Origin of the sequence: Mesorhizobium sp. M0074, assembly GCF_040322975.1 — a bacterium.
Lineage (GTDB): Bacteria > Pseudomonadota > Alphaproteobacteria > Rhizobiales > Rhizobiaceae > Mesorhizobium.
Window position 1 is genome coordinate 1 of sequence record NZ_JAMYUM010000018.1, and the last position, 57,016, is coordinate 57,016.

The window sequence follows — 57,016 nt, forward strand, 5'->3', positions numbered from 1 at the left end:
CACCACCGTGCCATGGCCGCTCGCCCCTCAGAGCAGGCGCCGTTCTCTCTCCAAAACTTTTTGCAGAACCTTCAGCACACTATCCCGTGTTCGATCCGGCCGGCTCACCAGCGCTCAACGGATCGACCGCGCCAGGTTCTCGCCACGGCGGCAGCGAAGTCTTGCAAACACAACTCTCTGGCCGCGCGCCCTCAGTGTCTGTTCCGGCTACCGCCGACAATGCACACCCGCATAGATAGCTCAATCATGCTGCAGGGCACCTGATCTCCCTGGTGACCTACCCTGCACCTTGGCATTGTATGACAGACCCTTCCGCACAATAGGTTGGCGGGCCGCGTCGGCGCATTCTCCTGAGCATTGGTCACCACAGGCCACACGGGAGAAAGCAAATGCGAAACATAACTCGAGTCCTGGCCCTCACCGCAGCGCTTGCCGCGTCGGGCGGCGGGATGGCGCAGGCCGCGAATTCTCAGCCCAAGCCGACGATCGTGCTGGTGCACGGCGCCTTCGCGGAATCGTCGAGCTGGGATGCAGTCATCACCAAGCTCAGCAAAGACGGTTATGTAGCGATAGCCGCAGCTAATCCGCTCCGCGGCGTTGCCAGCGATGCGACAGCAGTCTCAGCCATCGTCCGGTCGGTTTCCGGGCCGGTCGTGCTGGTGGGGCATTCCTACGGCGGGCCTGTCATCACCGAGGCCGCCAATGGCAATCCCAATGTGAAGGCATTGGTCTACGTGGCGGGTTTCGCGCCGGATACCGGCGAATCGAGCCTTACGTTGTCCAGCATGTTTCCCGGCAGCACCTTGGGGAGCGCGCTTGCTCCCGTCGCGTTGCCGGACGGCGGACAAGACCTCTTCATCGAGCCGGCCAAGTTCCGCGCCCAGTTCGCCGCCGACGTTCCGCAAGAGCAGACTTTGCTGATGGCTGCCACTCAACGCCCTGTTGCGCAGGCGGCTCTGGCTGAAGCCTCGGGCGTCGCCTCATGGAAGACGCTGCCGTCCTACATGATCTACGGCTCGGATGACCGCAACATCCCGGCAGCCGTCATGAGCTTCATGGCCAAGCGTGCGCACGCGGTAAAGACCGTCGTCATCGAGGGTGCGTCCCACGCGCTCATGGTTTCGCATCCCGACGAGGTCACGTCACTCATCGAGGATGCTGCTGCATCGGTCAGTCAGTAGCAGGCCGGAAACGCCCAGCATCCGATCGAGCAACGAAAATAGACACGCAACACCAGGAGACCAGACATGAAGATCGTCGTCATCGGCGGAACCGGGCTGATCGGTTCAAAGACCGTGGAGAGACTGCGAAACAAAGGACACGACGTGCTTGCGGCGTCGCCGAATTCGGGCGTCAACACCGTTACGGGAGAGGGTCTGGCGGCCGCGCTTGCCGGTGCGCAGGTCGTCGTCGACCTCGCGAACTCGCCGTCGTTCGAGGAAAAGGCTGCCCTGGAGTTCTTCGAGGCATCCGGGCGTAATCTTTTTGCCGCCGAAACGGCCGCCGGCGTCCGTCATCACGTGGCGCTGTCGGTCGTCGGTACCGACCGGCTGCAGGGCATGGGCTATTTCCGCGGCAAGTTGCTTCAGGAAAAGCTGATCAGGGAGTCCGGAATTCCCTACACCATCGTTCACGCCACTCAATTCTTCGAATTCACCGCCGCCATCGCAAACACGGGCGCCGTCGGGGATACCATTCATATGTCGCCGGCCTACTTCCAACCCATGGCGGCTGATAATGTTGCCGATGCGATGGCGGACGTCGCGCTTGCCGCGCCGTTGAACGGCATGATCGAAATTGCCGGCCCGGAGCGTGTTCGCATGAGCGAACTTGTCGAGCGCTTCCTGAAGGCCACCAACGACCCGCGCAAAGTCGTCCCGGACCCCGGCGCGCTCTACTACGGCCAAGTGGCAATCGACGATCGAACGCTGGTGCCCGGCGAGAACGCGCGCATCGGCGCCGTGCGTTTCGATGATTGGCTCAGCCGATACACACCACCGAAGTAAGTAATCATCGGATAGGCCCGCCATTCGCACCACAAGGAGACCAGACATGATCAAAACACTTCTCTGCGCCGCGCTCACCTCCGCTTCCGTCACCGCAGCAATGGCCAATGACGCCGCCAGCGTAAAGCTTGTCTACGACCAGGCTCTTCCAAACGTGCCCGGCAAGAGCATGAAAGCCGTGCTCGTCGAGTACGCGCCTGGGGGTACGTCGCCGGCCCATACCCATCCCAAATCCGCGTTCATCTATGCCACGGTCCTGCAGGGGGCGATCCGAAGCCAGGTCAACGACGGGCCGGTGAAGACTTATCGCGCCGGCGAGAGTTTCTCGGAATTCCCTGGCGACCGTCATGCCGTCAGCGAAAACGCCAGCAAGACGGAAGGCGCTCGTCTGCTTGCTATTTTCGTCGTCGACACCAGCGAGACGGAACTTACGACGAACGCGAAATGAAATCGTAGCCCCCGGGACCATCGGGGCGTACGCGAAGGGACGGTCAGTGACATGAATTCGATCGCCATCCGCACACTTGCGGGGATTTTGGTCCCCGATACTCCGCTTGTTGGCCGAGCGATCGAACATGCCCGCCAGCGATGTGAACCCTACCTGTTCAACCACGTGGTCCGATCCTGGCTTTTCGCGGCCCGGATCGGACAGATTCAGAATATCCAGCACGACGCGGAGGTTGTTGCCGTTGCAACCCTGTTGCATGACGTCACGCTCAATGAGGACTTCGCCGGGCCGCGCCGTTTCGAAGTGGAAGGCGCCGATCTTGCCCGCACCTTCGTTCGGGAGGGCGGCTTCGACGAGCGGCGCGCCCAATTGATCTGGGACAGCGTCGCCCTCAACTCGACGCCGTCAATCGGCCTCTACAAGGAGGCTGAGGTGGCGCTTTGCACAGCCGGCATCTGTCTCGATGTCGTCGGCTTGCAATACAGCCTCATTTCGTCAGCCGAGATTGCAAAGATCATCGGTGAGTTTCCACGCCTCCAAATGAAGCGACGGATGACGCGATGCTTTTGCCATATCGCCGAGGTCAGGCCGGAAACCACCTACGACAACTTTGCCCGGGACTTCGGCCAGCGCTTTGTTTCAGGCTACAAGGCGACTTCGGCAGTTGATCTTGTGATGAACGCTCCCTTCGAAGAGTGAACGCAGTTTCGATCCAGATTCTATCGACACCGGTCGGTTCAGCCTCGCCCTTCAAGTGACCCAAACGCTGTGCGCCCGTCGCATGCCTGCGCCAAAGCGAATTGCCGAGGGCAGCGGTCAGGTGCCAATTTCCACCTCCTATACTTCGGTTTAGGCGCCCCAATCCAATCGAGTGGCAATACATATCATCGGAACGATAGCAACAGTTTGGCTCACCGGTCATCCTTACGCTGCAAATGGATTGCAAACACCTCAAGGAGACAAGTAATGAATATTGCAGCGTCACCGGTCGCTCCGAAAGGAAAAGCCGTCGCCCAACGCGCGAGTTATGCCGAGCAGTCGCCGGAACTTCTGAAGAAATTTATTGAATTTCTTGGTGCGACGCGAGAGGGGTCGATCGAAGAACCATCCGCGACCTTGTTGCAGTCCGAGCCGCGCAGCTGAACGGGTGCACCTTCTGCCTCGATATGCACGTCAAACAGGCGAAGATCCATGGCGAGCGCGAACTGCGCCTTTACCACCTGGCAGCCTGGCGGGATTCGACCTTGTTCGTTCCTCGCGAGCGCGCAGCCTTGGCATGGACGGAAGTCTTGACCAAGCTGCCCGAGCAGGGTGTCCCGGACGAGATCTACGATCGGGTCAGGTCGCAGCTTTCCGAGAAGGAAATTTCCGATCTGACCTTCGTTGTCATGGCGGTCAATTCTTGGAACCGTCTGAACATCGGCTTCAAACCCGTCCCGGGCTCGGGCGATGCGAAGTTTGGCCTGAGCAAAGCAGCACTGAGCTAATCTTTGGAACGGGTCAGAATGGCGCTTGTTTGCGCGCCATTCTGACCGGCCGGGCGAAGGCGCCGAGCTCGGCGACCAACACTGGAACCGATCTCAGCCTCCCGGCCGCGGCCGCGAGGCGCTCTCAGGAGGGCGTCATGCGCATTGACAGTCTGCATCCAGTAATATCGGCCCGTCTCATGGTGATTGATGTCGACGCTCCACTCCGCAGTGCAGCACTCTCACTTTCCAGGCCCGCAATAGGCCTGGTCGTGGTGTGCCACGGCAGTGGGGAGGCGGCAGGCGTGCTGAGCAAGTCCGACCTTGTCCGCCATCTGGCGAATTCAGGGCCAACAGAAGCGCCGATTGCGGCATTGATGAGCACGTCCATCGTGTCCTGTGGTCCCGATGACGACCTTCATTCAGTCTGGCAGACCATGGCCGCGCAAGGCCTTCAGAATGTGCCGGTGCTAGGGGCTGACTCGAAACCGCTAGGCGTCCTCGATATCCGTGATGCGATGAAGGCGCTTTTCAAACAAGAGGAACTGCAGGAACGGCTGCTTGCCAACTACATCAGCGGAATCGGTTATCAATAGAACTTGGTCTATCGTTTGGATATACAGAAGTATGTATCGGAGCCTTCTTAGATATAATGGAAAATAAATGCCATGAATTATAGCGTATTGAAGCAAATGGGTGTCGACTGAGCCAAGCGGGGGCATGAAATGTTTCGTCCGGACATAAAAGAAGATGTCTTCGACCGCCCGCCCGATGGTTCTGGAAGTAGTATGTCCGTGCAAATGTCGACGGCCGGCATCGTCCATGACCTGGGCAATCTCATTCAGGTCGCGTCGTCGGCGTTGAACCACCTGGCCCGCGATCCGAGCATCCAAGCGGCTCCGGCGCTTGGGCCTGTAATTGCCGGCGCCAAAACGGCTTTGGAACGGGCTGGGGACCTTGTCCGGCAAACCATCAGCCTGGCCCGAGAGAGCCACGCGGAAATCGAATGCACAAACGTAGGTGCTTGCCTGGCTGAGATCGAAACCCTCGTGCGGAGCGCCTTGGATGCCAATTTCGGTCTTGAGCTTCGGGTTGGATCCGACCTGCCTTTGGTGAGATGCGACCGCTTTGGATTGCAAAATGCGGTTCTGAATCTTCTGTTCAACGCGCGCGATGCAATGCCTGACGGCGGTTTCATCTCGATCGATGCCGGCTTGGCCTCTGAAAGCTCTACCGCCGGTCAGGTAGATATCCGTGTCGCGGACAACGGTCTCGGGATGACCAGCGAGACGATGGTCTGCGCCTTCGATCCGTTCTTCACCACCAAAAGCGAAGGCCTCGGCGGCGTCGGTTTGCCGATGGTGAAGCGCTTTGTCGAGCAGTCAGGCGGAAGCATCGCTATTCAGAGCACACTTGGGGCAGGCACGACCGTCACTCTGCGGTTGCCTGCGGTGCGATAGCGGCCGGCCAATCTCCCCCCGGTGACAGACGTGACATACAATCGAGAGATGGAGATGGATGCACAAGTCGTTGAAAACGTCCAACAGCACCGTTTCGAGCTGCCGATCGCCGGCGATATGTTTGCGGCGGCCTACTATCGGCTCGAGGGCGGGCAGGTCGCGCTGATACACACCGAGGTCCCGTCGGAATTTTCCGGACAAGGGATCGCGTCGCGATTGGCCCAAGGGACCTTCGAACTGCTCCGCAAAACCGGCCGTAAAGCGATCTTGAAATGTCCCTTCATGAGCCGCTTTTTCGCCAAGCACCCGGACTATGCAGATGTCGTCGACGGCTAGTCAGGGCACCAATGTTGAGGGTTTCCCAAGGATATATCCAAATGCCTGACGAGTATGATTTGCAGAGGTTCGTCAGCGCACAGGATCCGGTCTACGACGACGCGCTGGCCATTCTACGTCGAGGGATGATGTGCACTCCCTATATGGAGTTCATCTTCCCAAGGTTGGCCACCAGGCGAAGCGGTACTGCGCCTGAGCCATATGCAATCACATCGCTCGACGAAGCCAGCGCCTATCTGTCATTTCCGATCCTTGGAGGCCGTTATCGGGAATGCATTGGCACCCTGCAGCGGCTCTCCGGCCTAAGCGCTCGCGCTGTCTTCGGTGACGTTGATGCGAAGAAGTTGCACGCGTCCCTGACGCTGTTTTCCGAAGCAAGCAACGACGAGTTCCTGCTCGAGACAATCTTCGACGTCTGGTTCGACGGTTTGCTCGATGAGGAAACGATGAACGATCTCTACTTGATGTCGTAGTGGTCTGCCTGCGCCACCCGGCGTCAAGCTGTCGCGGCGCTGAGGTCACCATCCGCTGCCTTATCCCTCACATGCTGCCATCCGGCAGAGGCATGAGCTCGTGCTCTCCCGGCACGCCGGGGAAGCGGCGTTCGCGCCAATCCGCCTTTGCCTGCTCGATCCGTTCGGCTGAAGAGGAGACGAAGTTCCAATAGATATGACGTGGCTCGGCCAGGGGCTCACCTCCTATCAGCATCAGTCTCGCCGCATGGAAGGCAGGCGCCTGGAGCACAATCTCAACGCCGCGCGCCAGAGCTACTAATTCGGCCTCATGAAACGTACCGAACTGGCCGACAATTCCAACCTCACCGGCGACGATGTAGATCGCACGCTCACGGTGTTCGGGTTTCACCTGGTAGCGCGCACCGCTCGTGAGCACAATTTCGGCATAGACCATGTCGGAGAACGTCCTTACCGGCGAGACCAACCCGTCGGACGCACCGGCGATCAATGTAAACTCGACGCCGTCGGCACAGATCCTCGGTATTTCGGGAGCGCCAAAATGTGCGACGTCGGCGGCAATTTCTTCATCGCGGGAGGGGAGGGCGATCCAAGCCTGAGCGCCGAAGAGATTGCCTGCCGACGCCCGGACTTCCGGTGGCGTGCGCTCGGAATGGACGATGCCCGACCCGGCCGTCATCCAGTTGACCTCGCCAGGACGGATGGTCTGCACTTTACCCAAATTGTCGCGATGGACGATCTCGCCATCGATCAGGTAGGTCACGGCCGCAACGCCGATATGCGGATGCGGTCCCATATCGAAACCGTGACCTGCGTCGAATATAGCGGGGCCGAAATGGTCGAACAGGATGAAGGCCCGATCATCAGGCGATTCGAGGACGGCAATACGCGCCTTATCTTCAGTCCGTCCGCAAAATCACGGATAGCCGGCTGGATGAGTGTATCGATGCCTGTGATATCGCTTTGGCGGATGGCCATGGATCTCTGTCCTTCTGCATGCCGTATCAGCCAGGTGCTCGAACGCGCTTGAACGGAGCGGCGCGAAAGACTGTCTGAATGGCTTTGAGGAGCGCGAATTTGGAGCCCGCATGGTGCTGTCCGGCGATGCCGCTTTCATTAAGAGCCGACACCCTCATCGACAGGATCGCGGCAAGATCTTCGGCCATTTCGGGCCTGTCGTGCAGCAGCGGCGCAAAGCTTTCCTGGTCTATCTCGTAAACCGTGACAGGGGTCATTGCCCGCAAACTCGACATCTCGCCAATGCCGGCGAGCAAGCCGGTCTCGCCGAAGAAATCGCCAGGTGCAAGCCGGCCGATCTCCTGCAGTTGATCATGGTCCTCGCCAATTTGCCGGACGATGACGCCCCTCCGAACGATCATGAGCGACGGCAGCATCTCTCCCTGTTGTGCGATGATTTCGCCCTTATGGTAGGTGCGAACCGAGGCCGCTTTGGCGAGCGACTCCTGCTCGGTATCCGTTAGCGCCGAGAATACCGGTATGGAATTGATGAGTTCGATCGGCGTGAAGCCTTGGGAGGCCGCCGTCTCGTGGCCCGGCCGGTTGGTCATGGCAATCGAGCCCGAAAATGGCTCCGCCAGCAGCATGCCGGTCGACTTTGAATGGCGATAAATGAGATCGAAGATTTCGTTCCGAGCGGCACTTCGCTGGTCGATACTTGCGACGCGAAAAAACAACTCGATCTCGATAGCAGCGGCATCCAGGCTTCTGATGGTGACCGAAGGCGAAGGCTCCTGGAGGATTGAATTGCAGCTCAGCAAGACAGTGCGCATGAGCTCTACGATGATCGCCGGCGTCTTCGTTGGCGCCACCTTGACGGTTACGGCAAGTCCATGGCTCTCGTCCGGACCGCTTAGATTTGTTACCCCGATCTTGGCGAGAAGGCTGTTTGGCAGCGCCACGACATTGTGTGTCGGGGTCAGAAGTTGGGTCGACCGCCAATTGGTCTCGACAACGCGGCCTTCGGTTCCGTCGCCCAGAATGATCCAGTTTCCAAGCACGTAAGGGCGGCCGAGGTTAAGCGCGATCGCCGAAAATACGTCACCAAGCGTATTCTGGAGCGCCAGTCCCAGGATGACGGCAAACACGCCCGACGTGGCAATGAGCGTTCCGACCGGCACTGCAAAGACAAACGCCAGGATCGACAGGAACATTCCAGCGTAGACGACACCGACCACGACGTCCTGCAGGAGACGTGCCTCGCGCGGCTTTCGCTCGAAGACGAGATAGATACGGACAAATCCGATTAGCGCCCAGGCAAGATGAACCCACCAGAGCAGCTTGACCGAGCCGATGAGGATCGCTCCTCCGGTTGTCTCGTTGTCCCCTGCGGTCTCGTATGGCACGACGCGCAGGTCGAGAACCATGGCCGACATCGCGAGGAAAAAGCCGAGTTGGACGACCAGCTTCGCATTGGCGAAGCGTCTGGGGATGAGGGACCAAACGACGATCCCGGCGAGGCCGAGCAACACGATGTAGACCAGAGGAGAGTTCCACCAGCTCATGAACGATCCCCGCGATGCCAAGTTCAATGTTTGGTCTCCGGCCCGGCGATCGGGCCTCTGCCGCTGGCCTTGTCTTTTTCGAGAACTGCTTCGGTGATCGAATTCGGCAGCCGTCGCGGCTTTTCGATCAGCCCGAGCACCGGCATGGCGATGATGAAGAACGCAAAATAGTAAAGCGTCGCCAGTTGGGACATGACGACGTATGCGCCTTCCGCCGGCCGGGAGCCGAGCCAGCCGAGAAAGAGGGCATTGGCAACGAACAGCCAGAAGAGCACCCTGTACCAGGGCCGATAGACCGCCGAGCGCACCTTCGAGGTGTCGAGCCACGGCACCAGGAACAGCACCGCGATCGAGCCGAACATCGCGAGCACGCCGCCGAGCTTGGAATCGATGGGCCCGATATTGAAGGTGATGGCCCGCAGGATCGCGTAAAACGGCAGGAAGTACCATTCCGGGACGATGTGGGCCGGCGTCTTCAGCGGATTGGCGATGCTGCTATTGTCGGAATGGCCGAGGTAGTTCGGCAGGTAGAAAACGAAATAAGCGAAGAAGAACAGGAACACGAGGATGCCGAAGGCATCTTTGACGGTGGCATAGGGCGTGAAGTCCACGACATCGGTTTTCGATTTGACCTCGATGCCGGTCGGATTGTTCTGGCCGACGACGTGAAGCGCCCATATGTGCAAGGTCACCACGCCCGCAAGCACAAATGGCAGCAGGTAATGCAGCGCAAAGAAGCGGTTCAGCGTCGGATTGTCGACCGCGAACCCGCCGAGCAAAAGCTGCTGGAGCCAGTCGCCGATCAGTGGGACGGCGCTGAAGAAGCTGGTGATGACAGTAGCGCCCCAGAACGACATCTGGCCCCAAGGCAGCACGTAACCCATGAAGGCCGTCGCCATCATCAGCAGGAGGTTGGTGCAACCGAGCACCCACAGCAGCTCACGCGGCGCCTTGTACGAACCATAGTAGAGCCCGCGGCAGATGTGGAGGTAGACGGCAATGAAGAAGAACGACGCGCCGTTGGAATGGAGATAGCGCAGCAGCCAGCCCGAATTCACGTCGCGCATGATCTGCTCGACCGAGTTGAAGGCCAGCCCCGTATCAGGAGCGTAATGCATCGCCAGCACGATGCCGGTCAGGATCTGTGAAACCAGCATGATCGTGAGAATGCCGCCGAACGTATAGGCATAGTTCAGGTTGCGCGGCACCGGATAGACAATGAAGCTGTCGTGCACCAGCCGCGGCAGCGGCAGGCGGGCATCGAACCAACGTTCGATTCTGGTTTTGGGCGTATAGGTCGAGTGTTTGTCGCCGCTCATCGAAATGCGCTCGCCTCAGCCGATACGGATCTTGGTGTCGGAAACGAATTGGAACACCGGTACCGCCATGTTCTCGGGTGCCGGCCCCTTCCGGATGCGGCCCGCGGTGTCGTATTGCGAACCATGGCAGGGGCAGAACCAGCCGTCGAAATCGCCTTCCTGACCATGCGGGATGCAGCCGAGATGGGTGCAGACCTGGACCATCACCACCCAGGCTTCCTTGCCCGGCATAGTTCGATTGGCGTCGGTTGCCGGCGCATCGGCCGGCAGGTTGGCGTTGCGGGCAATTGGATCCTTGAGCTCGGCGAGACTGACTGCCTGGCCGTCCTTCCTCTCTTTTTCGGTGCGGTTGCGCACGACCACCGGCTTGCCGTGCCAGTCGACGATCAGCGACGTTCCCGGCGTCAGCGAGGAGACGTCGACCTCGATCGCGGCGGGCGCTTCGACGCGCAATGTGTGCTCGGCTGTGGGGGTTTCGGAAAGGTCGGCCATGATGGCGACTCCTATTGTCGGAAGCTGCGTCATCGCGTTGGTGGCAATCGAGCAAAAGCAGGCCACGGCTTTCGCCCTTCCAGTCTGCTCACGTCGCGTGAAATATGCCGGCCGTGGCCGCGTGTGAGCCATCGTGCAAACGGCACGTGCGTCCAATACTTTCGTTTAGGATTTCCTGAGCGAAGGACTGGCCGGGCTGGCGATGCCATCATGGAAGGTTCTGGATTCCTCCAGATAAACGTTGGCCACTGAGCTGGCATACGCCCCGGCATTGCGCACGGCGATCCCGAACTTCACCCCGACCATACCTCGGCATAGGCACGCCTGGCTGTCGGTGTCGTAGTCGTCGTCTCCGCCAAGTGCGAGTTTCTGGAGCGGTTGTCTCGCGTGGCGCGGGGCAGGTTTTCCGCTCGGCGACGACCAATTGCGGGATTCAATCGGGTTCAGAAAAGGGAAAAGCGGTGAAACTCTACTACAGCCCTCTCGCCTGCAGCCTGGCGGACCACATCGCTCTGGAAGAGGCCGGTGTTTCCTTCGAGCGCGAAAGTGTGAACCTCAAGACCAAACGGACAGGCTCCGGGGATGATTTCACTACCGTCACGCGCAAGGGCTACGTTCCAGCCCTCGTGCTGGATAGCGGCGAAACGCTGACGGAAAATATCGCCGTCCTCGACTGGATTGCGTCGCAATACCCGCCACTGGGAGTGGCGGGGCCGTTGGGCCGTACCCGCCTTCTCGAAGCGCTGACCTACGTCTCAACTGAAATACACCGAAGCTTCAAGCCGATGTGGCACCAAAGCAGCGATGCCGAAAAGGCCAGGGCGAGCGCGACGATTACGAGCCAACTCGAGTTCTTCGCTGACGGGCTCGAGACCGACTATCTGTTCGGCGACAAACCCAGCGTCGCGGATTTTTATCTTTTCGTGATGCTGCTTTGGGCGGCGCGCTTCCACGTCCCTGTTCCCGCGCCCTTGCAAGCCCTTCGCGCCCGAATGGCTGCCCGGCCGGCCGTGCGCATCGCAATGGATCGCGAGGGCCTCGTCTGAAGCCGAGGGCGACTTCGAGCATAAGATCAGATGCAACATATCCTCTCGCCCAAACAGAAGATCAGGAGTCATTCTCATGCTGCCGTTCCTGCGGATGCTACATCCAGCCGCTTCCAAGCGCGGGGATGGCCTACGTCTCGAATTTCTGAGGAGGGAAATCGAGGAAACGCTGGACCTTACCGACATTCAGTCAGAGCTCGCCGCACTGCCCCCTGGCCGAGTGGTTACAATACTGGATTCGCCGCAGTCACCGTCGAAATAAGCGCAATGTTTCCTGTCGGCCGATGCGGCGGCCGGTCTAGTTGTTCCCGCTTGTTGGTCATCATAGAGGCTTCATCATGAATGCGAGTAAGGCTCCCGAGACGGTCGATTATCGCCGCCGGCGCATTGTCGGTGCGACAGCAATGACGTTCGCCGCCACCGAACTCGGCTTGAGCGCGCCGGCAGCCACTTGGATGGTCGAGGCGAGGGCGTCCGCGACGCAAGCCAGGCCGGAATCATTCGGCTCGCTCAGACAGGTCAATGCCGAAAAACTGAGCGTCGGATATGCGGAGCTGGGGCCTGCCGAAGGTGCTTCAGTGATCCTGCTTCATGGCTGGCCCTATGACATTCACACCTACACCGACGTCGCTCCTCTGCTTGCCGCAAAGGGGTACCGCGTGATTGTGCCCTACCTGCGCGGCTACGGCACTACGCGATTCCTGTCGGACGAGACGATGCGCAATGGCCAGCAGTCGGCGCTCGCCGCGGATACGATCGCCCTGATGGATGCGCTGGGGATCGAAAAGGCCACGATCGCCGGCTGCGACTGGGGCGCCCGAACGGCCAATGTCGTTGCCGCGCTCTGGCCTGAGCGTTGCAAGGCGATCGTCTCGGTGAGCGGCTATCTCATCGGAAATCAGCAGGTCGGCATGGTGCCGCTGGCCCCGGAGGCGGAGCTTCAATGGTGGTATCAGTATTACTTCGCCACGGATCGCGGCCGCGCCGGCTACGAGAAATACACGCGCGATTTCGCCAAACTCATCTGGCAACTCGCTTCGCCGCAGTGGAATTTCGACGATGACATCTTCCAGCGCAGCGCCGCAGCACTGGACAACCCGGATCACGTCAGCATCGTCATTCACAATTACCGCTGGAGGCTCGGCCTGGCACAGGGCGAGCCGGAATATGACGTTCTGGAAAACCGGCTGGCCGAAGCTCCCGTGATCACAGTGCCGACCATTACCCTTGAGGGTGATGCCAATGGCGCACCCCATCCCGACAGCAGTTCCTACGCCAAGAAATTCTCGGGCAGATACACGCACCGGATCATCACCGGCGGTATCGGCCACAACTTGCCTCAAGAAGCCCCGCAAGCCTTTGCCCAGGCTGTCATCGACGTCGGCGAATACTGATCAAAATCCATGACGTGCCCCGACCGTAAGGAATAACACGGGAAGATTCCTGGTTCTCGGCACAGCCTCCCGTCCGCTTAGGCGAGAACAGCTCTCCCGCCGACCCAGACCGACGCGATGTTGGCCCTGGAAGCGGAGTAGACGATCTTCTGAAGGATGCCGTCGCCGTCGTCGAGTTCGTCCCACAGGTGAATTGTGCCTCTGGGCGCGGCGGTGTCGACCAGGATCGCATCGAAATGGTAGCCAGGCGAGAATCGCCCCACAGGCAAGCCGAGTGCCGCGCCACCGCCTGCCGTCGCCAGGTGGAAGGACTCGCGAAAGTCGACGCGTGCTGTTCCGGCCGTGCCGCGCGTCTCGGCCGCTAGCGCCGGGTCGGTGCCGGTTTCCAGCATGCGCGACGACATGACCGTCGCGCGCATCGCATCGAACATCGAGGCGCTCGGTCCCCCGGAAATGTCGGTGCCGAGCCCGACCTTGACACCCTTCTCGAGGGCCGCCCTCAACGGGAACACGGCGCCTGCGAAGTAGGCGTTGGAGACGGCGCAGTGCGCCACGGCCGCCTTGCGCACGCGGATCGTCTCCATGTCGGCAAGCGTAATGAAATTGGCGTGCGCGAGCACGCTGCCGGCGCGCAGCAGGCCAAAGCGATCAAGGCTCGACGTGTCGCTGATCCCGTGGCGCTGCAGCACGTAGCCATGCGCCCAGTCGCTCTCCGAGCAATGCGTCTGCACATGGCAGCCGTATTCCTGCGCAAGCGTGCCGAGCCCTTCGAGGGCGGCGTCGGTACAGGAGGGGATGAAGCGCGGCGTAATGACCGGCTTTACCCGTCCCGTGGCATTGTCCGGATGCCCATGCACGTAGCCGATCAGAGCGCGCGTGCCATCGATGGCCGCGTCCGCCGAGGTATCGCGATAATAGGCCGGGCACTCGTCGGCATTGTCCATCGCCACTTTGCCGACCAGCGCACGTTGCCCGCGTTCGAGGCAAATGTCGACGAGCAGCCTTGTCGCGTCCTGGTGGATAGTTGCGAAGTAGAGCGCTGTGGTCGTGCCGTTAGCGATCAGGTCGTCGACCAGCAGGCCGTAGCTGCGCCGCGCGAAGGCGAGATCGGCGTAGCGCGCCTCCAGGGGAAACGTGTGTTTGTGGAGCCAGGCCTCGAGCGGCACGTCCAGCGCCCGGCCGAGCTGCGGATATTGCGGCGCGTGCACGTGAAGATCGACGAAGCCGGGCAGCAGATAACTCTGCGCCGGCAAGGTCGCCAGCGAACCGGTCCGGCGCGCGGCCTCCAGCGCCTCGTCATAGCCAGCACCATGCGGATGCAGCACCGAGGCGATGATGCCTGATTGATCGATTGCGATCAGGGCATGGCGCAACTCTTCCACGAGCCCGCGCTCCGGAGCGTGAAAGCCGCTGGCCAGAAGCGTCTTGCCGCTCAGGTCGCTCACCTGTCCTCCGCCGAAGAACAGCTACGCACTGCCGTCGCGAAGCGCCAGAGCGCGATTGCCTGTCCGTCGATGCCGATGACAATATCGGAAGGGCTGCCGCTCATGCGGCTTGCGCCGTCGTGCCGTAGGTGATGCCCTTCTCCTTCAGCCAGCGGCGATAGGCGATCGACGAGCCGTCGGCCCGCGTCGGGATTTCCGCGCGCGGCTCAAGCGGCAAAAGAAGTGGCCGCTGGTTCTCCAGGATGATGCGGTCCTGCAGGAAGATGAGCTGCTGGAACTGCACCAGTTCGGTCGTGGTCGATACGTCGTCGATCAGGAACATGACGGGGTGCGCGCGGCAGCGGTCCGGATCGAGGGGCTGCACGAACAGACAGATCACGTCCCACCGGGTAGCCGAGTTGGGGCAGGTCTTGTAGAGCATCACCGCGAAAGGATTGGCGACCCGGTACATGTATTGGGTCATGATGCCATCGGTCGCCGAGAGTGCCGCCTGCGGCTGGAAGAATTCGCAGTTGGTCGCCCACACCTCATCCACGTCGCGGCGGATTTCGGTTGTGTAATGCCGCACTTCCGTGTGCGGCTCGGCGCCCAATATGTCGGTATGGACGAAGGGGAAATGCGCCATGTCGAGGAAATTCTCGACGATGCGCAGGCCGGACGCCTTTACCGCGATCGCTCCGCAAACGACAGGCCGGCGGTCGTCCTCATAGGCCTCCGGGATCGACAGCACATCGCCGGCCGGCATGCCGAGCGTGATCCATAGATAGCCGTAGCGTTCCCTGGCCGGGACTTGGCTGCCGTCGCCGGCACGCGACACATTGACCGGGCCTGCCGTATCGCGGGCTACCAACAGATCGATGCCCAGAAGCCGGTTCGCCATCGTGCCGACCGGAATCTCGTTCAGCGCGTCAATGCAATACCATTGGTCGAGGGCCGCCTGCTCCGCAGCTCGCTTAATGGTCATTGTTGCGTCCTTCCTGTGCTATCTCACTGCCGATAGATGCGGTCCATCACGGCCCGGTGTTCGGCCATCGCCGCCTCGACATCGAAAGAGGCGAAGTCGCCTCTCGCGATAATCTGCCGGCCGTTGATGTAGGAATAGTCGACCTTGAAGGGTCCGCAAAGCACCAGCGCGGCGAGCGGGTCGCGCTCGGTGCCGGAAAGGCCGAGTTGGCTGCGTTTGACCGCGATGAAGTCGGCGCACATGCCGGGCGCGAGATGGCCGATGTCATTGCGACCGAGCAGGGCAGCGCCGCCGCGCGTCGCCATTTCGAGGGCCTCGCGCGCGGACAGCGCCGTCGGCGTGCCGCCGAAACCGCCGCGGCCGCCGGGCTTTTCGGAGAGGTAGTGGTGCGGCGCGACACGCTGAAGCATCAGCGCCAGCCGCGCTTCCATGAACAGGTTCGACGTGTCGTTCGAGGCCGAGCCGTCGACGCCAAGGCCGACCTTCACGCCCTTGTCGAGCATCTCGCGGATCTTCGCGATGCCCTGGCCGCAGCGCATGTTAGCCGACGGGCAATGGGCGACCCCGGTGCCGGTTTCGGCGAAGCGGTCGATCTCGTCGCCGGTCATGAAAATCGAGTGGGCGAACCAGACGTCGTCACCGAGCCAGCCGACGGATTCGGCGAACTCGACCGGCCGCTTGCCATAGATTTCGAGGCAGTACTTCTCCTCGAAAAGCTCTTCGGCAAGGTGCGAATGCAGGTTCACGCCCTTGTGGCTGCGCGCCAGCGATGCCGCATCGCGCATCAACTCCGGAGTCACCGAGAACGGCGAGCAAGGAGCCAGGATGATTCGGCTCATCGAATGTCGCGACGCGTCGTGATAGCTGCCGATCAGCCGTTCGGCATCCTTCAGGATATCCTCTTCCTTTTCGACGCAGCGATCCGGCGGCAAGCCGCCCTGGCTTTCGCCGCGCGACATGGCTCCACGCGCAGCGTGGAAACGCAGACCGATATCGCGGGCCGCACCGATCGTCGCGTCGAGCGTGCAGTTGTTGGGCAAGATGTAGAGGTGATCGGAGCTGGTCGTGCAGCCCGAATGGATGAGCTCGGCCATCGCTACGCGCGCCGAGACGCCTATCGCATCGTCGTCGAGCTCGGCCCAGATCGGATAGAGCGTCTTCAGCCAGACAAGCAGCTCGTCGTTCTGAGCCATCACACGGGTGAGGTTCTGGTACATATGATGATGCGTGTTCACCATGCCCGGCATGACGACATGGCCCGATAGGTCGAGCACCTCGTCGGCACTGGAGGCACTGAGTTCCGCGGTGGTACCGACCGCTTCGATGACGTTGTCGTCGATCAACAAGGCGCCGTCGGAAATCTCGCGGCGCGTACCATCGAAGGTGGCGAGCAGATCGATGTTCTTGACAAGCAGGCGGGGCATGACGGTCTCAACGCATGTCGCGGAAATAGGGTTCGCCGAGAGCAGCCGGCGCGGCCATTACCCGGCGCATGCGCTGCCAGGCAAGCACCGGCACGATGATCAGGGCGATCGTGCCGAGATAGGGCAGCATCGACAGGATCGGCGCCGCGATCGGCCAGTTGCGTGCTTGGCCGACGAAGCCGAGAGAGGTGATGAGACCGAACAGCAGAGCGGCCAGCACGGCGTTGAGGGGCCGGTAGCCTGCGAAGATGACGAGAGAGACGGCAATCCAGCCGCGGCCGGCCACGACGCCTTCCGACCAGGAGGGCACGAAGGCAAGCGTGAGGTAAGCGCCGGCGCCGGCCGCCAGCGCCGAGCCCGCGGCGACATACCAGAAGCGGATGCTTTGCACCGAAATGCCGGCGGCGTCGGCTGCCGCGGGGTTTTCGCCCACCGCGCGCATGTTCAGCCCGTGGCGCGTGCGGAACATGATGTAGTGCAGCACAACCGGCAGGACGATGTAGATCAGGTAGACAAGGATGTTCTGCGTGAAGATCGCGCGACCGAGCAGCGGGATGTCGCTAAGATAGGGAATAGCGATCGGCGCGAAGGTCGCCGGCGCCGGCATGCCGGAATAGGCGCGACCGATCGTTGCGGCCATGCCGGTGCCCATCAGCGTCAGCGCCAGGCCGCACAACACCTGGTTCGCTTTGACGACGACGGTGCCAAGAGCGAAGACGCAGCCAACGAGGAAACCGACGGCAAGCGCAAGGACGAAGCCGAGCATAGGGTGCGGCGTGGCGACGACGACCGCGATGCCAGTGATTGCACCGAGCGCCATAAGCCCTTCGACGCCGAGATTGACGACGCCGGCGCGCTCGGAGAGCGTCTCGCCCAGCGCCGCCAGCGCCAGCACGCCGCCGGCTTGAATGGAGGTCTGTATCAGTCCGGCGATCATGTCCATCGGTGTTTCCTCAGCTCGCGGCCGGTTCGGTCCGCGTGATGCGGTAGTGAGCGAGTTCGTTGCCGATCGCCGTGAAGAACAGGATCAGTCCGGTGATGGCGAGCACGGCCGAGACGGTGATGCCTTGCGTCTGCAGGATGATGCCCGAATTCAGGATGACGCCCATCAAAGCCGCGCCTGCGAGCACGCCAAGTGAGGAACCGCGCGCCAGCACCGCGACCATGATGCCGAGATAGCCGAAATTGTTGGAGATGCCGCCCTGCAGGCGATGCACCGTGCCAGCTACTTCCAGCATACCGGCGATGCCGGCGATCGCTCCCGACATCAGCAGGACGACGATCAGGCGGCGGCGGAACGGCATGCCCGCATAAAGCGCCGCGCTCGGGTTCGACCCAGCGACCCGCACCTCGTAGCCCCAGCGCGTGTAGTTGAGCAGTCCTGCGATGACAAAAGTGAGCAGGATCGCCAGCGGGAAACCGTAGTGCACGATACCCCAGAATTCAGGCACGTCATGCGGCAGACGTGCGGTGGTCGCGAGCGCATGGCCGCTCGGGTCGAGCCATGGTCCGGTGGCGACGTAATAGACCATCAGCGTCGCCACGAAATTCAGAAGCAGGGTGGTGATGAGTTCGCTGACATCGGCGTAGGCGCGCGCCAGCGTCGGCACCAGTATCCAGAGCAGCCCGCCGAGCGCGCCAGCGATGAACATAACAGGCAGGATCAGCCAGGTCGGGCCGGGAATGAACAGCGCGACCGCCGTGGCGCTGAAGGCGCCGGCATAGAATTGGCCCTCCGCGCCGATGTTCCAGGCGCCGATTCTCAGCGCTACCCAGACCGACAGGCCGGTCAGGATCAGGGGAGTGACCAGAAGTCCGACGTCTTCCAGCCCGAAGCTCGAGCCAAAAGTCGAGTTGAGCACCTCCCAGGCGAGTTCGACGGGAGCATTGCCGCGAGCGGCCAGAACCAGGCCGGCGACTCCCAGCGCCAGCACGATCGCCAGGGCACGTGCCGCAAAGGCAACGGAGGGCTGCGCGGATGGAACGCGCTGGAGCTTGATCGCCAAGGTCAGTGCTTCCTGGCAGCGGCCTGGGCGCCAGCACTGGACCGCATCTGCCCGCCCATCATCAGGCCGATTTCCTCGATGTCCGTGGAGGCAGTCTCCACCACGCCCATGATCCTGCCATGGAACATCACGGCGATGCGATCCGATAGATTGAACAGCTCTTCCAGCTCCTCGGAAATGAAGAGCACGCCGACGCCGGCATCGCGCAATTCGACGAGATAGTGCATCATCGTGTTGATCGCTCCGACATCGAGGCCACGGCTCGGATAGGCGGCGATCAGAACCTTGCTTGCGATGCGCATCTCGCGGCGTGCGACGAGGCGCTGCTGGTTGCCGCCGGAAAGGTTGCGCATGGGCATGCCGAAATCGGGCACCGCAACGGATGCCGCTTCGGCGATCGTGCGCGCGAGAGCTGCCGCAAGGCGCGGTCGGAACGCGAAGCCCTTTGAAACAGGCGCCGACGCATATTCGCGGATTATGGCGTTGTCGGTGATTGAAAGCGCCGGCGCCAGGCCGCTGTGCAGCCGGTCTTCGGGAATGTGGCCGACGCCGAACTTCGCGTAATCGACCGCGCCGGCGGCCGTAACGTCCTCTCCGCCGAGCAGTATCTGGCCGGAGTGGATCGGCCGTAAGCCGGTGACGACCTGGGTCAGCTCCTTCTGGCCGTTGCCGGCCACACCGGCGATGCCGAGAATCTCGCCGGGATGGATGTCGAGCGAAACCTCGTCGAGAAGGATGCCGCCCACGTCGTCACGCGCGACGACGGATTTGAGGCTGAGCACCGGCTCGGCGGAGATGCCGGCCGCGCCTGGCTGCCTGGCACGCAGATTGCTAAGCACGATCTCACGGCCAACCATCAGGCGCGCCAGCATCTTCTCGCCGCAGTCCGCAGTCTTTTCGGTGGCCACCTTGCGGCCGCCGCGCAGCACGGTGATGCGGTCGGATATCTCCAGGACCTCGTCGAGCTTGTGGCTGATGAAGACCACCGCATTGCCCCGGGACACGAACTGCTTGAGCGCCTTGAAGAGCTCGCGCGCTTCCGCCGGAGTAAGCACTGCAGTCGGCTCGTCGAGGATCAGAACGCGAGCGTTGCGCGCGAGCACGCGTAGGATTTCCACGCGCTGCTGCTCGCCGGTCGAAAGATCGGCGACGCGCGCGGATGGCCGTACCGCGAGGTTCAGCTTCTCGGCCAGTGCGGCAGTCCGCGCCTCGAGCACCGACGAGCCAATGCGCTTGGGCGTTTCGGACCAGCCGAGATGAATATTCTCGGCGACCGTGAAGGCGGTCACCAGCTTGAAATGCTGGTGGACCATACCAATACCGGCGAAGATCGCATCGACTGGAGATGCGAAACGTTTGGCATAGCCGTCGACGACGATCTCACCGGCATCCGGCTGATAGATGCCGGTGAGGATGTTCATCAAGGTCGACTTGCCGGCGCCATTCTCGCCGAGCAAGGCGTGGATCTCCCCCGGCATCACGTCCAGGTCGACATCCTGGTTGGCAACGACGCCGGGGAAATATTTGCGGATGCCCTTGAGCAGCACGAGCGGCGGCGCGCCGGAGCCAGGCGCGTAACGCCCCGGGGAGGTGGACGGCACCTCCATGCCGCCGTAGCGGTGCTCGCTCGAAGCATGATGAACTGGAACAAAATCATTCATCCCGCTTAGCTCTTTGCCTTCTGCCGCATAGTCTATCCGAAAACTCTGCAATCGTTCGGGATCACGCTTGGAGGCCGCTGACGCCTTCGATCGACCAATCCCAGTTGTAGAGTTCCTCTTCGGTCATGCGATGGCCGGCAGCCACCTTGACGTTGCCCTTGATGTCCTTGATCTCGCCCTCGAACGGGCTCCAGCCGCCGAGAATCTTGTCGCGCACGGCATCGGCCTGCTTTGCGACCTCGGGGGGCACCGTCTCGCCCCAGGCATCGCGGTCGATACCGCCGCCCATCGGCAGGATGGTCTGCGAGGGCGTCCACTTGCCTTCGAGGCGCAGGCGCACCTGGTCGACATAGAATTTCTTGAAGTCGATGGCGATCGAGGAGACGTAGGCCTTCGGTCCGTAGCGGCGGATGTCGGTATTCCACATGACGGCCTTCGCGCCGCGCTGCTCGGCCACCTGCAGATAGCCTGCTTCGTCCATGATGCCGAACAGAAGGTCGGCGCCGTTGTCGATGAGTGCGGTGCCGGCCTGGGTGGCAGCCTGCGGATCGAACCACGAGTTGATGACGATGGTCTGCACCGTGGCGTTGGGATTGACCGAACGGGCGCCCATCAGGAAGGCGTTGGTGCCGGAAAAGACCGACGGAACAGGGAAGGAGGCGACGTAGCCGAGCTTGCCGCTCTTGCTCATCAGGCCCGCGGCGACACCGGTGACGTAGGTCGGGTACCAATGGGCGAGGTAATAGGTCGAGAGATTTTCGAGCGGGTTGCGGCCATCGCATTCATAGAAGGCGACGTCCGGCGAACGCTTGGCCACGTCGTAGAGGAAGTCGCCATAGTTGGAGGTGGCAAACACCATGTTGGCACCTTCCGAGACGAACTGGCGGAAGGTGCGGGTCGCGTCGGCCGAATAGGGGATGCTTTCGACGAACAGCGTCTTCAGCTTCGGGAACGCTTCCTGCACGGCCTTCATGCCCTGGTCGTGGCTCCAGGTCCAGCCTTCATCGGTCACCGGACCGGTGTGGCCGAAGGCGATGACAGCGTTTTCCTCGGCGACGGCGGCGAGCGGCGTCTGTGCATGGGCGGGCGTGATAAGGCCGGATTTCGGCAGGAGCAGCGAGGCGCCGGCTGCGGCGCCCATGTTGAGGAAGCCTCGGCGGGAGAGATTGCGCAGGTCGATCATGCTTCGGTCCTTTGTTCCGTGTCGTGTTCAGTTCGGGAGAGACAGTTCGGTTTCCATGAGGCGGTCGATTTCTGCCGACCAGTCGGCCAGCCATGCCTGCTTGATGTCGTCGTCGAGCCATGCTGCGGACAGGCCAGCCAGCGCGATCCGCTTCAGTGCCGGCGGCCCGAGCGCAAGATTTTCGGCGATCAGCGCGTATTCGCGGTCGAGTGTCGTGGCGAACATGGGCGGATCGTCGGAGTGGATCGTCACGGTAAGCCCGGCCTCGATCATGCGGCGGATCGCGTGGTCGGGCGCGGAAAGGTCACGCCAGACGGTGGTGGCCAGCGTCGTGCTCGGACAGCAGGTGAAGACGATGCCCATCTCCCTGCACTGCTCCATCAGCGCCGGGTCGTCGACGACATGGTAGCCGTGGTCGACCCGTCTCAGGCCGAGAATGTCGATGGTGTCGCGGACATAGTCCGCCGGGCCATCCTCGCCCGCATGGTTGGTGACATTGAGCCCGGCAGCCCGCGCTCGCTCGACGATGCGCGCAAACATCGGCGGTGGGTTCGGGCGTTCGTCGTAATCGAAGCCGATGCCGATCACCTCAGCCGGGCGCTCGGCCAGAACCATGTCCAGGAAGCGCTCGCCACCTGCCGCGCCGAGCGGCTTCGCATGCGCCGGTATCAGCTTTGCTATAAGCCCATAGCGCTCCTTCGCGCAGTGAAAGCCATCGAGGATGCCTTCGAGCATCGTCGAATAGGCCACGCCATGAGCCAGATGCGCATGCGGGCTGAAGAACAGTTCGACGTAGCGCGCACCGGCCTTCGCGCAGCGCTCCAGTGCCTCGAAGGTGATGCGAGAGAAATCGTCCGCAGTCCTGATCGAGGCGCAAACCAGATCGTAAATCTTCAGGAAATCCAGCAGGTTGCCGTAGCTGTAGAGCTCCGATGTCGGTTTGCCGTCCGGCAGCGGCACCGCGTTCTGCACCGCCAACTCTGCGAATGTCTCCGCGGATACGGCGCCCTCGAGGTGCAAGTGCAACTCGACCTTCGGCATGAGCTGAATGAAACTTGACAACGACATCGACGCTCACTCGCCCGGATCGGCAACCCCAAAGCCGTACCTGGTTTTCTTCGGCGACGGACGGCTGCTGAGTTGTTCGATAATCGCGGCTTTTTCCAACTGTCCGATCACCTGATACGCAACAGATGTCAGGGAAACGGGGCTTGCACAAGCCCAAAAATGATGCCTAACTAGACACATTCTAAAACTGCTTAAAAAATGTGCAGGCCGGGAGAAATATAGGCATGAAGCACTTACTGGAAGCGCAGAACCTTGCGCCTCCGCCTCAAACAACGCGCCTGCGCTTCATCGGTCGACTGGTGTCGTCGAGCTTTGGCGAGTTCGCCGACAGGCGTGCCGCTCGGCTCAATCTCGATCTGCTGGTGCACGAAGCCGCGGACGATTTTTTTGTCGTCCAGGTTTCGGGCCAGCCCGATCTCATCGATGCCTTCGAGATGGCATGTAGCCTGGGACCAATCGACTGTCTGGTGATGGACTGCGAACGGGCCGAAATTCGGGGATATTCCAGAGAGGAAGACGCAGGATGACGATACAGGCTGGATGGCACCCAGTGGCGCTGTCGGGATCGATCGAGCCGGGCAGTTCGGCCGGGATCCGCCTTGGCGGAAACGAGCTGGTGGTGTGGCGCGACAACGGTGGCGCAGCGCATGTGTGGGAGGATCGCTGCCCGCATCGCGGTATGAAGCTGAGCTTCGGTTTTGTCCGCGGCGATCATATTGCCTGTCTTTATCACGGCTGGCAGTACGATGCGGCCGGCCAGTGCCGATACATTCCGGCCCACCCCGATCTCAGGGTGCCGGCGTCCATTACCGTGTCTGCCCACAGATCGGCCGAGGCGGCTGGGATAGTCTGGACGGCACTGGATCCGGCAGCAGCATTGCCCGAACTGCCTGCCTTGCCAGAGGAGGTGGTGCCGGTCCGCAGCCTGTATCTCGACAGTCCCGCCGCAATGGTGATCGATGTCGTGAGGGCCATGCCGCCCAGGCCCTTCTCCCGCGGATCCGGGCTCGCTGATCTGAAGGCGCTGAGCGGGATGCTGTTCAGCCTGACGGTCGGCAAAGACACGCTGCTTCTTGGCCTGCAGGAACTGACCGACAAACGATCGGCCCTGCACGTCGTGATTGACGGACCGGCAGCCAAGTATGCCGGCAAGGGGCAGAAGCATTTCTTCGCTTGGACGAGCGAGCTGCGTCATCATCTCGAGACCGGGCGTACCGGCGCGACCTCGACGACGCGGGCTGCATGATGGCGAGGATCACGCTCTACAACTACGAGCTGGACGAAAACTGCTACAAGGTGCGGCTGGCGCTTTCCATGCTCGGCCTGGAATGGCAGACCGTTGCAGTCGATGCATTTCCGGGGGCGGAGCAGAAGACGCCGCCATTCCTGGCCATGAACCCGGCGGGCAGCCTGCCCATCCTCCGCGACGACGAGGTGACGATGTTCGGCGCCGAGTCCATCATCGCCCATCTGGCGCGCAGCCGCGATTCAACGGGTGCATGGCTGCCGGCGGATGGTGCGGATTTCGCCAAGGTGATGCAGTGGCTTTTCTTTGCTGCCGGCGATCTCGGCGTTGCCGGCGCCGCGCGCCGCCATGCCATGTTCGGTGCTGCCGGCGACGAGGCTGCGCTGCGTGCCGGTGCCGCGCAAGCGCTCCGCGCCATGGACGACCATATGACCGCGCGGGGTTTCGAGAAGAAAGAATGGTTCGCTGCGGACCGCCCGACCATCGCCGACATCGCGCTTTTTCCGGCGTTTGCGCTGAGCCGCGATTTCGGCGTCGACCATGACGAGTATCCGGCGCTGCGCCGCTGGGTGCGTCGCTTCCGCGCGCTTCCCGGCTTCACGACCATGCCGGGCATCCCCGATTACCATTGACGCCCAACATTCGACGAGAACGAGGCTAGCAACAGAATGACCTCTCTCACACGCCTTTCCATCCAGCCGCTCTCGTCCATGACCCGGCGGCTGGCCGGCGTCGCTTCCGGGCGAGCCGATCCCGATCTGGTCATTGCCGGCGCACGCGTGTTGTCGACCTATTCGGAGCGCGTGCTTCCAGGCCGCGAGATCTGGTTGTCGGGAGGGCGGATCGCCGCTGTGAAGCCGGCCGGCACTTATAAGGGCGGCAGCGTCAGGATATATGACGCCAGGGGCGGCATCGTCGCCCCCGGCCTGGTCGATCCGCACATCCACATCGAATCCTCGATGGTGACGGCCTGCGCCTATGCCGAGGCGGCGCTGCTCAACGGCACCACGACCCTCTTCTGCGACAGCCACGAGATCGGCAACGTCATGGACGTTGCTGGCATCGAGGCGATGCTGGAGGACGCGCGCCTGGCGCCGTTGTCCATTTTCCTGACGGTTCCGAGCACCGTCCCGGCAACTTCGCCGTTGCTGGAAACGGCCGGTGGCGACCTGACAGCCGAGAAGATCGGCGCATTGTTCGACAAATGGCCGGAAGCCGTGGCGCTCGGCGAGAAGATGGATTTCGTGCCAGTGGCTATGGGCGATGAACGCAGCCATGCCATCCTCGCTGCGGCGCTGAAACGCGGCCGCCCGGTATCGGGACACGTCTATGGACGCGAATTCGTGTCGGCCTATGCAGCGTCCGGCGTCACCGACAGCCATGAGGCGATCAACCACGAGATCGCCGACGACATGCTCGAAGCCGGCATCTGGCTGTTCCTGCGCGGCGGCCCGCCGACGACGCCGTGGCACAGCCTGCCCGCAGCGATCAAGACGATCACGGAACTCGGAGCCTCGCACAAGCGCATCGCGGTCTGCACCGACGACCGCGATGCTGACGACCTGATGCTCTTCGGCCTTGACTGGGTGACGCGCGAGGCGATGAAGGCCGGCATGACGCCGGAGCAGGCCTGGTCTATGGGCTCACTGCATGGCGCGACGCGCTTCGGCATGGAAGGCGAAATCGGCGGCCTCGGTGGCGGCCGCCGTGCCGACCTGGTGCTGCTCGACGACGGCTTCGATCCCGTCAGCACGTGGTATGGCGGCGAACTCGTCGTCGATGACGGCAAGATCACGCCGCTGCTCGACCAGAACCTCTCGACCCGCTACCGCTATCCGGACACGGCCTACCACACAGTGAAGCTGCCGAAGCAGATCAAGCTGACGCCGGACCTGCCAACCGCCAAGGTGGTGGCGCATACCATCCGCACCGAACTGCCGGGGATCACGCTCGGCCATCAGAAGATCACGCTCGATCCGGCCAACGACTGGCAGAACCATTTCGACCGCCACGGCCTGTGCTTCGTCACCGTGGTCGAGCGACATGGCAAGTCGGACGGCAACGTCGCCTACGGGCTGCTCAGCAATTTCACGCTGAAGCGCGGCGCCGTCGCATCGTCCGTCGGCCACGACAGCCACAACATCATCATCGCCGGCCTCAACGAGGCCGACATGCAGGTGGCGCTGCGGGCGATCGAGGAAACGCAAGGCGGCGTCTGTGTCGTCGTCGACGGCAAAGTGACTGCCATGGTCGAACTGCCGATCGCCGGTCTGCTGTCCGACAAGCGCGTCACCGAGGTCGCAGAGGAGGTGAAGATCCTCAAGCGGGAATGGGAGGCGGCCGGCTGCTGCATTCCCTATATGGGCTTCAACCTCATCCCGCTCTCGGTCATCCCCGAAATCCGTATCACCGACAAAGGTCTCGTGCTGGTGCCGGAAATGGAGATCGTCCCCGCCTTCGAGGCCGCCTGAGTGGATCCCTTCCGACTTGGCCTGGTCTCACCGCGCATCCATTATTTCCAAATGGTCGCGCGGCTGGGCTCGGTTCGCCAGACCGCGCAGGCGCTCAACGTGGCGCCATCCTCCATCAGCCGCGTCATCAAGGGTCTGGAGGACGAACTGGGCACGCCGCTCTTCGAGCGTGTGCGTCAGCGACTGAAACTGACCAGCGCAGGCGAGCTTCTGCTCTACCACGCGCGTCAGAGCATCACCGAGTTGGCCCGCGCCTCGTCCGAGATCAATGATCTCAGTGGCCTCAACCGCGGCTCGTTGTCCGTGGCAATCGTGGAGAGCGCGGCGCGCGGGCTGGTGCCGAACGCGCTGAAGGAATTCTGGAAGCGCCATCCGCAGATATCGGTCGATGTGCATGTCGCCGGGTCGCAGCGCGCCTGCGATGCGGTTGCCGACGGCGAATGCGATCTGGCGCTTGCTTTCGACGTGCGCGTGCCGCGCAACGTGCGCAAGATCGCGAGCACGCCTCTGCCGCTGGGCGTCGTCGCTCATCCGGACAGCCGCCTTGCCGGCCGCAAGGAAGTGAAGCTGTTCGATCTTGCCGGCGAACAGGTCATCGTCTCGGACAACAGCCTTGCTTTGGGCATTTCGATCGACGATGCGATCGGGCGCTCCATGATCGACATCACGCGACGGTCGCGGACCAACTCGATCGGACTGATGACCGAGATGGTGCGCCTCAACCTCGGCGTGGTGCTTCGCACCAAGCTCGGCATCGAACCGGAAGTGGCTGACGGATCGCTCGTTTTCGTGCCGTTGCGCGATTCGCGCATGAACCCGCACCGGCTGATGCTGCTCGCCCGGCTGGAACGCGAAATGTCGGATGCGGCCTCCGCATTCGCGGCGCTGCTGGCCCGCATGGTCGAGGCGTTGCATGGTTAGTTGTTGCATTTTGCGCATCGATATAGCGAGTAATTTGTGCCTATCTCGAACAACTGAGCTTTGCGAGACTTCCCGGCCGAAGGGGATGTCATGAAGCAGAGTGCGGTCGACGCGGTCATTCGGGGGCTTAAGCGGGCGGGAGTGAGCATCGTCTGCTACCTGCCCGATTCGCTGTTCAAGGAGCTCTACCCGGCCCTTGATGCCGATCCGGATATCCGCACGATCCGCGTCACCAACGAGGGTGAGGGCGCGGCGATCTGCGGCGGGGTCTTCCTGTCGGGCAAGCGCGCGGCGCTGGTCATGGAAAACTCCGGCTTGCGCGCTTCGGTCGAGCCGCTGGCCCGGATGGGCCTCGGGGCAGGCATCCCGGTCGTGATGCTGATGAGCTACCGCGGCGAGCTCGGCGAGAACAATTGGTGGGCAATCCCGCACGGCATCACCATGGAGCCGGTGCTGAACGCGCTGCGCGTGCCGTACCGGATCGTCACAGAGGAGGCGAAGATCGAGCGCGCCATCGTCGACGCCTATTCCTGGTCCTATGCGTCCTACTACCATTCGGCCGTGGCGCTCGGCGGCGAGGTGGTGCGATGAAACGCTTCGACTGCATGAAGGCGCTTGCCGCGCGGCTGAAGAATGAGCTGGTGATCCTTTCGCTCGGCGGCAGCGTTGACGAGTGGTACAACGCCGCGCCGCATATGCGCGAAGCGAGCCTGTTCCAGCAGCAACTCGGCTGCGTCACGCCGCAGGCCTTCGGGCTCGCCGCCGGCCTGCCGCACCGCCGCGTCGTTTCGCTCGATACGGATGGCGGCCTGCTCTTCAATCTGGGCATCCTGGCCACGCTCGGCAACGAACAACCGAAGAACCTCTTCATCGTGGTCTGGGACAATGAGTGCTACCAGTCGATCGGCGGCCCGCCGACGCATACGGCGCTGGGCCGCGTCGACCTTGCCGCGATCGCGCGCGGCGCCGGCGTCGAGAACGCCCATACGGCGCGCACCGTGGAGGAGTTCGACGCGCATTGCGCGAGGGGGCTCGCCTTGGACGCTCCCTATGTGGTGGTCGCCAAGGTCTCGGGAACGGTTCAGCCGGACATCAAGCGCAAACACAGCGACGGCCGCGAGGACAAGTATATCTTCGTCCGCCACGTCGAGGCGAGCGAAGGCATCGTCATCATGGGCCCGAGCGAGCACAACTGACGAGATCATGGGCACCCTCGGACCTGTCGTCCCCCGACGCGCGCTGAAACCCAGCTACGACTACGTCGTGGTCGGCTCGGGTTCCGGTGGCTGTGCGGTGACGCGGCGGCTGGTCGATGCCGGTGCCGACGTCCTCCTGATCGAGGCCGGCCCGACGAGTCTTGGGATCGTGGAGGCCGACGACCCCGGCCAATGGGTGCCGCTTGGCCGCGGCACCTATGACTGGGGCTATGACTATGCTCCGACACCGCGCGTGAACGGCCGTACCATCGGCATCCCGCGTGGCCGCCTGCTGGGCGGCTCAAGCGCCATCAACGCGATGATGTGGTATCGCGGCCACCCACATGATTACGATGCCTGGGAGGCTGGCGGCGCCAAGGGCTGGAGCTTCGCCGACGTGCTGCCCTATTTCCGGCGCTGCGAGGACTGGCGCGATGGTGCAAGCGAGTTTCGGGGTGCGGGTGGTCCGCTCCGTGTCGAGCGGCCGGCGGCACTGCACCCGGTCGCGCAGGCGCTGATCGATGGCGCGGCCGAGATCGGCATCCCCGTAATCGACGATCCCAACGGCCCCAGCAACGAGGGGGCGACCGCCGCGAATTTCAACATCTGCGACGGCAAGCGCTGGAGTTCGGCGACGGGCTATCTCGTGCCTATACTCGATCATCCGATGCTGACGGTGCTGACCGGTTCCGCGGCCATCGGCCTGACGGTCGAAGGCAGCCGATGCGTCGCGGTCCAGCACCTAGTCGGTGGCGAAATCCGCGAAACACGCGCGCGCGAGAGCATCGTGCTCGCGGCCGGTGCCATCGACACGCCGCGCATGCTGATGTTGTCAGGCATCGGCGATCCGCTCGAACTGAAGCGCCTTGGCATTGCGCTCGTTTGCGCCCTGCCGGGCGTCGGCCGGAATCTTCAGGATCATCCGCTGGCGCAGGCCTGCGTTTTCCGCGCGAAGCGCCCGATCGGCCCAATAATGGGCAATGGCGGCGGCTCGATGGTGAACTGGAAGTCGCGGCCGGACCTGCCGCAGCCCGACCTGCACGCCTTTCCGGTCCAGGGCAACAGCGCCGAACCTGCGATACGCGCGCGCTACGATGTATCCGGCGATGTCTTTTCCTTCGGTGCGGGCCTGATGCGCTCGAAGAGTGTCGGGCAGCTGAAGCTACTCGACGGCAAGCCCGGCGGGCCGCTCGAAATCCAACCGAACTTTCTGGCGGAACCGGAAGATCTCGACGCCATGGTCACTGCGGTCGAGATGGTGATGGAGATGGCGGCTGCAAAGGCGAACGCCGGTGTCTTCCGCAACTTTGCCGCACCCGACCGCCGGCTGACCCGCACCGAGACCATTGCCTTCATCCGCGATGCGTGCTCGACCTTCTTCCACGTCTGCGGAACCGCCAAGATGGGCGAGGACGCGATGGCTGTTGTCGACAGCCGCCTCGCCGTGCACGGCCTTGATGGGCTGCATATCGCCGACGCTTCGGTGATCCCGACGATCCCGACCTGCAACACCCACGCGCCCGCCACTATGATCGGCGAGCGCGCCGCCGATTTCCTGCTCGCGGCAGCTTGAGGATGTCATGAACGACAGAACGCACACGGATCACTGGCGATGACACGAAGCCTCATCCTTGCGGCCGACACGCTGCTCACTATGGATGAAAATAACCATGTGTTGCCTGACGGCGCCGTGCTGGTCGAGGATGGCCGTATCGCCGCGGTCAGTGCGCTCGCTGCACTGCGTGCGGCGCATCCGGCCGTGGCCGTGAAGAAGCTCGACGATGCCGTGCTCATGCCCGGGCTGGTCAATGCGCATGCACATTCCGGTTTCCTGCGCGGCACGGCGGAGCATCTGCCGGTGTGGGACTGGCTGACGCTCCACATCAATCCGATGCATCGCGTGCTGCAGCCGCACGAGGCCGAGGCGGCGTCACGGCTCTGCTATGCGGAATCCGTGCTCGGGGGCACGACGACCGTCGTCGACATGTGGCGTTTCATGGAGGGCAGCGCCAGGGCGGCCGAGGCGATCGGCAACCGCCTCATCGCCGTGCCTTATGTCGGCGAGCATCCGGACTACGACTATTTCGACACGCTCGACATGAACGAGGCGATGATCGAAGGCTGGCACCGCAAGGCGGGCGGGCGCATCAATGTGTGGGTCGGGCTGGAGCATCTGTTCTATGCGGACGAGGCCGGCCAGCGCCGGGCGATCGACCTCGCAAGGAAATACGAGACCGGCTTCCACACCCATTGCAGCGAGGCTGAGATCGAGATCGCGGAATTTGAGCGGCGTTACGGCAAACGCCCGATGTTCGCGCTGGATGACCTTGGCTTCTTCGAAACCCCGCGCGCCATGATCGCCCACGCCGTCTGGCTCGACCGGGACGAGATCGAGCTTATTTCGAAGCGCCGCGTCTCGGTCGCCCACAACCCCGTTTCCAACATGAAGCTGGCGAGCGGCATCGCGCTGGTGGCCGAGATGCTGAAGGCCGGCGTGTCGGTTGGCATCGGCACGGACGGCGAGAAGGAGAACAACAATTTCGACATGTTCGAAGAGATGAAGGTGGCTTCGTTGCTAGGCAAGCTGAAGGACCTCGACGCCGCCGCAATGGATAGCTGGCAGGTTCTGCGCATGGCCACGATCCTTGGTGCCGAGGCGATCGGCCTCGATCATGAGATCGGCTCGATCGAGGTCGGCAAGCGCGCCGACATCATCGCGGTCCGAACCGATACGCCGCGCATGACGCCGGTCTTCCGCGACGGACCCTATTTCAACCTCCACCACAATCTCGTCCACGCCGTGCGTGGCGGCGACGTATCCCTGACGATGGTCGATGGCGAGATCCTCGTCGAGCACGGCGTGCTGCGCACCGGCGACCTGCGCGAGATCATCGCCGAAATCCATCGCGTCGCGCCTGGCCTGTTCGCCCGGCGCGCCGCCTTCCTCGCCGCGAATTCCGGCGGCAGCCTGCAGTGGACCCAATAAGGCGAGCCCCGGTCATGAAGACGACGGACAAGGCGGCACTGGACGACTGGTACGCGGTGGAGACGGCGGCCGATCCAGGCGGCGCGCCAAGCCGCACGCGGCTGCTTGGACAGGACATCGAACTGGTCCGTGACGCCGCGGGCGCAATCACCGTCCGGGAGGTCCTGGACGACGGCGGCCGCGGTCCCGCGCTGCCCGTCCGGCAGCGCTATGGCTGCGTCTGGACGACGCTGGGCGAGCCCGGGAAGGGGATCTTCGAGATCGCCGAGGCGCTGGAAGCCGACCGGCGCTACGTGCCCTGCGGCTGGGTGACGATGCGGGCTTCGGGTTTGCGTGTCGTGGAGAACTTCCTCGACATGGCGCACTTCCCCTTCGTGCATACCGACATTCTCGGCTCGGAGCCGCACACGGAGGTGCCGGCCTATCTGAGCGAGATACGTCGCGATGTGGATGAGGTCTGGGCGACCAACTGCACGTTCTTCCAGCCGCGCATCGCCGCCACGGAAAGCTCGGGCGCGTTTGTGCATCTGACCTATCGCGTGCCGAGTCCATTCGTGGTGATGCTCTATCGCGTGTGCCCCGTGGCGCCGGACCGGCTCGACGCGATCGCGCTGTTCATCCAGCCCATCGAGGAAGACCTCTGCCGCGCCCAGCCGGTCATGTATCTGGTCGATTCCGCTTCGACGCAGACGGCGCTGCTCAACTTCGAACAGGTCATCTTCCTGCAGGACCGGATCATCGTGGAGAACCAGCGGCCGCTGCGCCTTCCGCTCGAGCCGCGGATGGAAATCCCGACCCGCGCCGACGGGTCCTCCATCGCCTACCGCCGCTGGCTGAAGGAAAGGGGCATCCGTTTCGGCACGGCCGCGGGAGCCACATGACCGAGCCGCGTCTCCAGGTGCTTCGCCCGGCCTCCGTTGCCGAGGCGCTGTCATTGGCAGGCGAGGGCGCGTCGCAACTGGTCGCCGGGGGCACGGCGCTGCAACTCGGCTGGGCGAAGGGCCTGCCAAAGCCGCGGCGCCTTGTCAGTATCGGCCGTATCGCTGGCCTGAAGGGCATCCAGCCGGCCGGCGACGGCTTCCGCATCGGCGCACTGACGTCCCTGGGTGCCTTGGAGCGTGACCGGGCGATAGGCGAGACTTTGCCGCTGCTCGCAGCCGCCGTCCGCGCCACGGCGGGACCCGCCGTCCGCAATCTCGGAACGCTGGGCGGCAACGTCGCGGGGCGCACGGGTTGCCTTCTGCCGGCCCTGCTCGCGATCGACGCGAAGCTGGAGATCGTCTCACCGGCTGGGCGCGCCGTCGTGCCGCTCGCGCAATGGTTGGCCGACGCATCGTCAGCGGGCCTCATTGAGACGGTCATTGTTCCACAGCAGCCAACCGCCGCTCGCTGGACCCATCGCAAAGTCGGCCTGCGCGCCGCCTTCACCCCAAGCGTGGCCGGTGTCGCCGGGTTGATCGAAACGGCGGACGATCGTGTTACGATCGCGCGGCTCGCGGCCAGCGGCGGCGGGCAAGCGGCCCGTCTCGGCCACGCTGAAGCGCTGCTTATCGGCCGGCGCCTCCAGGAGATCGATTGGGCCGAGCTGCACGCTGCAATTCTCGAAGAGGCGCCGGCGATCGACGATGCGTGGCGGTCCGGCCGCTATCGGCGCCATGTCGCGGCGAATGCGCTGGTCTTCGGGCTCGGCGGCAAGTTGTCCCAAGGAGCACATTCGCCGCGCCGGCGGACCGTGCCGTCCGGAAAGCCGCCCGCCGAGGTTCTTGTGTCCCGGTCGCAAACCGGCCCGCGCTGGCACCAGCGGCCGGACGGCGCGCCGAAAATCGCCGGCCGGCTCGAATACCTGACCGATCATCGCGAGCCCGCTATGCTGGTCGGGCGCATTCGGCGCGCCGGCATTCCCCATGCAAGGATCGTTTCCATCGATACGAGCGCGGCCGAGGCGCTGCCCGGCGTCGCGGCGGTTGTCACGCACCGTGACATTGCCGGCAGCAATGCTTTCGGCATCGTCGTGCAGGATCAGCCGGCGCTGTGCTTCGACAAGGTCCGCTATGTCGGCGACGCGGTTGCCGCTGTTGCCGCCGTTGACACCCAGACGGCCGAACGCGCGCTTGCTCTCATCAGCGTCGAATACGAGGCACTGCCGGCCGTGGACGATCCTGAACAGGCGCTCGCCGCTGGAGCGGAGCCGGTCCACGCCTCCGGCAATCTGCAGTGCAGGTTCGAGTTCAGGCGTGGCGATGCCGCCGCGACTTTTGCCAAGGCAGCTCATATCGTCGAGGCTGTCTACGAAACGCCGAGCCAGATGCACGGCTTTATGGAGACGGAGGGCGGCTACGCTTTCGTCGGTACGGATGGTACCCTGAACGTCTTTGCCGGTGGGCAGCATGGCCGCCGCGACCGCATGCAGCTCTCGCGCATCCTCGGTATGCCGCAAGAGCAGATACGGGTGGTCACCAGCCCGACTGGCGGCGCTTTCGGCGGCAAGGACGAGCTGACCGTGCAGCCGGCCCTGGCCCTGCTGGCGCTGAAGACTGGACGGGCCGTGCGGCTGCATCTCGACCGGGCGGAATCCGTCATCGCGGGCACCAAGCGCAATGCCATGCGCATCCATATGCGTACCGCCTGCGACCCCGAAGGTCGGCTGCTCGCACAGCAGGTGGATGTGATCGCGGATGCCGGCGCCTACGCGTCGCTCGGTCCGGGCGTGCTTGAGACGGCCCTCGAACACGCCTGCGGGCCATATGTCGTTCCCAACGTCCTCAGCTCGGGCAGGCTCGCCTACACCAATAACGGCGTCTGCGGCGCGTTTCGTGGCTTCGGTGCCAACCAGATGGCCTTCGCGGTAGAGTGCCAGCTGGACCGGCTGGCCGAAGCCGCCGGCATCGACATTATCGAGATACGGCGCCGCAATTTGCGCGAGCCTGGCACGCGAGGCCATCTCGGCCAGCAGGTCGCGCCGTCCGAACGTCTGGCCGAGATGCTGCAAGCCGCCGCTGCTGACCCGATCTGGGCCAAGCCGCGTGGTCCGTCGTTCGACGGCTATGAGACGATCGGCGTCGGCATGGCGATGAACTATCAAGGCAACGGACTAGGCACGCTGCCGCCGGACCCGGCCGGAGGCGCGTTGCGCTTGGCTGCGGATGGCATGATCGAAGCGCTCTATGGCCTGGACGAGATGGGACAAGGCCTGCTCACCTCGGTGAAGGCCGCGGTCGCCGGAGCGCTCGGCTGCGGCCGCGACGATGTCCGGCCGGTCACCGGTGATACGGCGGCGACGCCCGAATCCGGTTCCTCTACCGCCTCGCGCGGCACTCACGTGGTTTGGCGGGTCGCGGCAGTCGCCGCACCACCTTTTACGCGCGACCTGCTGGCAGCAGCGGGCCAGCTGCTTTGCCGCGAAGCCGGGACGCTGGCGCTGGCACCCGGCGGTATCGTCGAGCGACATTCCAACAGCGGCTCACTGCTCATGAGTTTCGCCGAGCTTGCCGAGGCGTTGCCTCCCGACCGGCTGCCAGCTGCTGCCGTCAGCTTCGAGTTTCCGAAATCGGACTATCTGGAAGGCAATGCACGCCTGATCTTCGCCTTCGGCGCGACACTGGCGCGCGTTGCCGTGAGCCGCATCACTGGGCAGGTACGTGTGCTCGACCTCCATCAGCACACCGCGGCCGGACCGATGCTCGATGCCGCCGCCTATCTCGGCCAGATCGAAGGCGGCGGCGTCCAGGGGCTGGGCTTCACCCTCACCGAGGACGCGGCGATGCGGGATGGCCGGTATCTTGCCGGCAACCTCGATTTCTACATGCTGCCAGGCATTGCCGACACGCCGGAAAGCCTCGCGACCTTCGCGTTGGAGGATCTGGACGAGGACGACCCGTTCGGTCCGCGCGGAGTTGGTGAGCTTGGCATTGGCGCCGTGACGCCAGCCATCGTCAACGCGATTGCGGACGCCACAGGAGCTTGGCCCGAGCGCATCCCGGTCGATCCTGAATGGGTACTCGACGCCCTGCGGAGGAGTGCAGCGTGAGTGCCGAGATCGAGATTACCTTTAACCTCAACGGCTGCCGCCGGGCGCTGGCCGTGCCTTCCGAGTTACGCCTGATCGACCTGCTGCGCGACCATTTCGGCATGACTGCCGCCAAGATGGCTTGCGGCATCGGCCGCTGCGGCGCTTGTTTCGTGCTGATGGACGATCGCGCGGTCAATAGTTGTCTGCTCATGTCGTGGCAGCTCGACGGGGCCACCATCATCACGCCGGAAGGTTTCGACGACCTTCCCGAAGCCATTGTCCTGCGCGAGGCTCTGGCGACGGAAAACGCCTTCCAGTGCGGCTACTGCGCACCCGGCATCACTGTTGCGCTGACCGCTCTGCTGCTGGAGAATCCGGCTCCAGACGAGTCTCAGATCCGCGCCGCGCTCGAAGGCAATATCTGCCGCTGTACCGGCTATCATTCCATCATCCGCGGTGCTCTCGCGGCGGTCGAGGCGCTCGCTTGCGGGGTACGGACATGACGGTCATCATTCGAAACGGTGCAGCCAGGCATGCAGGCGTCAAGCGTTCCTGGCCAAACCCAGAATGCGGCACCTGATCGGCGGCGGCTGGTGCGACGCCAGCGATGGCGCAACCTTGCCCGCGACCGATCCTGCGAATGGCGACACGCTCGCGCTGCTGGCGCAAGGCACAGCCGATGACGCCGGGCGCGCCGTTGCTGCGGCGCGTGCTGCTTTCGAAGGCGCGAGCTGGCGCGACATGACACCGTCGGCACGCGGCAAGCTGCTATGGCGCATCGCCGACCTGATCGAGCGCCATGCCGATGAGCTTGCGGAGATCGAGACGCTCGACCAGGGAAAGTCGCTGAAGACTTCGCGCTTCGCGGAGGTTCCGGCTTCGGCTGAGCAGTTCCGCTATTTTGCCGGTTTTGCCACGAAAATCCTCGGTACGACAATTCCCACCTCCATCGGCCATCAGCCGGCAGGCAGGAAGATTTTCGCCTATACGGTGCGCGAGCCGATCGGTGTTGTGGCGGCCATAACGCCATGGAATTCGCCGCTGCTCATGGCCTCGATGAAGCTCGCCCCGGCGCTTGCGGCCGGCTGTGCGATCGTGCTCAAGCCGGCTGAGGAAACGTCGCTCAGCGCGCTGCGGCTTGGTGAACTGATGATCGAAGCCGGCTTGCCGGACGGCGTCGTCAACATCGTGACCGGTCTCGGTGAAACCGTGGGCGCAGCATTGGCTGCAGATCCCGATGTCGATAAGGTCGCCTTCACCGGCTCGACGGAAGTCGGAAAGATGATCGTCTCCGCAGCGCGCGGCAATCTGAAGAAGCTGACGCTCGAGCTGGGCGGCAAGTCGCCGGCCATCATCATGCCCGATGCGGACATGGGGCTCGCAATCCCCGGAGTGGCGCGGGGGATCTTCGCCAATGCGGGCCAGGTCTGTGTCGCCGGCTCGCGTGTCTATGCGCATCGCTCGATCTACGACCGTCTGGTGGAGGGCCTGGCAGGGGAGGCGCGAAAGCTGCGTCTCGGACACGGGCTTGACCCGGATACCGACCTTGGTCCGCTGGTCAACGGAACCCAGGCTGCGCGCGTCGCCTTCTACGTCGGCGATGGTGCTTCCAGCGGCGCCGAGATCATCGCCGGCGGCCGGCGCTTCGACAACTTCTTCGAGCCGACCGTGGTTACCGGCGTTCGCCCGGACATGCGCATGATGCGCGAGGAAATCTTCGGCCCGGTCGTTGCCGTGACACCGTTCGATGACGTCGCGGAGGCGTTAAGCCATGCGAACGACTCGCCCTACGGCCTCGCCGCAAGCGTCTGGACCCGCGACCTTTCCGCTGCGCATCGCCTTGCCGCACTTATCCGGTCGGGCACCGTCTGGATCAATTGCCATTCCTACTTCTCGCCGGAATTGCCGAAGGGCGGCCACAAGCAATCCGGTTGGGGCTATGAGAACGGCGCACCGGGCCTGGGGAACTATCTCGAGACGAAAACGGTCTGCGCGGTGATTTAGCCGCGCGTTTGTCTCGATGTTGGCGGATCGGCGGCTGAGAACCCTTCCTTTGGTTGGCAAGGATTGGTCGAAAAATGCCCCGGGATCGGCGCGACGCTCCAAGGGGCCAGTTCCGCTGACGGCGCTGGTCCACATCGACGTTGCGCTTGACTTGTCCACATTTCCTATAATAAATCATACATATTGCCATGAAAAAAGACGGCAGGTCTGGGAGGACCAATGAAAATCACGGCCATCAAGGCGCGCGTCTGCAATGCGGAAATGCGCAACTGGGTCTTCGTCCGGGTCGAAACCGACGAGCCAGGCCTGTTTGGCTGGGGTGAGGCAACGCTGGAATGGAAGACCAGAGCCGTCGTTGGGGCGCTTCAGGACCTTGAGGCCCTGCTCATCGGGCAAGATCCGCGCAACGTGGAGCAGTGCTACCAGATACTTACGCGCCACGGATTTTGGCGTCTCGGCGTCGAGGGAATGTCCGCCGTCAGCGGCATCGAGATCGCGCTCTGGGACATCCTGGGCAAGTCATTGGGCGTCCCCGTCTGGCGCCTTTTGGGCGGTCAGGTCCGCGACTATCTGCGCACCTATACGCATCTCGGCCTCGGGGACATGAAAGCGGTCTATGAGACCGGATCCGCGGATGCCATCGTGGAACGCGGACGCATCGTGACGCAGGCAGGCTACGATGCGGTCAAGGTCGTCTGCATTCCCTACACCCACTACGTATCGCCCGCCAAGGCAGTCGACTCCGTTGCCAATATGGTTGGCTCACTTCGCGAGGCGGTAGGCCCGGATATCGACATCATGGTCGATTTCCACGGACGCCCTGCATCCGTTAACGCAGCGATGGATTACCTCAAGGCAATCGAGCCGGCCCGCATCATGTTCGCGGAAGAGCCCGTTCCACCCGAAGATATTGCCGGACTGGCGCATATTGCGGCGCGATCGGCCGTGCCGATCGCGTCTGGCGAACGGCTGATCGGGCGCCGCGAATTCACGCACTCGATCGCAGCCCGTGCCTTCAACATTGCCCAGCCTGATATCTGCCACACTGGCGGTCTGCTGGAGACAAAGAAGATCGCGGCCATGGCGGAAACGGCAGGCATCGGCCTTGCGCCGCACAACCCGCTCGGTCCGATCGCCGGTGTGGCTGCTCTTCACTTCGGCATATCGACGCCAAACGTCGTCATTCAGGAGGAGATGTCCGGTGCCGTCGCCTGGTACGACGACGTCGTTACCTGGCCAATTCGGCGTAAACCAGGCCGCTGGGACCTGCCCGAACTGCCGGGCCTTGGCGTCACCGTCAATGAGGACGTCATCGTGCGCCACCCCTTCAAGCAGGAAGTGCTGCATGCCCGCAATGCCGTCATGCCGGACGGCACCGTGGTCGACTGGTGAATGCAATGGCAGGCCGGCTGCAGGGAAAGATCGCAATCGTCACGGGCGCCGGCCAAGGCATAGGTGCCGCCACCGCCCGGGCTTTTGCGATGCATGGGGCAAAGACCGTCATTGCCGAACTGAATGCGGCAAGCGGCAAAGCGATCGCTGACGAACTGCGTGCCGGAGGCGCCGACGTATTGTTCGTCGAGACGGATGTCACGGACGCATCCGCGGTCGCGGACATGGTCGCCCGCACGATCACGAGCTATGGCGGCGTCGACGTTCTGGTCAACAATGCCGGTGCCAACGTCTTCTACGAACCATTGATGATGCCGGATGAGGAATGGGAGCGCTGCCTCAAGCTCGACCTCCAGGCCGCGTGGTTCTGCGCCAAGGCGGTTTTGCCGACGATGCTGGCGAAGGGCTCGGGGTCCATCGTCAACATAGCGAGCTGTCACGCCTTCCAGATCATTCCCCATACGTTTCCGTATCCGGTCGCCAAGCATGCACTTTTGGGCCTGACCCGTTCGCTGGCGATCGAATATGCCGCACGCGGTATCCGGGTGAACGCGATCGCCCCCGGCTATATCGAGACGCCAATCGCGGAAGCCTACTGGAACACATTCCCGAACCCCGCCGAGGAGAAGCGGCGAGCCTACGACCTCCATCCGCCCAAGCGAATTGGCCGGCCGGACGAGGTTGCAATGACGGCGGTTTTCCTCGCTTCGGACGAAGCGCCGTTCATAAATGCCGAGACGATCACCATCGATGGTGGGCGCTCGGTTCTCTACCACGACTAGCAACCACCATAGAGCTCTCAGGGAGGATATTCATGAAAACCACAACAAAGGCTTTGGCGACATTTGCGGTATTGGCTGCCGGACTGATGAGTGGCACAGCAAGCGCAGACGACATCAAGATCGGCTACATCAACAAGATGGGAGACCATCCATGGTTTGTCGCCGAAGTCGGCGGCGCCAAGAAAGCGGCTGAGGCGGCAGGGGCCGCGTTCGTGTCGCAGGACGTTCAGTTCGACGCCAATTTGACGATCACGACCTTCGATACGATGGTCGGCGATGGCGTGAAAGGCATCGCCATCGTTGTCCCCGACAAGGCGCTGGGACCGGTCATCGCGGAGAAAGCAAAGGCCGCAAAAATTCCCTTGGTGGCGGTGGACGACGACATCTACTACCAGGATGGCACCCAGGTCCCCTATGTCGGCATGAATGCTTACAATATCGGTGCGCGGGTGGGCGAAGAGCTTGCCAAGCTCTACAAGGCTGAAGGCTGGGCGGGCAAAGAGGTGCGCATCGCCTCGATCGAGGACCGCAAGGCCGATACCTGCATGCAGCGCAACAAGGGCGCGGAAGAAGCGTTCCTGAAGGCGGTGCCCGATTTCAAGCCGGGCAGCATCGTTCGCGTCCCCTACGACAATACGATGGTCAACGCCATCGATGTGATGACCACCACATTGACGGCCAATCCCAGCGTCACGAACTGGATATTCTATTCATGCAACGATGACGGCGTGCTGGGTGGTGCGCGAGCACTGGAGAATGCCGGCTATTCCGCAGACCAGGGCATGGGGATCGGCATCGACGGGAGCCGCGCCTGCGATGCCTTCGGATCCGGAAAGCCCTCGGCGTTCCGTGGTACGATGTGGCTCAATTCGGAAAATCATGGCGCGCTGGCGGTGAAGATTCTCTTGGCCTCCATCAAGGACGGAACGAAGCTTCCCGTTCAATCCTTCACCGACCCGGAATACATCACCGCCGACAATTTTGCGTCGGACTACAAAGCCAAGCTCTGCCACTGAACCAGATATGCGTCATGCGCCGCAGTGCGCATGACGCTCGCCGGCAGTTCGTCGGCGGGCACACGGGATCGATCCTCGGGAGTGAGCTTTTGATGCAATCGGATTTCTTCTCGCTCGACAGGATATCGAAGCGCTTCGGCGTCGTGCAGGCGCTCGACAATGTCTCGATTGCCTTTCGGCTAGGAGAGGTGCTTGCCCTGGTTGGCGAGAATGGCGCCGGCAAGTCGACAATGATGCGAATTCTCGAGGGCGTGTTCGCACCGGACACCGGCACCGTGCTGCATGGCTCCACGCCGATCGTTTTCAGCGAACCGCGCGACAGCCACAGAGCCGGAATACGCGTCATCCATCAGGAGCCGGAGATCGTTCCGAACCTGACCGTGGCCGAGAACATTTTCGTCGGCGAACTGCCGCGGCTGGCAGGCGTCCTGCTCGACTGGCACAGGCTCGAGGACCAGACTGATAAGGTGCTTGCGACCTTCGGCATGCAGCAGGATATGCTGCCGCGTCAACTCTGCAGCACACTCGGTCCGGCACAGCGCCAGATGATCGAAATCATGCGCGCCATACGTGCCGGCGGCCGGCTGATCGCATTCGATGAGCCGACCTCGTCACTGACCGACGACGAAGCGCGCCGTCTGTTTTCAGTAATTCGCCGGCTGCGCGGCGAGGGCACTTCGATCGTCTACATCTCTCACAGGCTGAACGAGGTCATCGACCTTGCGGATCGCATTGTCGTCTTGCGGGACGGCCGGCTGGTCGATGATTCCCCCGCTGCCGGTGCCAGCGAGCAGACCATAGCCAAGCTCATGGTGGGCCGCGACATAGCCGATCTGTTTACGCGCGAGACGTGGCAATCGGGGCAACCGTTGCTGGAGGTGACGGGCCTGACCACCGACCACGTCACCGATGTGAGCCTCAAGGTCCGCCGTGGCGAGGTGCTCGGCATTGCCGGCCTTATGGGTGCGGGTCGATCCGAACTGGCAAAGGCGATTGTCGGCTATGATAGGCGCGTCGACGGAACCATAACGATGAATGGTGTGCCCGTTGGCCCTAACAGCCCGCATGCAGCGATCGTGGCGGGCATCGGCTTTGCCCCGGAAGACCGCAAGCACGAGGCGCTGCTGTTGTTCCGAAGCATTCTTGATAACGCCTCGCTTTGCGTGCCCGACAGAACGTCGACCTTCGGCTTCTTCAACCGGCGCAAGGCACTGGAGATCGTCTCACCGCTTGCAGCAAAGATGTCGATCAAGGCGCCCAACCTAGACGAACAGGTTTCGAAATTATCGGGTGGCAACCAACAGAAGGTCGTTCTCGCGCGCTGGCTTGCCCGGCAGCCGATGCTTCTCATCCTCGACGAGCCGACCCGCGGCATCGACATCGGCGCCAAGGCGGAAATCTATCGCCTGATCGACGAACTCGCCGCCAGCGGCATCGGCATAATCCTGATTTCCTCGGAAATGCCGGAACTGATCGGGCTGGCCGACAGGGTGCTTGTTATGGCTGGAGGCCGGATCACGGCCGAACTTTCCCGCCCTGACATCGACGAGGCCACGATCCTGAGACATGCCATGCCTCAATCTGCAGCATCGCTTGGAGGACAAATTCAGTGAACAGCCTTGAGCTCAGGACAGCAACAACGCAAACCGGCAAAAGGCGCGCTTCCTTGCGCATCGCAGAGCGCATCGGCATTCACAACATAAGCCTTCTTATTGCTCTCGCCATTCTCGTGCTCATTTTCGGCACCCTGAGAGGCGACGTGTTCTTCTCCAGCCGAAACCTGCTGAACATCGGTCTAGGCATTACCATCCTGGGCGTTCTGGCGATGAGCCAGACCGTGGTTATTGTCGCCGGAGGGCTCGATATTGCCGTCGGCGCAATTGTCGGTTTGACCACAGTATCGACGGCAATGGCCATCCAGGCCACCGGATCACCTGCCGCGGGCATTCTTGCCGGCCTGGTCCTGGGCGGTCTTGCCGGCCTCGTGAACGGCATCATCATCACCTATGGGCGGGTCAACGCTGTCATCGCGACTCTCGGTACGATGGCGATCTTCCGCGGCATCGCGTTCATCATGTCCGATGGGCAATCGATCGCGATTTTCAGCGACACTTTCCGCTTCATCGGGATCGGACGAATCCTCGGCCTGCCTCTGCTGATCTGGATTCTCTTGCTGACCGCGATCGTGTTCCATCTCTTCCTTGCCCGCTCGATCGTTGGCCGCAACATCTATGCCCTGGGCGGCAATCCCGTTGTCGCACGCTTCTCCGGCATCAACATCAACCGCTACCGCGTCGGCATCTACATCATGAGTGGAGTGGCGGCCGGATTGGCCGGGATTCTGTTGGCTGCCCGTACCGGCTCCGGGCAGCCCGTATCCGGATCCCAAGGCCTGGAACTCGAGGCCATCACAGCGGCCGTTCTTGGTGGCTGCGCCTTGCAGGGCGGCAAGGGCACGATCGTCGGCGCACTGCTGGGCGTCGCCATCATTGGCGTCCTCAACAACGGAATGATACTGACGTCCGTGCCAACCTTCTATCAGTTGCTTGCCAAGGGCTCGCTGCTGATACTTGCTGTGGTAATTGCCGAGTACCACTTGAACAGGACATGACGATGGACGCGGCGATCGCTTCGACTGGCCAAGGCAAGCAGGACATTCCTGCCGCAGATGGCACCACGTCATCGCTCAAGGATCGCATCGCCCGCGATCTCGGACAGCGCATCCTCGCCGGCTCCTACGCCCAGCACTCCGTCCTGCCGACGGAAGCCGAACTTTGCGTTATCTACGGGGCGAGCCGCACCGCGCTTCGCGATGCTCTTCTGACGCTTTCGGCGAAAGGATTGATCGAGGCACGCAAGCGGGCCGGGACGCGTGTGCGCGTGTCGAGCGAATGGAACAGGCTGGATGCACAGGTTCTGGAATGGATGCGCGATATCGAGCCCGATCTCGATTTCGTCCGCGGATTGATCGAGGCGCGGCTGGTCATTGAACCCGCTGCCGCCCAACTTGCGGCCAAGATGGCGACGTCAGGCGATCTCGCAGTCATCGAAGCGGCCTATGAAGCCATGCGCATTGCTCCGCAGGACGATCTCGCTGCGTGTCTCGATGCCGACGTCAGGTTTCATACCGCCATCCTGCGTGCCAGCCGCAACCCGGTGTTCGCCAATCTCGGCAATATGCTTGCGGCCGCCCTCAGCTTCTCCTTCCGCTTGACCACATCGGCCACCGCTAATTACCAGCAGACGCTGAGCGCGCATGGCGACGTGCTGGAGGCAATCAGGATGCGCAGGGCCGACGATGCACACGATCAGATGAAGGCGCTCATCGGGATCGCGTCGAACGACCTTCTTGCAGTGGCTCGCAAAGGCCGCCATCAACAGCCGATCGCCGCTGCCAAGGCCGATACCGCCTGAAGCGGATGGTCGGGACGATCAAGATCAGAAGCGGAGACCTGTCTGCTGAAATCGTCCCATCGCTTGGGGCAGGTCTTGCGAGACTGGACCATGGACGCGTGCCGCTCTTCAGGCCTTGGCCAAACGGCGGGAGCAGCAACCCGTTCGACCTTGCCTGCAACCTGCTTTTGCCATGGTCAAATCGCATCTCGGGCGGCGGGTTCACATTCGACTCCAAATTCCACGAACTGCCTGCCAATGTTGCAGGCGAGCCATTTCCCATTCATGGCAATGGATTTTCGAGCGAGTGGGACGTCGACAGCGTAACGCAGGACAACGCAAAGCTGTCGCTCATCAGCAACGGGCCCGGCCCATACCGATATCGCGCCGAGGTGAGCTACGCGCTGGCCGGACAGGGGCTCGAGCTGAACCTTCGCGTCGTCAATCGGGCCTCGATGAGATTGCCGTTCGGGCTTGGCATCCATCCATGGTTCCCGAGAACGGCACGAACCGCGCTTCATGCGCCGGCCTCGCAGGTTTGTCTCGAACTGGCCAACCACCTCCCTGAACGGTTTGTGGATGTCAAAACCCGTCCCGATTGGAATTTCGGCGCCCCAGTCGTATTGCCGAGTGGATGGATAAACAATCTGTTTGCCGGTTGGAACGGCGTCGCCAACATATCGTGGCCGGAGCACAGTTGCAGCCTGCGGATTGAAGCTTCATCGCCCTTGAATTTCTACCTGGTCTATTCGCCATCGGACGAGAGCGACTTCTTCTGTTTTGAACCGGTCAGTCATGCTGTCGATGCTCACAATCGTGGTTCGATCGACAAATGGAATGGACTGTCGGTGCTTGGGCCCGGCGAGAGCCTGGCAGCCCGTTGCAACTTCGCCGTCGGTTAAACGGACGTCTGCGGCGCCCTCGAATTGGCGGATGTCGATGTCCGACAGCATGTCCGGGGAGAACGAAGCCGGCTTTTTGTCCAAACGGAGTTTGGGAAAAGGGACTCAACCGACCGGGAACCCGTGAGCCGGTTCGACGTTTGCCGAACGTCGCGGCGCTCCAAATGTGCCTGGCAGGATTGGATCGATGACAGGTGTTGAACCAAAGGAATTCGTGCTCGCAGGCATCGTCATGAAGCGACTGGTCTCCGGCGAACAGACGGGAGGCTTGTTGAGTCTCTTCGAAAACAGAAGCGACGGGCACACGAAAACGCCAATCCATGTTCATGCGAATGACGACGAGACGGTCTACGTCATCGAAGGGCACTTGACCGCAATTGTGGGCGGTGTGGTCCGAACGCTCTCGCCCGGCGAGAGCATGTTTTTGAAGCGGGGCATCCCGCACCAGCTTATGAATCCCGGCAATCAGCTCGTTCGCTATATCCTGATAGACACGCCAAGTGTGTTCGAGCAGTTTCTCGCCGAAGGTGGCCATGAACGCAGCAAGGGAGAGGTGGTGGGGCCGCCGACGCCTGCCGATATCGAGCGGCTCAAAGTAGCCGCGCCGAAGTTTGGGATTACGCTTCTGCAGGACTGGCCGGCAAGAGAGTAGATGGCTTCGTGATGGCGGCTTGGATCGCCGCTAAAGCCGGCCCTTGCCCGAGGAACCGGTATTGGCTAGCCGCCGGCAATCCAATCCGAGAGGCTGCGGGCAAAACTTCGCGGCACGATGAGTTCGCACGCGGTCTCGCCGGTGCGCAGGAAGAGCACGGGCACGTGATGGAAGGATGTTTGCACGGCGCGGCCCGGAGCGGCGGCCGGCGCGTGCCAGTCGACGGCAATGCAGCCGGACAGAAGTCTTGCGATACCAGGGCCGGCCATTTTCAAACGAACACGACCTTCCCCGAGGGGCACGGAACAGCCGAGATCGGGGTCGACGACAAGGGCTGGCGCTTCTGTGCCTTCGTCGAGAGCCAGCCAAAGGCGGCGAGGTGCAACGCGGATGGTTAAAAGGCCCTTGTGGCGAACCGTCTCTCCGACCGAAGCGGGAAGTTTCGTGTTGAGCGACGCCGAGACGCTCTTTTCGAATTGTCTCAGTGTCGCGTCCCAGCCCTCGATCTGGATAAGCGGACAATCCGCCACGGACAGGCTGAAATCCCGAGAAGAGGTCAAGCTAGCCATGCAGCCGTTCTCCCTGCGGATCGATGAATACCGGCGAGACAACGCGGGCGCGAACCGTTTCGGCCTTCATCGGATAGACCGCCACGAGCTCGCTTCCTTCTGCCGCGACATCGCCGGCAAGCAGCGCCAGTCCGACATAATGGCCGCGTTCGGGGCTGTAGGTGACGGAGGTGACGCGACCGCGCCCATGGCCATGGGGTTTCTCATCCGGCAGGAACAGGATGGCGCCGCCGCGCAGGCGTTTTCCCTCTTCGATGCATTCCAGCCCGACCAGGCGCTGCCGGTCGGGAGCCTGGAAGGCGGGGCGCCGTCGCAGGACGTCGCCGACGAAGCCGCTGCGTTTGCCGGCCATGCGGCCGAGGCCGAGATCGTCGAGCGTCGTGCGCCCATCGATCTCAGGTCCGGCGACATGGCCCTTTTCGACGCGCAGCGCGCCGAGCGCCTCGACGCCGTAAGGCTTCAGGTCGAATGATCTGCCGGCCTCGAGCAGACGGCTCCAAAGCTGTTCACCGGCAGTGGCGCCGATATAGACTTCGTAAGCGCGCTCGCCGGAATAACTGAGACGCAGGATGCGGAGCGCACGGCCCTCCCATTCGCTTTCGAGTAGCCCCATATGCGAAAGCGCCGCGTCGGAAACCTCGAGACTAGGAAAAGCAGCGCTGAGGATCGCGCGGCTGGCAGGCCCGGCAACCGACATCGCCGCCCATTCATCGCTGACCGAGGTAACGGCCACGCGCAAATCCGGCCAGGCCGTGTCGAGCAGGAATTCGAGACGCGACAGCACATCGGCGGCCTTGGCGGTCGAAGTGGTCATGAAGAACCGGTTTTCCGCCAGCCGCGTCGTGGTGCCGTCGTCGAAGACGATGCCGTCGTCGCGCAGCATGACGCCGTAGCGGGCGCGGCCTACCGCCAGTTTGGCAAAGCCGTTGGCATAGACGCGGTCGAGGAAGATTGCCGCATCCGGGCCCTGGACATCGATCTTGCCCAGCGTGGAGATGTCCATCAGGCCCGCCGCCTGACGTACGGTCCGCATTTCGGCGACGTAGGCCTCGTTCACGTTACGCCCCGACTGCCGGTAGAAATAGGGCCGCATCCAGAGCCCGACCTCGAGCATCTCGGCGCCGTTTGCCATGTGCCAGTCGTGCATCGGCGTGCGGCGGATCGGCTTGAAATGATGGCCTATGGCGCGCCCGGCAAGCGCCCCGATCGCCACGGGCGTATAGGGTGGCCGAAAGGTCGTGGCGCCGGTCTCGGGGATTGTTGCCTTGCGCAGGGCGGCCATCGCGGCAAGTGCGGCAAAATTGCTGGTCTTGCCCTGGTCGGTGCCCATGCCGAGCGTGGTGTAGCGCTTCAGGTGCTCGACCGATTCATAGCCCTCACGATGGGCGAGCTCGATATCCCCGGTCGTCACGTCCATCTGGAAATCGACGAAGGCCTTTCCACGTCCAACGGAAGGGATCTCGCGAAGTGAACTCGTGGCGGTCTTGTCGAGATCGAGTTTCGACGGAGCGGGCACCGGCGCCGACTTGCCGCAGGAGGCTGCGGCCTCGCTACCGGCGCGATGACCGTCGTCGATGGCATCGGCCGTCGCATAAGTTCCCATCATCGCGCCGGCGCCGAACCGGCCGGCCGGAAACGAACCCGGCACGAAGCCGTCAATGTCGTCGCGGTAGGTGGGCTTGCTCCCCAGGTGCGAGGTGAGATGCACAGTTGGCGACCAGCCGCCGGAGATGCAGACCAGGTCACAGGCGGCCGAGGATTGTCCCTCCGGCCCGTTGAGCGTTACTTGCCTGACGGCATGGCCGCCGTGCAGGTCGACGATGCGCGTTGCGGCCCGCACCACCACGCCGAGCCGTGCGGCTTCCGCGGCAAGTGCTGCGGGCGGGACGGCGCGCAGATCGGCAACCGTCACCTCCGCGCCGGCTGCGGCATAGTCGAAGGCGGTGCGCCAGGCACCGTCATTGGTGGTGGCGACAATGATTTTTTTGCCCGGCAGGACGGCGAATCGATTGAGGTAGGTCCGGGCGGCCGAGGCAAGCATGACGCCGGGCCGGTCATTGTTCGAGAACACCATCGGCCGCTCGATGGCGCCGGTGGCGAAAACAATCGAGCGGGCGCGCAGCATAGTGACCGTTTGCCGGGCCTCGCCATTCGGCTGCGGATCGGTTGGATCGCGCTGTTCGACCAGTCCAAGGACATTGCCGTCATAGCTGCCGAAAGCGGTCGTCCGCTTCATCAGCGCGACGGTTTCGAAGCCCTCCAACTCGGCCTCGGCCTGCCTCAGCCATGCGGCCGCTGCGCTGTCGGACGGTTCCGCCAAAAGCTGGCCGCCAAGCAGAAAATCCTGCTCGATCAGCGCAACCCGCGCCCCGGCCGCGGCCGCTGCCCGCGCCGCCGACAATCCCGCCGGGCCGCCGCCGACAATGGCGACATCGGCGAAGGCATGACGAACCTCATAGCGGTCGGGATCGGGGTCGGTGCCGGCCCTGCCCAGGCCGGCCGCCTTGCGGATGAAATGTTCGTAGAACATCCAGGCGCGGCGCGTCGGGCCCATGAAGGTCTTGTAGTAGAAGCCGGCGGACAGAAACGGTGCCAACAGCCCGTTGACGCTTTGCACGTCGAAGGCAAGCGATGGCCAGCGGTTCTGACTCTCCACGACCATGCCGTGGGCGAGTTCCAGTGTCGCCGCCGGCAGGTTCGGCTCGCGCCTGCCGGCGCTCCCGAGCGTAACCAGTGCATTCGGCTCTTCGGGCCCGGCGGAAAAAATGCCGCGCGGGCGATGATATTTGAAGCTGCGCCCGACCAGGGTAACGCCGTTGGCGAGCAGCGCCGAGGCAAGCGTGTCGCCGCGATACCCAATCAGCTTGCGGCCGTCGAAGGTGAAATTGACCGGCACCTCGCGACGGATACGGCCACCCACTGGCAGGCGTTTGCGGTTCGAACTCATGCCGGTTGTTTCCTGACAGTCGATTTCCTGGCGAAGTCGACGGATGCGATCGCGTGGTTGCGTGTGTCGCGTTCGACCACCATCCATTGGCGGCAGCCGGTCACGTGCTGCCAGAATTCGCGGTGCGGGCCGGCCGGGTTTGTCCTGATATAGACGTAACGATACCAGGCCTCTGGATCGGGATCGTCATGGGCCGGACGCGTGACCGAGGCATCGCCGCCGTACGTGACCGAGGCATCGCCGCCGTAGCGGAACTCGTCATGATCGCGCGGGCCGCAGCAGGGGCATTCGATGCGCAGCATTTTGTCCCGCCTCCTATTGCAGCCAGGCGGAAGGGCCGACACCGGCCTCATCGAGCGTGTGGCCGGTGCGGAAACGATCGAGCCCGTAGGCCGCGACCAAGGGATGCGGCTTGCCGGTGGCGATCGTGTGGGCGAAGCACCAGCCGGAAGCCGGCGTCGCCTTGAAGCCGCCATAGCACCAGCCGCCGTTGAGATAGAGGCCGTCGATCGGCGTCGGGCAGATGATCGGGCTGGCATCGGGAGTCATGTCCATGACGCCGCCCCAGTGGCGCAGCAGCCGGACGCGCGAAATGCACGGCATCAATGCAATCGCCGCCTCCGCCACCTCGCGCACGACGCCGAGATTGCCGCGCTGGGCGTATGAATTGTAGCCGTCGAGATTGCCGCCGAAGACCAGTCCGCCCTTGTCGGACTGGCTGACGTAGAAATGGTCGGCGCCGTAAGCGACGACGTGATCTACCAGCGGCTTCAGCGGCTCGGTGACGAAAGCTTGCAGCACATGGCTTTCGATCGGCAGTTCAAGCCCGGCCTTGGCGCCGAGCACGGACGTGTGGCCAGCGACCGCGAGGCCGACCTTGCCGGCGCCGATCCGGCCTTTCGTCGTTTCGACGCCGACGATACTGTCGCGGTCGCGGAGGAAGCCGGTCACTTCGCAGTTCTGGATGATGTCGACGCCATGGCCGTCGGCGGCGCGCGCATAGCCCCAGGCGACGGCGTCGTGGCGCGCCGTGCCCGCCCGGCCCTGGAAGATAGCGCCATGGATCGGAAAGCGGGCGGTGTCGGAAAAATCGAGATAGGGCACGAGACGGCGCACCTCGTCGCGGTCGAGGATATCGGCATCAATGCCATTCAGCCGCATGACATTGGCGCGGTGGCTGAAGCCGTCGAGCTGATCGGCCGAATGCGCCGTGACGAGCTGGCCGCGCTGCGAGAACATGACATTGAAGTTCAGCGCCCGCGACATGCCCTCCCAGAGCTTCATCGAGAATTCGTAGAACTGGGTGTTGCCGTCGAGCAGGTAGTTGGAGCGGATGACGGTGGTGTTGCGGCCGACATTGCCGCCGCCGACATAACCCTTTTCGAGCACGGCGACGTTACGGATGCCGTGGTTCTCGGCGAGGTAGAAGGCGGTGGCGAGGCCGTGTCCGCCGCCGCCAATAACGATCACGTCATAGGACGATTTTGGCTCCGCTGCCCGCCAGGCGCGCTGCCAATTCTTCTGGCCGGACAGCGCGTTGCGCAAGATCGAAAATGCCGAGTAGCGCGCCATGTGTGCAGGCCTATCGAACGATCGGGCCGGCCGGCGTGCGGGTAAGCACTTCGGCGCCCGCATCGGTCAACAGCACCGTGTTGGAAACGAAGTCATCGCCGCGACCGGTGCCCATCAGCCATGACAGGATGTGGAAGCTCATCCCGGTCTCGATCTCGAGGTCGGAATCGTGCCTCAAGCCGGTCACCGAATTGCCGCCGGTCCATGATGGCGGCTGGCCGGCGCCGACAAGATAACCGCAGTGATGGCGGCGATAGTGGGAAAGACCCGCCTCGTCAGCGACAGCCTGCCAGGCGGCGTAGACATCGCGCGCCTTGGCGCCCGGCCGCAACGCCTCGACGACAGCGTTGAACGCCTTGGCGGTCACTTCCGCCATTGCGGCGTCTTCGTCGCTGATGTGGCCGATGCGAACGAGCCGGCCGAGCGGGGCGTGGTAGCGTGAGATGCACCCGGACAATTCGACAAAGACCGGCTCGCCCTTGCGGTAGATCCCGTCGCCCCAGGTCGTGTGTTCTTCACCCAGGCGCGCGGCCGGGCGGATGAACGGTCCGAAGCCCGGCGCATGACCGCCGGCGCGGATCATTGCCGCAACACATTGGGCGGCGACCTCCTGTTCGGAAGCGCCATCCGAGATCGCGGCGATCGCGGCACCGGCACCGGCGTCCGTCACCTTTGCGGCCCGCCGCATCAGCACTTGTTCGTCGGCGCTCTTCACCCGCCGCATCTTGTCGATCAGACCGGAGACATCGCTCCACTTGGCATCGGCTTGCATCTGGAGTGCCACGGCAAGTCCATGGCTAAGGCCGGCCGTCCAGTATTCGAGACCGATCCGCTTGCCGGACAGGCCGAGCTCCGCAAGCACCCGCGCGGCAAGGTCGGCCGCCGTTTCGCTGTCGGAGTGACCACGGAATTCCGCTGCCTTTACCTGCTTCTCGATCGTCACCATTTCCATCGAGCGGGTGACCAGGACAGGTTTTCCCTGGAGCGGGACGATCAGCAGGTGAGGGGCAAAATACCCCCAGTGATCGAGCCCGGTGAGATAGAAGACGTTCTCCGGCGAGGCGAAGACCGCCCCGTCGAGCTCGCGCTCGGCTAGAGCAGTACGGACCTTGGCAAGGCGGCCAGCGATTTCGGCTTCGGAAAACGGATTGCGGTCCATCGGGCGTCCTCGTGCTTGTTGCCGGCTTGCTGGCGGGCATGGTCTTTTCGGCAGCCGGTTTCCCGGCCGCCATGTCAGTCGACGACGATGAGTTCGCGCGCCACATCGCAGAGGCGTTCGCCGCCGCGTTCCGTGACGACGAACGATTCCGAGATGGCGATGCCGAAATCGTCGAGCCAGACGCCGGCCATGAAATGGAAGCACATCCCGGGCTGCATCTCGGTGGTGTCGCCGGGACGAAGGCTTGCGGTGCGTTCACCCCAATCGGGCGGATAGGCGAGCCCGACCGGATAGCCGACGCGGCTTTCCTTCTTCAGCCCGTTCTTCCTCAACACTGCCTGCCAGGCGGCTTCCACCTGTTCGGCGGTGTTGCCGGGGCGCGCCTTCTCGAGGCCAGCGTCGACGCCCTCGACGATCACCTTGGCCATGTCGAGGATGGCTTGCGGCGGCTTGCCGAAATGTACCGTCCGGGTCAGCGCCGCATGATAGCGGCGCCGCACGCCGGCGATCTCCAGAATGGCGAGGCCGCTGTCCGGCAGCGGCGCGTCGGACCACGTCAGATGCGGCGTGCTGGTGCCCTCGCCAACGGGCATCAGCGGACAGATCGCGGCATAGTCGCCGCCCGCTCCGGGCACGCCCATGATCTGTGCGTGATAGATTTCGGCAATGACATGGTTCTGCGGCACGCCAGGCCGCATTTTCTCGATGGCGCGGTTCATGGCATGCGTGCAGATCGCACCCGCCTCGCGGATCAGCACCAGCTCGGCCTCGGATTTGACCAGCCGCGCCCAGTTGACGAGATCGTGGTTGTTGGCGAAGTGCGCGTCGGGCAGCCCTTGGACCAGATGGGCGTGGCAGCGCGCCGTATAATAGTGCGCGTCCATCTCGACGCCGATGCGGGCCTTTCCCCAACCGCGCGACCGGATCAGTTGGGCGAGTTCGTCATAAGGGTGTTCGACGGGCTGCTGCACCAACCGTTCCGAGAACGGCACGATGTTTTTCTCGGGCAGGCCGGTGGTCAGGCGTGCGCTCTTGGCATCCTGTGCCCTGCCGAACCAGATCGGCCGGTCTTCCTCCAGATGGACGAGCACGCACTGCGGAACGTAGAACGACCATCCATCATAGCCGGTCAGCCAGCACATGTTGGCGGGATCCTGACAAACGATGAGATCGAAGCCGGCTTTTTGCATGCGTGTCTTCACGCCGGCGAGGCGTTGCCCATACTCCGCTTGCGTGAATGTCCCGAAGCCGTTCGCGGTCGCCACCGAAATCCTGCCTTCCAGGTACGCCGTTTGCCTTTTGTAAATGGCAACTAGGCCAAATTGTGCACAACTCGACGTCAATTTGCTGGCTAACTGCGAACTATCGTCGAATTTTCATGGTTTCTATATCTCTGCTTGCGAAATGTCTAGGGCAGTTGTATACGTCTGATCAAGCAGGCGTCGACCTCGAAGAAGGCCGCGCCCTGGGAACCATCCACAGTTGTCCAATGGGAGAAAAGCATGCTCAAATCATCGATATCGCGCCGTATGGTCGTGAAGGCGGCTGCCTGCATCGCGCTCGCCGCGACGTCATTGACCTCGTTGTCCGCTCACGCGGAAACCACCCTCGAACGGGCCAAGAAGGACGGCTACATCCGCGTCGGTTTCGCCAACGAGGCGCCGTTCGGTTACGCCACGCCAGACGGCAAGCTGACCGGCGAGGCCCCTGAAGTCGCCAAGGCGGTGCTCGCCAAGATGGGCATACCGCAGGTCGACGGTGTTTTGACCGAATTCGGCTCGCTCATTCCGGGTCTCAAGGCCGGCCGCTTCGACATCATCGCCGCCGGCATGTTCATCACTCCGAAGCGCTGCGCCGAGATCAACTACTCCGAGCCGTCCTACGGCATCGGCGAGGCTATGCTGGTGGCAAAAGGCAATCCGAAAGGCATCAAGGATTTTTCCAGCATCAAGGACAATCCGGATCTCAAGCTTGCCGTGATGGCCGGCGCCGTCGAAGGCGGCTTCGCCAAGGAAGCGGGCGTTGCCGGTGGGCAGATCGTCTCCTTGCCCGACCAGTCAAGCCTGGTCGCCGCCGTCCAGTCGGGCCGCGCCGATGCGGCCGCGCTGACCGCTCTTTCGATCGCCGACATGGCCAAGAAAGCCGACGGCGTCGAATCGACCAAGCCCTTCGGCGAGGTCGCCGGCAAATCGGTAAAAGGTCATGGCGGCTTCGGCTTCCGAAAGGAAGACACCGACCTGCAGGAGGCTTTCAACGCCGAGCTGAAGAAGTTCCTCGGTTCGCCGGAGCATATCGCGCTGGTCGAGCCACTCGGCTTCGGCAAGGATTATCTCCCCAACAAGACCACCGCAGAGCTCTGCGCTGGCAAATAGGTTCCCAACTGCTGGCGGCGCGAAAGCGCCGCCCTTTTTCCTTGGGGGAATCGCATGGGTATCCGTACGCTCGTTGCCATGCTGGTCATCGCGCTTGTCGTGATCGGTGCCTTGGCAACACAGGAATCATATCAAGTGTTTATGCCGGGGCTGCTGCAAGGCGCGGTCCTGACAATCGAGATCGCCGTCCTCGGCAGCCTGCTGGCAATTGTCATGGGCGTGCTTGCGGCACTTGCAAGGATGTACGGCCCGACGCCGCTCAGATGGCTGGCCACGGTCTATGTCGAGATCTTCCGCGGAACGTCGGCACTGGTGCAATTGTTCTGGCTGTTTTTCGTGCTCCCGCAATTCGGCGTCACGATCAACGCGTTCGTGGTGGCGGTGCTCGCGCTCGGCCTGAATGTCGGCGCCTATGGATCGGAGTGCGTGCGCGGCGCGATCCTGTCCGTCGCCCGCGGGCAGTGGGAAGCGTGTACGGCATTGAACATGAGCCGCCCGCAGATGTTGCGTCGGATCATCCTGCCGCAGGCCTTTGTCGCGATGATCCCACCCTGGGGCAATCTGTTCATCGAGCTTCTGAAATCGACGGCGCTGGTCTCGCTGATCACGCTTTCGGATCTCGCCTTCAAGGCGCAGCAAATGAACCAGAACACGTTCAAGACCATTCCGATCTTCACCCTCGTTCTTTTGATGTACCTGGCAATGTCGCTGGTTGTGACCATCGGCATGCGGCTTCTTGAAAGGCGGGCGTCGCTCGGACTGGCGCGGGGGAAGGCGGCATGATCTGGGATTGGGGATTTGCCCTGGAAATCCTGCCGGTGCTTGCCCGCGCCGCCGTCATTTCCATCGAAGCGACGCTGATCGGCTTTGCGCTTGCCGCCTCGCTCGGCCTGGTGCTGGCCGTTGTCCGCATTGCCGTGCCATGGACCAGCTGGACGATTTCGGTGCTGGTCGAGCTGATCCGCTCGACCCCGCTGCTCATCCAGATATTCTTTCTCTATTTCGTCTTTCCGAAATTCGGTGTCGTGCTCGACGCTTTCACCGCCGGGGTGCTGGCCATCGGCATCCACTACGCCGCCTATTGCTCCGAGGTCTATCGCGCCGGTTTCGACAACATCCATCGCGGCCAGTGGGAAGCTTCGATCGCGCTCAATCTCTCGTCCTGGACGACGTTTCGCGACATCATCATTCCGCAGGCGATCCCGCCGATCGTTCCGGCGCTCGGCAATTATCTGGTGGCCTTGTTCAAGGAAACGCCGTTGCTTTCCGCAATCGCCGTGATGGAACTGATGCAGACCGCCAAGATCATCGGCTCCGAAACGTTCCGCTACACCGAGCCGATCACGCTGGTCGGCCTGTTTTTCCTTGCCATGAGCCTGGTTTCGGCGGCGCTCATCCGCTCCCTCGAAGGGCTGCTCAACCGGAGGACCACCCGATGACTGAACAACCGATGGTCCGCTTCGACAATGTATCGAAACGCTACGGCACGTTAACCGTTCTCGACGGGCTCAATCTCGAAATAGCGCGCGGCGAAAAAGTCTCGGTCATCGGTCCGTCGGGTTCGGGCAAGACGACGGTGCTGCGCATGCTGATGACGCTGGAGACGATCAATGACGGCGTCATCTGGGTCGAAGGCGAGCCGCTGACCCATATGGAAAGGAACGGCAAGCTTGTTCCCGCCGATCTCGCCCACATCCGCAAGATCCGCGCCAAGATCGGCATGGTGTTCCAGTCGTTCAACCTGTTTCCGCATATGACGGCGATGCAGAACTGCATCGAGGCGCCGATAACGGTGCTCGGAATGAAGCGGGCGGACGCCGAGGCACGAGCGGCCGAGCTGCTGGAGCTGGTCGGTCTGGCCCAGAAGAAGGACCACTATCCGTCACAGCTTTCTGGTGGCCAACAGCAGCGCGTCGCCATCGCCAGGGCGCTGGCAATGCGGCCCAAGATCATGCTGTTCGACGAGGTGACGTCGGCGCTCGACCCGGAGCTTGTCGGCGAAGTGCTGCAGGTGATAAGGCAAATCGGGCGCGAGCATGATCTCACCATGCTGATGGTCACCCATCAGATGGGCTTCGCCAAGGAGTTTTCCGACCGCGTTTGTTTCTTCTATCAAGGCAAGATCTGCGAGCAGGGACCGCCAAGCGAACTGTTTGGTGCTCCCAAGAACGAGCGGACACGGCAATTCCTGCACGCTGTCCTGGAGGCTGGGTGACGATCGAGACAGAGGCCAAGCCGCCCACGACGGTGACCGCCGCGCCGCCGCGCCCGCTCTCCGCGCGGGAGCGGTTCGAGCGCATCTACCGGATATTGCGCGACCGCATCTGCCTGCTCGATTATGCGCCGGGAAGCCACCTTTCCGAGGAAGAACTTGCCCAGGAATTCGAGATCAGCCGCACGCCGGTCCGGCGCGTGCTGGCGCGCCTTGAATCCGAGGGTCTGGTTCAATCCGTCCACGGCGTCGGCACGATCGTCACCGACGTCGACATCGAGGAATTACAGCAGGTCTATCATCTGCGCCTGGAGCTGGCGCTCCTCGTCGGCAAGCTTTCGCCGATCCCGCGCACGGCGGACGACCTCGACCGGATACGGGCGCTCATCGCGCGCTGCGATTCCGATATACTCAATCCCGACCAGCGCGCTTTCCTGCGCCTCAACATGGACTTTTTCTACGAACTCACAGCCATGACCGGCAACCAGCCGCTGCGCGAGAT

Annotated in this window: 53 protein-coding genes and 2 pseudogenes (1 of these 55 cut by a window edge); 37 read left to right on the forward strand and 18 right to left on the reverse strand. The window is 62.9% G+C overall.

What is annotated here, in order from left to right:
- Positions 1-389 precede the first annotated feature (389 nt).
- The 9 genes and pseudogenes from NKJ73_RS22680 (at position 390) to NKJ73_RS22720 (ending at position 6,189) form a co-directional block, all read left to right on the forward strand.
- The gene (locus NKJ73_RS22680; RefSeq protein ID WP_023674204.1) at positions 390-1,181 is read left to right on the forward strand and encodes an alpha/beta fold hydrolase; all 792 of its coding nucleotides are present in this window, start codon (positions 390-392) and stop codon (positions 1,179-1,181) included.
- Positions 1,182-1,247: 66 nt separating this feature from the next.
- Complete coding sequence (locus tag NKJ73_RS22685; RefSeq protein ID WP_023674205.1) at positions 1,248-2,006, forward strand: SDR family oxidoreductase; 759 nt, start codon at positions 1,248-1,250, stop codon at positions 2,004-2,006.
- Positions 2,007-2,052: 46 nt separating this feature from the next.
- The gene (locus tag NKJ73_RS22690) at positions 2,053-2,454 is read left to right on the forward strand and encodes a cupin domain-containing protein (RefSeq protein ID WP_023674206.1); all 402 of its coding nucleotides are present in this window, start codon (positions 2,053-2,055) and stop codon (positions 2,452-2,454) included.
- 51 nt (positions 2,455-2,505) lie between these two features.
- A complete protein-coding gene (locus NKJ73_RS22695; RefSeq protein ID WP_352571134.1) occupies positions 2,506-3,153 on the forward strand; it encodes an HD domain-containing protein in 648 nt (215 codons plus the stop codon).
- A 267-nt stretch (positions 3,154-3,420) separates the two neighbouring features.
- Positions 3,421-3,941 (forward strand): annotated as a pseudogene (locus NKJ73_RS22700) (carboxymuconolactone decarboxylase family protein).
- A gap of 137 nt (positions 3,942-4,078) precedes the next feature.
- On the forward strand, positions 4,079-4,516 hold the full coding sequence (locus tag NKJ73_RS22705) for a CBS domain-containing protein (protein WP_031211084.1): 438 nt from the start codon (positions 4,079-4,081) through the stop codon (positions 4,514-4,516).
- 129 nt (positions 4,517-4,645) lie between these two features.
- Positions 4,646-5,380: a sensor histidine kinase gene (locus tag NKJ73_RS22710; RefSeq protein ID WP_352571135.1), complete on the forward strand. Its 735-nt coding sequence runs from the start codon at positions 4,646-4,648 to the stop codon at positions 5,378-5,380.
- Positions 5,381-5,428: 48 nt separating this feature from the next.
- On the forward strand, positions 5,429-5,716 hold the full coding sequence (locus NKJ73_RS22715) for a GNAT family N-acetyltransferase (RefSeq protein ID WP_352571136.1): 288 nt from the start codon (positions 5,429-5,431) through the stop codon (positions 5,714-5,716).
- Between the two features lie 41 nt (positions 5,717-5,757).
- Positions 5,758-6,189: a DUF1810 domain-containing protein gene (locus tag NKJ73_RS22720; protein WP_352571138.1), complete on the forward strand. Its 432-nt coding sequence runs from the start codon at positions 5,758-5,760 to the stop codon at positions 6,187-6,189.
- 67 nt (positions 6,190-6,256) lie between these two features.
- Here the strand turns inward: NKJ73_RS22720 and NKJ73_RS22725 are convergent.
- The 4 genes and pseudogenes from NKJ73_RS22725 to petA form a co-directional block, all read right to left on the reverse strand.
- Positions 6,257-7,167, reverse strand: a pseudogene (locus NKJ73_RS22725) (pirin family protein).
- 26 nt (positions 7,168-7,193) lie between these two features.
- Positions 7,194-8,711, reverse strand: coding sequence for a cyclic nucleotide-binding domain-containing protein (locus tag NKJ73_RS22735; protein ID WP_502905398.1), 1,518 nt, complete (start codon positions 8,709-8,711; stop codon positions 7,194-7,196).
- Positions 8,712-8,734: 23 nt separating this feature from the next.
- Entirely contained in the window at positions 8,735-10,030 is a 1,296-nt protein-coding gene (locus tag NKJ73_RS22740; protein WP_352571142.1) for a cytochrome b, read from the reverse strand.
- A gap of 15 nt (positions 10,031-10,045) precedes the next feature.
- Positions 10,046-10,522 carry a ubiquinol-cytochrome c reductase iron-sulfur subunit gene (petA, locus tag NKJ73_RS22745; protein ID WP_352571144.1) on the reverse strand — a complete coding sequence of 159 codons (477 nt, stop codon included), beginning with the start codon at positions 10,520-10,522 and terminating at the stop codon, positions 10,046-10,048.
- A 461-nt stretch (positions 10,523-10,983) separates the two neighbouring features.
- On the opposite strand from petA, the gene NKJ73_RS22750 reads away from it, so the two are divergent.
- Both NKJ73_RS22750 and NKJ73_RS22755 read left to right on the forward strand, forming a co-directional pair.
- Complete coding sequence (locus NKJ73_RS22750) at positions 10,984-11,568, forward strand: glutathione binding-like protein (protein WP_352571145.1); 585 nt, start codon at positions 10,984-10,986, stop codon at positions 11,566-11,568.
- A 338-nt stretch (positions 11,569-11,906) separates the two neighbouring features.
- Positions 11,907-12,962, forward strand: a complete 1,056-nt coding sequence (locus NKJ73_RS22755) for an alpha/beta fold hydrolase (RefSeq protein WP_352571146.1) — start codon at positions 11,907-11,909, stop codon at positions 12,960-12,962.
- A gap of 77 nt (positions 12,963-13,039) precedes the next feature.
- On the opposite strand, the gene guaD is transcribed toward NKJ73_RS22755, so the two are convergent.
- The 8 genes from guaD to add form a co-directional block, all read right to left on the reverse strand.
- Complete coding sequence (gene guaD, locus NKJ73_RS22760; protein ID WP_352571147.1) at positions 13,040-14,407, reverse strand: guanine deaminase; 1,368 nt, start codon at positions 14,405-14,407, stop codon at positions 13,040-13,042.
- A 100-nt stretch (positions 14,408-14,507) separates the two neighbouring features.
- The gene (locus tag NKJ73_RS22765) at positions 14,508-15,371 is read right to left on the reverse strand and encodes an aromatic ring-hydroxylating dioxygenase subunit alpha (RefSeq protein WP_352571149.1); all 864 of its coding nucleotides are present in this window, start codon (positions 15,369-15,371) and stop codon (positions 14,508-14,510) included.
- A 23-nt stretch (positions 15,372-15,394) separates the two neighbouring features.
- On the reverse strand, positions 15,395-16,795 hold the full coding sequence (locus tag NKJ73_RS22770) for an 8-oxoguanine deaminase (protein WP_352571150.1): 1,401 nt from the start codon (positions 16,793-16,795) through the stop codon (positions 15,395-15,397).
- Between the two features lie 7 nt (positions 16,796-16,802).
- Positions 16,803-17,738 (reverse strand): ABC transporter permease, encoded by a 936-nt coding sequence (locus tag NKJ73_RS22775; protein WP_352571151.1) that lies wholly within the window; start codon positions 17,736-17,738, stop codon positions 16,803-16,805.
- Between the two features lie 10 nt (positions 17,739-17,748).
- Complete coding sequence (locus NKJ73_RS22780; RefSeq protein ID WP_502896735.1) at positions 17,749-18,801, reverse strand: ABC transporter permease; 1,053 nt, start codon at positions 18,799-18,801, stop codon at positions 17,749-17,751.
- 2 nt (positions 18,802-18,803) lie between these two features.
- On the reverse strand, positions 18,804-20,408 hold the full coding sequence (locus NKJ73_RS22785) for an ABC transporter ATP-binding protein (RefSeq protein ID WP_352571243.1): 1,605 nt from the start codon (positions 20,406-20,408) through the stop codon (positions 18,804-18,806).
- A 115-nt stretch (positions 20,409-20,523) separates the two neighbouring features.
- The gene (locus NKJ73_RS22790; protein WP_352571152.1) at positions 20,524-21,645 is read right to left on the reverse strand and encodes a BMP family ABC transporter substrate-binding protein; all 1,122 of its coding nucleotides are present in this window, start codon (positions 21,643-21,645) and stop codon (positions 20,524-20,526) included.
- A gap of 27 nt (positions 21,646-21,672) precedes the next feature.
- Positions 21,673-22,713, reverse strand: a complete 1,041-nt coding sequence (gene add, locus NKJ73_RS22795) for an adenosine deaminase (protein ID WP_352571154.1) — start codon at positions 22,711-22,713, stop codon at positions 21,673-21,675.
- A 224-nt stretch (positions 22,714-22,937) separates the two neighbouring features.
- On the opposite strand from add, the gene NKJ73_RS22800 reads away from it, so the two are divergent.
- The 21 genes from NKJ73_RS22800 (at position 22,938) to NKJ73_RS22900 (ending at position 45,683) form a co-directional block, all read left to right on the forward strand.
- Positions 22,938-23,240, forward strand: coding sequence for a hypothetical protein (locus tag NKJ73_RS22800; protein ID WP_352571156.1), 303 nt, complete (start codon positions 22,938-22,940; stop codon positions 23,238-23,240).
- A 23-nt stretch (positions 23,241-23,263) separates the two neighbouring features.
- Complete coding sequence (locus NKJ73_RS22805) at positions 23,264-23,959, forward strand: Rieske 2Fe-2S domain-containing protein (protein WP_352571158.1); 696 nt, start codon at positions 23,264-23,266, stop codon at positions 23,957-23,959.
- Entirely contained in the window at positions 23,956-24,591 is a 636-nt protein-coding gene (locus NKJ73_RS22810) for a glutathione S-transferase family protein (protein WP_352571160.1), read from the forward strand. Before NKJ73_RS22805 ends, NKJ73_RS22810 begins: the two co-directional genes overlap by 4 nt.
- A 36-nt stretch (positions 24,592-24,627) precedes the next feature.
- Positions 24,628-26,430: an adenine deaminase gene (locus NKJ73_RS22815; RefSeq protein ID WP_352571162.1), complete on the forward strand. Its 1,803-nt coding sequence runs from the start codon at positions 24,628-24,630 to the stop codon at positions 26,428-26,430.
- A complete protein-coding gene (locus tag NKJ73_RS22820; protein ID WP_352571164.1) occupies positions 26,431-27,351 on the forward strand; it encodes a LysR family transcriptional regulator in 921 nt (306 codons plus the stop codon).
- A gap of 90 nt (positions 27,352-27,441) precedes the next feature.
- Entirely contained in the window at positions 27,442-27,942 is a 501-nt protein-coding gene (locus NKJ73_RS22825) for a thiamine pyrophosphate-binding protein (protein WP_023674235.1), read from the forward strand.
- The gene (locus NKJ73_RS22830) at positions 27,939-28,547 is read left to right on the forward strand and encodes a thiamine pyrophosphate-dependent enzyme (RefSeq protein WP_352571166.1); all 609 of its coding nucleotides are present in this window, start codon (positions 27,939-27,941) and stop codon (positions 28,545-28,547) included. The genes NKJ73_RS22825 and NKJ73_RS22830 overlap by 4 nt, the downstream gene beginning before the upstream one ends.
- A gap of 7 nt (positions 28,548-28,554) precedes the next feature.
- Positions 28,555-30,120, forward strand: coding sequence for a GMC family oxidoreductase (locus tag NKJ73_RS22835; protein ID WP_352571167.1), 1,566 nt, complete (start codon positions 28,555-28,557; stop codon positions 30,118-30,120).
- Between the two features lie 39 nt (positions 30,121-30,159).
- A complete protein-coding gene (locus NKJ73_RS22840; protein ID WP_352571169.1) occupies positions 30,160-31,533 on the forward strand; it encodes an amidohydrolase family protein in 1,374 nt (457 codons plus the stop codon).
- A 14-nt stretch (positions 31,534-31,547) separates the two neighbouring features.
- Complete coding sequence (locus NKJ73_RS22845) at positions 31,548-32,414, forward strand: aromatic ring-hydroxylating dioxygenase subunit alpha (protein ID WP_352571171.1); 867 nt, start codon at positions 31,548-31,550, stop codon at positions 32,412-32,414.
- Positions 32,411-35,560 (forward strand): molybdopterin cofactor-binding domain-containing protein, encoded by a 3,150-nt coding sequence (locus NKJ73_RS22850; protein WP_352571173.1) that lies wholly within the window; start codon positions 32,411-32,413, stop codon positions 35,558-35,560. The genes NKJ73_RS22845 and NKJ73_RS22850 overlap by 4 nt, the downstream gene beginning before the upstream one ends.
- A complete protein-coding gene (locus tag NKJ73_RS22855) occupies positions 35,557-36,045 on the forward strand; it encodes a (2Fe-2S)-binding protein (RefSeq protein WP_352571175.1) in 489 nt (162 codons plus the stop codon). The genes NKJ73_RS22850 and NKJ73_RS22855 overlap by 4 nt, the downstream gene beginning before the upstream one ends.
- A gap of 64 nt (positions 36,046-36,109) precedes the next feature.
- Positions 36,110-37,546: an aldehyde dehydrogenase family protein gene (locus tag NKJ73_RS22860; RefSeq protein ID WP_352571177.1), complete on the forward strand. Its 1,437-nt coding sequence runs from the start codon at positions 36,110-36,112 to the stop codon at positions 37,544-37,546.
- Between the two features lie 219 nt (positions 37,547-37,765).
- Positions 37,766-38,938 (forward strand): galactonate dehydratase, encoded by a 1,173-nt coding sequence (dgoD, locus tag NKJ73_RS22865; RefSeq protein ID WP_352571179.1) that lies wholly within the window; start codon positions 37,766-37,768, stop codon positions 38,936-38,938.
- A gap of 5 nt (positions 38,939-38,943) precedes the next feature.
- Positions 38,944-39,720 (forward strand): SDR family oxidoreductase, encoded by a 777-nt coding sequence (locus NKJ73_RS22870; RefSeq protein ID WP_352571181.1) that lies wholly within the window; start codon positions 38,944-38,946, stop codon positions 39,718-39,720.
- 32 nt (positions 39,721-39,752) lie between these two features.
- On the forward strand, positions 39,753-40,736 hold the full coding sequence (locus NKJ73_RS22875) for a substrate-binding domain-containing protein (RefSeq protein WP_352571183.1): 984 nt from the start codon (positions 39,753-39,755) through the stop codon (positions 40,734-40,736).
- 14 nt (positions 40,737-40,750) lie between these two features.
- On the forward strand, positions 40,751-42,349 hold the full coding sequence (locus NKJ73_RS22880; protein ID WP_352571185.1) for a sugar ABC transporter ATP-binding protein: 1,599 nt from the start codon (positions 40,751-40,753) through the stop codon (positions 42,347-42,349).
- Positions 42,350-42,402: 53 nt separating this feature from the next.
- Positions 42,403-43,347, forward strand: coding sequence for an ABC transporter permease (locus NKJ73_RS22885; protein WP_352571186.1), 945 nt, complete (start codon positions 42,403-42,405; stop codon positions 43,345-43,347).
- 2 nt (positions 43,348-43,349) lie between these two features.
- Positions 43,350-44,150 (forward strand): FadR/GntR family transcriptional regulator, encoded by an 801-nt coding sequence (locus NKJ73_RS22890; protein WP_352571188.1) that lies wholly within the window; start codon positions 43,350-43,352, stop codon positions 44,148-44,150.
- Between the two features lie 5 nt (positions 44,151-44,155).
- On the forward strand, positions 44,156-45,031 hold the full coding sequence (locus tag NKJ73_RS22895) for an aldose 1-epimerase (RefSeq protein WP_352571190.1): 876 nt from the start codon (positions 44,156-44,158) through the stop codon (positions 45,029-45,031).
- A gap of 187 nt (positions 45,032-45,218) precedes the next feature.
- Positions 45,219-45,683: a cupin domain-containing protein gene (locus NKJ73_RS22900; protein ID WP_352571191.1), complete on the forward strand. Its 465-nt coding sequence runs from the start codon at positions 45,219-45,221 to the stop codon at positions 45,681-45,683.
- Positions 45,684-45,748: 65 nt separating this feature from the next.
- Here the strand turns inward: NKJ73_RS22900 and NKJ73_RS22905 are convergent, their stop codons facing one another.
- The 6 genes from NKJ73_RS22905 to NKJ73_RS22930 form a co-directional block, all read right to left on the reverse strand.
- Positions 45,749-46,252 carry a sarcosine oxidase subunit gamma family protein gene (locus NKJ73_RS22905; protein ID WP_352571193.1) on the reverse strand — a complete coding sequence of 168 codons (504 nt, stop codon included), beginning with the start codon at positions 46,250-46,252 and terminating at the stop codon, positions 45,749-45,751.
- A complete protein-coding gene (locus tag NKJ73_RS22910; RefSeq protein WP_352571195.1) occupies positions 46,245-49,199 on the reverse strand; it encodes a sarcosine oxidase subunit alpha family protein in 2,955 nt (984 codons plus the stop codon). The genes NKJ73_RS22905 and NKJ73_RS22910 overlap by 8 nt, the downstream gene beginning before the upstream one ends.
- Entirely contained in the window at positions 49,196-49,501 is a 306-nt protein-coding gene (locus NKJ73_RS22915) for a sarcosine oxidase subunit delta (protein ID WP_352571197.1), read from the reverse strand. Before NKJ73_RS22915 ends, NKJ73_RS22910 begins: the two co-directional genes overlap by 4 nt.
- Before the next feature lie 13 nt (positions 49,502-49,514).
- Positions 49,515-50,771 carry a sarcosine oxidase subunit beta family protein gene (locus NKJ73_RS22920; RefSeq protein WP_352571198.1) on the reverse strand — a complete coding sequence of 419 codons (1,257 nt, stop codon included), beginning with the start codon at positions 50,769-50,771 and terminating at the stop codon, positions 49,515-49,517.
- Positions 50,772-50,781: 10 nt separating this feature from the next.
- Complete coding sequence (locus NKJ73_RS22925; protein WP_352571200.1) at positions 50,782-51,930, reverse strand: M24 family metallopeptidase; 1,149 nt, start codon at positions 51,928-51,930, stop codon at positions 50,782-50,784.
- Positions 51,931-52,004: 74 nt separating this feature from the next.
- Positions 52,005-53,195: a M24 family metallopeptidase gene (locus NKJ73_RS22930; protein WP_352571202.1), complete on the reverse strand. Its 1,191-nt coding sequence runs from the start codon at positions 53,193-53,195 to the stop codon at positions 52,005-52,007.
- Between the two features lie 237 nt (positions 53,196-53,432).
- On the opposite strand from NKJ73_RS22930, the gene ehuB reads away from it, so the two are divergent.
- The 5 genes in view from ehuB to NKJ73_RS22955 are tightly spaced (at most 54 nt apart) and all read left to right on the forward strand, a layout consistent with a single transcriptional unit that may run on beyond the window.
- Positions 53,433-54,302: an ectoine/hydroxyectoine ABC transporter substrate-binding protein EhuB gene (gene ehuB, locus NKJ73_RS22935; RefSeq protein WP_023717021.1), complete on the forward strand. Its 870-nt coding sequence runs from the start codon at positions 53,433-53,435 to the stop codon at positions 54,300-54,302.
- A 54-nt stretch (positions 54,303-54,356) separates the two neighbouring features.
- A complete protein-coding gene (gene ehuC, locus NKJ73_RS22940) occupies positions 54,357-55,085 on the forward strand; it encodes an ectoine/hydroxyectoine ABC transporter permease subunit EhuC (RefSeq protein WP_023674258.1) in 729 nt (242 codons plus the stop codon).
- The gene (gene ehuD, locus NKJ73_RS22945) at positions 55,082-55,741 is read left to right on the forward strand and encodes an ectoine/hydroxyectoine ABC transporter permease subunit EhuD (RefSeq protein ID WP_023674259.1); all 660 of its coding nucleotides are present in this window, start codon (positions 55,082-55,084) and stop codon (positions 55,739-55,741) included. Before ehuC ends, ehuD begins: the two co-directional genes overlap by 4 nt.
- Entirely contained in the window at positions 55,738-56,517 is a 780-nt protein-coding gene (gene ehuA / locus NKJ73_RS22950; RefSeq protein WP_023717024.1) for an ectoine/hydroxyectoine ABC transporter ATP-binding protein EhuA, read from the forward strand. Before ehuD ends, ehuA begins: the two co-directional genes overlap by 4 nt.
- Positions 56,514-57,016: the 5' portion of a GntR family transcriptional regulator gene (locus tag NKJ73_RS22955; RefSeq protein ID WP_023674261.1), read on the forward strand. 229 nt of this gene lie beyond the right edge of the window; only the first 503 of its 732 coding nucleotides appear in the window; its start codon is at positions 56,514-56,516; its stop codon lies off the right edge, out of view. Before ehuA ends, NKJ73_RS22955 begins: the two co-directional genes overlap by 4 nt.

What these genes read in the sequence shown, in the direction of transcription:
- NKJ73_RS22680 (WP_023674204.1), top strand. Translation starts at nt 390, where the DNA reads ATGCGAAACATAACTCGAGTCCTGGCCCTCACCGCAGCGCTTGCCGCG.
- NKJ73_RS22685 (WP_023674205.1), top strand. Translation starts at nt 1,248, where the DNA reads ATGAAGATCGTCGTCATCGGCGGAACCGGGCTGATCGGTTCAAAGACC.
- NKJ73_RS22690 (WP_023674206.1), top strand. Translation starts at nt 2,053, where the DNA reads ATGATCAAAACACTTCTCTGCGCCGCGCTCACCTCCGCTTCCGTCACC.
- NKJ73_RS22695 (WP_352571134.1), top strand. Translation starts at nt 2,506, where the DNA reads ATGAATTCGATCGCCATCCGCACACTTGCGGGGATTTTGGTCCCCGAT.
- NKJ73_RS22705 (WP_031211084.1), top strand. Translation starts at nt 4,079, where the DNA reads ATGCGCATTGACAGTCTGCATCCAGTAATATCGGCCCGTCTCATGGTG.
- NKJ73_RS22710 (WP_352571135.1), top strand. Translation starts at nt 4,646, where the DNA reads ATGTTTCGTCCGGACATAAAAGAAGATGTCTTCGACCGCCCGCCCGAT.
- NKJ73_RS22715 (WP_352571136.1), top strand. Translation starts at nt 5,429, where the DNA reads ATGGAGATGGATGCACAAGTCGTTGAAAACGTCCAACAGCACCGTTTC.
- NKJ73_RS22720 (WP_352571138.1), top strand. Translation starts at nt 5,758, where the DNA reads ATGCCTGACGAGTATGATTTGCAGAGGTTCGTCAGCGCACAGGATCCG.
- NKJ73_RS22735 (WP_502905398.1), bottom strand. Translation starts at nt 8,711, where the DNA reads ATGAGCTGGTGGAACTCTCCTCTGGTCTACATCGTGTTGCTCGGCCTC.
- NKJ73_RS22740 (WP_352571142.1), bottom strand. Translation starts at nt 10,030, where the DNA reads ATGAGCGGCGACAAACACTCGACCTATACGCCCAAAACCAGAATCGAA.
- petA (WP_352571144.1), bottom strand. Translation starts at nt 10,522, where the DNA reads ATGGCCGACCTTTCCGAAACCCCCACAGCCGAGCACACATTGCGCGTC.
- NKJ73_RS22755 (WP_352571146.1), top strand. Translation starts at nt 11,907, where the DNA reads ATGAATGCGAGTAAGGCTCCCGAGACGGTCGATTATCGCCGCCGGCGC.
- NKJ73_RS22765 (WP_352571149.1), bottom strand. Translation starts at nt 15,371, where the DNA reads ATGACCATTAAGCGAGCTGCGGAGCAGGCGGCCCTCGACCAATGGTAT.
- NKJ73_RS22770 (WP_352571150.1), bottom strand. Translation starts at nt 16,795, where the DNA reads ATGCCCCGCCTGCTTGTCAAGAACATCGATCTGCTCGCCACCTTCGAT.
- NKJ73_RS22775 (WP_352571151.1), bottom strand. Translation starts at nt 17,738, where the DNA reads ATGGACATGATCGCCGGACTGATACAGACCTCCATTCAAGCCGGCGGC.
- NKJ73_RS22785 (WP_352571243.1), bottom strand. Translation starts at nt 20,408, where the DNA reads ATGGAGGTGCCGTCCACCTCCCCGGGGCGTTACGCGCCTGGCTCCGGC.
- NKJ73_RS22790 (WP_352571152.1), bottom strand. Translation starts at nt 21,645, where the DNA reads ATGATCGACCTGCGCAATCTCTCCCGCCGAGGCTTCCTCAACATGGGC.
- add (WP_352571154.1), bottom strand. Translation starts at nt 22,713, where the DNA reads ATGTCGTTGTCAAGTTTCATTCAGCTCATGCCGAAGGTCGAGTTGCAC.
- NKJ73_RS22800 (WP_352571156.1), top strand. Translation starts at nt 22,938, where the DNA reads ATGAAGCACTTACTGGAAGCGCAGAACCTTGCGCCTCCGCCTCAAACA.
- NKJ73_RS22810 (WP_352571160.1), top strand. Translation starts at nt 23,956, where the DNA reads ATGATGGCGAGGATCACGCTCTACAACTACGAGCTGGACGAAAACTGC.
- NKJ73_RS22815 (WP_352571162.1), top strand. Translation starts at nt 24,628, where the DNA reads ATGACCTCTCTCACACGCCTTTCCATCCAGCCGCTCTCGTCCATGACC.
- NKJ73_RS22825 (WP_023674235.1), top strand. Translation starts at nt 27,442, where the DNA reads ATGAAGCAGAGTGCGGTCGACGCGGTCATTCGGGGGCTTAAGCGGGCG.
- NKJ73_RS22830 (WP_352571166.1), top strand. Translation starts at nt 27,939, where the DNA reads ATGAAACGCTTCGACTGCATGAAGGCGCTTGCCGCGCGGCTGAAGAAT.
- NKJ73_RS22835 (WP_352571167.1), top strand. Translation starts at nt 28,555, where the DNA reads ATGGGCACCCTCGGACCTGTCGTCCCCCGACGCGCGCTGAAACCCAGC.
- NKJ73_RS22840 (WP_352571169.1), top strand. Translation starts at nt 30,160, where the DNA reads ATGACACGAAGCCTCATCCTTGCGGCCGACACGCTGCTCACTATGGAT.
- NKJ73_RS22845 (WP_352571171.1), top strand. Translation starts at nt 31,548, where the DNA reads ATGAAGACGACGGACAAGGCGGCACTGGACGACTGGTACGCGGTGGAG.
- NKJ73_RS22850 (WP_352571173.1), top strand. Translation starts at nt 32,411, where the DNA reads ATGACCGAGCCGCGTCTCCAGGTGCTTCGCCCGGCCTCCGTTGCCGAG.
- NKJ73_RS22860 (WP_352571177.1), top strand. Translation starts at nt 36,110, where the DNA reads ATGCGGCACCTGATCGGCGGCGGCTGGTGCGACGCCAGCGATGGCGCA.
- dgoD (WP_352571179.1), top strand. Translation starts at nt 37,766, where the DNA reads ATGAAAATCACGGCCATCAAGGCGCGCGTCTGCAATGCGGAAATGCGC.
- NKJ73_RS22870 (WP_352571181.1), top strand. Translation starts at nt 38,944, where the DNA reads ATGGCAGGCCGGCTGCAGGGAAAGATCGCAATCGTCACGGGCGCCGGC.
- NKJ73_RS22875 (WP_352571183.1), top strand. Translation starts at nt 39,753, where the DNA reads ATGAAAACCACAACAAAGGCTTTGGCGACATTTGCGGTATTGGCTGCC.
- NKJ73_RS22880 (WP_352571185.1), top strand. Translation starts at nt 40,751, where the DNA reads ATGCGCCGCAGTGCGCATGACGCTCGCCGGCAGTTCGTCGGCGGGCAC.
- NKJ73_RS22890 (WP_352571188.1), top strand. Translation starts at nt 43,350, where the DNA reads ATGGACGCGGCGATCGCTTCGACTGGCCAAGGCAAGCAGGACATTCCT.
- NKJ73_RS22895 (WP_352571190.1), top strand. Translation starts at nt 44,156, where the DNA reads ATGGTCGGGACGATCAAGATCAGAAGCGGAGACCTGTCTGCTGAAATC.
- NKJ73_RS22900 (WP_352571191.1), top strand. Translation starts at nt 45,219, where the DNA reads ATGACAGGTGTTGAACCAAAGGAATTCGTGCTCGCAGGCATCGTCATG.
- NKJ73_RS22905 (WP_352571193.1), bottom strand. Translation starts at nt 46,252, where the DNA reads ATGGCTAGCTTGACCTCTTCTCGGGATTTCAGCCTGTCCGTGGCGGAT.
- NKJ73_RS22910 (WP_352571195.1), bottom strand. Translation starts at nt 49,199, where the DNA reads ATGAGTTCGAACCGCAAACGCCTGCCAGTGGGTGGCCGTATCCGTCGC.
- NKJ73_RS22915 (WP_352571197.1), bottom strand. Translation starts at nt 49,501, where the DNA reads ATGCTGCGCATCGAATGCCCCTGCTGCGGCCCGCGCGATCATGACGAG.
- NKJ73_RS22920 (WP_352571198.1), bottom strand. Translation starts at nt 50,771, where the DNA reads ATGGCGCGCTACTCGGCATTTTCGATCTTGCGCAACGCGCTGTCCGGC.
- NKJ73_RS22925 (WP_352571200.1), bottom strand. Translation starts at nt 51,930, where the DNA reads ATGGACCGCAATCCGTTTTCCGAAGCCGAAATCGCTGGCCGCCTTGCC.
- ehuB (WP_023717021.1), top strand. Translation starts at nt 53,433, where the DNA reads ATGCTCAAATCATCGATATCGCGCCGTATGGTCGTGAAGGCGGCTGCC.
- ehuC (WP_023674258.1), top strand. Translation starts at nt 54,357, where the DNA reads ATGGGTATCCGTACGCTCGTTGCCATGCTGGTCATCGCGCTTGTCGTG.
- ehuD (WP_023674259.1), top strand. Translation starts at nt 55,082, where the DNA reads ATGATCTGGGATTGGGGATTTGCCCTGGAAATCCTGCCGGTGCTTGCC.
- ehuA (WP_023717024.1), top strand. Translation starts at nt 55,738, where the DNA reads ATGACTGAACAACCGATGGTCCGCTTCGACAATGTATCGAAACGCTAC.